The sequence below is a fragment of the Streptosporangium sp. NPDC004631 genome (assembly GCF_053601935.1).
Genome location: NZ_JBSGCR010000006.1, coordinates 228,286 through 284,718 on the forward strand (window position 1 = coordinate 228,286; position 56,433 = coordinate 284,718).

The 56,433-nt window shown below is 70.3% G+C and carries 52 protein-coding genes (2 of these 52 cut by a window edge); 31 read left to right on the forward strand and 21 right to left on the reverse strand.

Annotated features, from left to right (window positions below; translation table 11 throughout):
- The 3 genes in view from ACWEF2_RS08865 to ACWEF2_RS08875 are tightly spaced (at most 43 nt apart) and all read left to right on the forward strand, a layout consistent with a single transcriptional unit that may run on beyond the window.
- A protein-coding gene (locus ACWEF2_RS08865; protein ID WP_453813292.1) for an FG-GAP repeat domain-containing protein crosses the window boundary here: on the forward strand, positions 1-1,166 show its 3' portion. It extends 775 nt beyond the left edge of the window; only the last 1,166 of its 1,941 coding nucleotides appear in the window; its start codon lies beyond the left edge, outside the window; the stop codon is at positions 1,164-1,166.
- Positions 1,163-2,176, forward strand: coding sequence for an enediyne biosynthesis protein UnbU (locus ACWEF2_RS08870; protein ID WP_453813294.1), 1,014 nt, complete (start codon positions 1,163-1,165; stop codon positions 2,174-2,176). Before ACWEF2_RS08865 ends, ACWEF2_RS08870 begins: the two co-directional genes overlap by 4 nt.
- A gap of 43 nt (positions 2,177-2,219) precedes the next feature.
- Entirely contained in the window at positions 2,220-6,407 is a 4,188-nt protein-coding gene (locus tag ACWEF2_RS08875) for an SDR family NAD(P)-dependent oxidoreductase (RefSeq protein ID WP_453813296.1), read from the forward strand.
- An 81-nt stretch (positions 6,408-6,488) separates the two neighbouring features.
- Here ACWEF2_RS08875 and ACWEF2_RS08880 read toward each other — a convergent pair whose 3' ends face one another.
- Complete coding sequence (locus tag ACWEF2_RS08880) at positions 6,489-7,139, reverse strand: class I SAM-dependent methyltransferase (protein ID WP_453813298.1); 651 nt, start codon at positions 7,137-7,139, stop codon at positions 6,489-6,491.
- Between the two features lie 77 nt (positions 7,140-7,216).
- On the opposite strand from ACWEF2_RS08880, the gene ACWEF2_RS08885 reads away from it, so the two are divergent.
- The 4 genes from ACWEF2_RS08885 to ACWEF2_RS08900 all read left to right on the forward strand — a co-directional run bounded on the left by ACWEF2_RS08885 (position 7,217) and on the right by ACWEF2_RS08900 (position 10,803).
- Complete coding sequence (locus ACWEF2_RS08885; RefSeq protein WP_453813299.1) at positions 7,217-7,681, forward strand: pyridoxamine 5'-phosphate oxidase family protein; 465 nt, start codon at positions 7,217-7,219, stop codon at positions 7,679-7,681.
- 8 nt (positions 7,682-7,689) lie between these two features.
- On the forward strand, positions 7,690-7,884 hold the full coding sequence (locus tag ACWEF2_RS08890; RefSeq protein ID WP_355595110.1) for a ferredoxin: 195 nt from the start codon (positions 7,690-7,692) through the stop codon (positions 7,882-7,884).
- An 11-nt stretch (positions 7,885-7,895) separates the two neighbouring features.
- Positions 7,896-8,981: a Zn-dependent alcohol dehydrogenase gene (locus ACWEF2_RS08895; RefSeq protein WP_453813301.1), complete on the forward strand. Its 1,086-nt coding sequence runs from the start codon at positions 7,896-7,898 to the stop codon at positions 8,979-8,981.
- A gap of 763 nt (positions 8,982-9,744) precedes the next feature.
- Positions 9,745-10,803, forward strand: coding sequence for an NAD(P)H-dependent amine dehydrogenase family protein (locus ACWEF2_RS08900; RefSeq protein WP_453813303.1), 1,059 nt, complete (start codon positions 9,745-9,747; stop codon positions 10,801-10,803).
- Positions 10,804-10,817: 14 nt separating this feature from the next.
- Here the strand turns inward: ACWEF2_RS08900 and ACWEF2_RS08905 are convergent, their stop codons facing one another.
- Positions 10,818-11,324, reverse strand: coding sequence for a flavin reductase family protein (locus tag ACWEF2_RS08905; RefSeq protein ID WP_453813304.1), 507 nt, complete (start codon positions 11,322-11,324; stop codon positions 10,818-10,820).
- A 197-nt stretch (positions 11,325-11,521) separates the two neighbouring features.
- Here ACWEF2_RS08905 and ACWEF2_RS08910 point away from each other — a divergent pair, with 197 nt between their 5' ends.
- From ACWEF2_RS08910 to ACWEF2_RS08930, 5 genes are all read left to right on the forward strand, one after another.
- Entirely contained in the window at positions 11,522-12,187 is a 666-nt protein-coding gene (locus ACWEF2_RS08910) for a B3/B4 domain-containing protein (RefSeq protein WP_453813306.1), read from the forward strand.
- A gap of 169 nt (positions 12,188-12,356) precedes the next feature.
- Positions 12,357-16,028, forward strand: coding sequence for a multifunctional oxoglutarate decarboxylase/oxoglutarate dehydrogenase thiamine pyrophosphate-binding subunit/dihydrolipoyllysine-residue succinyltransferase subunit (locus tag ACWEF2_RS08915; RefSeq protein ID WP_453813308.1), 3,672 nt, complete (start codon positions 12,357-12,359; stop codon positions 16,026-16,028).
- Positions 16,029-16,113: 85 nt separating this feature from the next.
- Positions 16,114-16,287, forward strand: coding sequence for a DUF6104 family protein (locus tag ACWEF2_RS08920; RefSeq protein ID WP_355595122.1), 174 nt, complete (start codon positions 16,114-16,116; stop codon positions 16,285-16,287).
- Positions 16,288-16,358: 71 nt separating this feature from the next.
- Entirely contained in the window at positions 16,359-17,156 is a 798-nt protein-coding gene (locus ACWEF2_RS08925; RefSeq protein ID WP_453813309.1) for a DUF4097 family beta strand repeat-containing protein, read from the forward strand.
- A complete protein-coding gene (locus ACWEF2_RS08930) occupies positions 17,153-17,863 on the forward strand; it encodes a helix-turn-helix transcriptional regulator (RefSeq protein ID WP_453813311.1) in 711 nt (236 codons plus the stop codon). The genes ACWEF2_RS08925 and ACWEF2_RS08930 overlap by 4 nt, the downstream gene beginning before the upstream one ends.
- 18 nt (positions 17,864-17,881) lie before the next feature.
- Here the strand turns inward: ACWEF2_RS08930 and ACWEF2_RS08935 are convergent, their stop codons facing one another.
- From ACWEF2_RS08935 to ACWEF2_RS08945, 3 genes are all read right to left on the reverse strand, one after another.
- Positions 17,882-18,844: a zinc-binding dehydrogenase gene (locus ACWEF2_RS08935; RefSeq protein WP_453813313.1), complete on the reverse strand. Its 963-nt coding sequence runs from the start codon at positions 18,842-18,844 to the stop codon at positions 17,882-17,884.
- Between the two features lie 99 nt (positions 18,845-18,943).
- Positions 18,944-19,828: a hypothetical protein gene (locus tag ACWEF2_RS08940; protein WP_453813315.1), complete on the reverse strand. Its 885-nt coding sequence runs from the start codon at positions 19,826-19,828 to the stop codon at positions 18,944-18,946.
- Between the two features lie 548 nt (positions 19,829-20,376).
- Positions 20,377-20,868 carry an SSI family serine proteinase inhibitor gene (locus tag ACWEF2_RS08945; RefSeq protein WP_355595130.1) on the reverse strand — a complete coding sequence of 164 codons (492 nt, stop codon included), beginning with the start codon at positions 20,866-20,868 and terminating at the stop codon, positions 20,377-20,379.
- Positions 20,869-21,185: 317 nt separating this feature from the next.
- On the opposite strand from ACWEF2_RS08945, the gene ACWEF2_RS08950 reads away from it, so the two are divergent.
- From ACWEF2_RS08950 to ACWEF2_RS08965, 4 genes are all read left to right on the forward strand, one after another.
- Positions 21,186-22,766 carry a hypothetical protein gene (locus ACWEF2_RS08950; protein WP_453813318.1) on the forward strand — a complete coding sequence of 527 codons (1,581 nt, stop codon included), beginning with the start codon at positions 21,186-21,188 and terminating at the stop codon, positions 22,764-22,766.
- A gap of 209 nt (positions 22,767-22,975) precedes the next feature.
- Positions 22,976-24,133 carry a trypsin-like serine peptidase gene (locus tag ACWEF2_RS08955; protein ID WP_453813320.1) on the forward strand — a complete coding sequence of 386 codons (1,158 nt, stop codon included), beginning with the start codon at positions 22,976-22,978 and terminating at the stop codon, positions 24,131-24,133.
- 137 nt (positions 24,134-24,270) lie between these two features.
- On the forward strand, positions 24,271-25,440 hold the full coding sequence (locus tag ACWEF2_RS08960; RefSeq protein WP_453813322.1) for a trypsin-like serine peptidase: 1,170 nt from the start codon (positions 24,271-24,273) through the stop codon (positions 25,438-25,440).
- A gap of 468 nt (positions 25,441-25,908) precedes the next feature.
- Complete coding sequence (locus ACWEF2_RS08965) at positions 25,909-27,489, forward strand: trypsin-like serine peptidase (protein ID WP_453813324.1); 1,581 nt, start codon at positions 25,909-25,911, stop codon at positions 27,487-27,489.
- A 173-nt stretch (positions 27,490-27,662) separates the two neighbouring features.
- Here the strand turns inward: ACWEF2_RS08965 and ACWEF2_RS08970 are convergent, their stop codons facing one another.
- Together ACWEF2_RS08970 and ACWEF2_RS08975 are read right to left on the reverse strand one after the other, a co-directional pair.
- The gene (locus ACWEF2_RS08970) at positions 27,663-29,024 is read right to left on the reverse strand and encodes a hypothetical protein (protein WP_453813326.1); all 1,362 of its coding nucleotides are present in this window, start codon (positions 29,022-29,024) and stop codon (positions 27,663-27,665) included.
- A gap of 224 nt (positions 29,025-29,248) precedes the next feature.
- Positions 29,249-30,442, reverse strand: a complete 1,194-nt coding sequence (locus ACWEF2_RS08975) for an NAD(P)-dependent malic enzyme (protein WP_453813328.1) — start codon at positions 30,440-30,442, stop codon at positions 29,249-29,251.
- Positions 30,443-30,701: 259 nt separating this feature from the next.
- On the opposite strand from ACWEF2_RS08975, the gene ACWEF2_RS08980 reads away from it, so the two are divergent.
- Complete coding sequence (locus tag ACWEF2_RS08980) at positions 30,702-31,235, forward strand: CGNR zinc finger domain-containing protein (protein ID WP_453813330.1); 534 nt, start codon at positions 30,702-30,704, stop codon at positions 31,233-31,235.
- Here the strand turns inward: ACWEF2_RS08980 and ACWEF2_RS08985 are convergent.
- Positions 31,202-31,507 (reverse strand): S24 family peptidase, encoded by a 306-nt coding sequence (locus tag ACWEF2_RS08985; RefSeq protein ID WP_453813332.1) that lies wholly within the window; start codon positions 31,505-31,507, stop codon positions 31,202-31,204. The two genes, ACWEF2_RS08980 and ACWEF2_RS08985, sit on opposite strands and share 34 nt — an antisense overlap.
- Before the next feature lie 89 nt (positions 31,508-31,596).
- Between ACWEF2_RS08985 and sodN the strand changes: the two genes are divergently transcribed.
- The 3 genes from sodN (at position 31,597) to ACWEF2_RS09000 (ending at position 33,411) form a co-directional block, all read left to right on the forward strand.
- A complete protein-coding gene (gene sodN / locus ACWEF2_RS08990; protein ID WP_453813334.1) occupies positions 31,597-31,998 on the forward strand; it encodes a superoxide dismutase, Ni in 402 nt (133 codons plus the stop codon).
- Positions 31,999-32,188: 190 nt separating this feature from the next.
- The gene (locus ACWEF2_RS08995) at positions 32,189-32,614 is read left to right on the forward strand and encodes an anti-sigma factor (protein ID WP_453813336.1); all 426 of its coding nucleotides are present in this window, start codon (positions 32,189-32,191) and stop codon (positions 32,612-32,614) included.
- Between the two features lie 17 nt (positions 32,615-32,631).
- The gene (locus ACWEF2_RS09000; protein WP_221465310.1) at positions 32,632-33,411 is read left to right on the forward strand and encodes an RNA polymerase sigma factor SigF; all 780 of its coding nucleotides are present in this window, start codon (positions 32,632-32,634) and stop codon (positions 33,409-33,411) included.
- Here the strand turns inward: ACWEF2_RS09000 and ACWEF2_RS09005 are convergent.
- The gene (locus tag ACWEF2_RS09005; protein ID WP_453813339.1) at positions 33,408-33,794 is read right to left on the reverse strand and encodes a hypothetical protein; all 387 of its coding nucleotides are present in this window, start codon (positions 33,792-33,794) and stop codon (positions 33,408-33,410) included. The two genes, ACWEF2_RS09000 and ACWEF2_RS09005, sit on opposite strands and share 4 nt — an antisense overlap.
- A gap of 77 nt (positions 33,795-33,871) precedes the next feature.
- Between ACWEF2_RS09005 and ACWEF2_RS09010 the strand changes: the two genes are divergently transcribed.
- Both ACWEF2_RS09010 and ACWEF2_RS09015 read left to right on the forward strand, forming a co-directional pair.
- Positions 33,872-34,834, forward strand: coding sequence for a diacylglycerol/lipid kinase family protein (locus ACWEF2_RS09010; protein ID WP_453813341.1), 963 nt, complete (start codon positions 33,872-33,874; stop codon positions 34,832-34,834).
- A 280-nt stretch (positions 34,835-35,114) separates the two neighbouring features.
- Positions 35,115-35,363 (forward strand): WhiB family transcriptional regulator, encoded by a 249-nt coding sequence (locus ACWEF2_RS09015; protein ID WP_355599701.1) that lies wholly within the window; start codon positions 35,115-35,117, stop codon positions 35,361-35,363.
- 62 nt (positions 35,364-35,425) lie between these two features.
- Here the strand turns inward: ACWEF2_RS09015 and ACWEF2_RS09020 are convergent, their stop codons facing one another.
- Positions 35,426-36,889 carry a sensor histidine kinase gene (locus ACWEF2_RS09020; protein ID WP_453813344.1) on the reverse strand — a complete coding sequence of 488 codons (1,464 nt, stop codon included), beginning with the start codon at positions 36,887-36,889 and terminating at the stop codon, positions 35,426-35,428.
- A gap of 68 nt (positions 36,890-36,957) precedes the next feature.
- Between ACWEF2_RS09020 and ACWEF2_RS09025 the strand changes: the two genes are divergently transcribed.
- The 5 genes from ACWEF2_RS09025 (at position 36,958) to ACWEF2_RS09045 (ending at position 42,544) form a co-directional block, all read left to right on the forward strand.
- Positions 36,958-38,121 (forward strand): 8-amino-7-oxononanoate synthase, encoded by a 1,164-nt coding sequence (locus ACWEF2_RS09025; RefSeq protein WP_453813346.1) that lies wholly within the window; start codon positions 36,958-36,960, stop codon positions 38,119-38,121.
- A 76-nt stretch (positions 38,122-38,197) separates the two neighbouring features.
- Positions 38,198-38,917 carry a GntR family transcriptional regulator gene (locus ACWEF2_RS09030; RefSeq protein ID WP_355599704.1) on the forward strand — a complete coding sequence of 240 codons (720 nt, stop codon included), beginning with the start codon at positions 38,198-38,200 and terminating at the stop codon, positions 38,915-38,917.
- A 66-nt stretch (positions 38,918-38,983) separates the two neighbouring features.
- Positions 38,984-39,706 (forward strand): dethiobiotin synthase, encoded by a 723-nt coding sequence (gene bioD, locus ACWEF2_RS09035; protein ID WP_453813348.1) that lies wholly within the window; start codon positions 38,984-38,986, stop codon positions 39,704-39,706.
- 24 nt (positions 39,707-39,730) lie between these two features.
- Positions 39,731-40,726 (forward strand): biotin synthase BioB, encoded by a 996-nt coding sequence (gene bioB, locus ACWEF2_RS09040; protein ID WP_453813350.1) that lies wholly within the window; start codon positions 39,731-39,733, stop codon positions 40,724-40,726.
- Positions 40,727-40,891: 165 nt separating this feature from the next.
- Positions 40,892-42,544: an acetolactate synthase gene (locus ACWEF2_RS09045; RefSeq protein WP_453813352.1), complete on the forward strand. Its 1,653-nt coding sequence runs from the start codon at positions 40,892-40,894 to the stop codon at positions 42,542-42,544.
- Here the strand turns inward: ACWEF2_RS09045 and ACWEF2_RS09050 are convergent.
- Together ACWEF2_RS09050 and bsaP are read right to left on the reverse strand one after the other, a co-directional pair.
- Positions 42,541-44,157 (reverse strand): serine/threonine protein kinase, encoded by a 1,617-nt coding sequence (locus ACWEF2_RS09050; protein WP_453813354.1) that lies wholly within the window; start codon positions 44,155-44,157, stop codon positions 42,541-42,543. The two genes, ACWEF2_RS09045 and ACWEF2_RS09050, sit on opposite strands and share 4 nt — an antisense overlap.
- 431 nt (positions 44,158-44,588) lie before the next feature.
- On the reverse strand, positions 44,589-44,798 hold the full coding sequence (bsaP, locus tag ACWEF2_RS09055; RefSeq protein ID WP_453813356.1) for a biotin synthase auxiliary protein BsaP: 210 nt from the start codon (positions 44,796-44,798) through the stop codon (positions 44,589-44,591).
- On the opposite strand from bsaP, the gene ACWEF2_RS09060 reads away from it, so the two are divergent.
- On the forward strand, positions 44,797-45,177 hold the full coding sequence (locus tag ACWEF2_RS09060; protein ID WP_453813358.1) for a thioesterase family protein: 381 nt from the start codon (positions 44,797-44,799) through the stop codon (positions 45,175-45,177). The two genes, bsaP and ACWEF2_RS09060, sit on opposite strands and share 2 nt — an antisense overlap.
- A 93-nt stretch (positions 45,178-45,270) precedes the next feature.
- On the opposite strand, the gene ACWEF2_RS09065 is transcribed toward ACWEF2_RS09060, so the two are convergent.
- From ACWEF2_RS09065 to ACWEF2_RS09095, 7 genes are all read right to left on the reverse strand, one after another.
- Positions 45,271-45,483 (reverse strand): biotin/lipoyl-binding carrier protein, encoded by a 213-nt coding sequence (locus tag ACWEF2_RS09065; RefSeq protein ID WP_355599711.1) that lies wholly within the window; start codon positions 45,481-45,483, stop codon positions 45,271-45,273.
- Positions 45,484-45,532: 49 nt separating this feature from the next.
- Complete coding sequence (locus ACWEF2_RS09070) at positions 45,533-46,864, reverse strand: acetyl-CoA carboxylase biotin carboxylase subunit (RefSeq protein WP_453813361.1); 1,332 nt, start codon at positions 46,862-46,864, stop codon at positions 45,533-45,535.
- Positions 46,865-47,003: 139 nt separating this feature from the next.
- A complete protein-coding gene (locus tag ACWEF2_RS09075) occupies positions 47,004-48,293 on the reverse strand; it encodes an HD-GYP domain-containing protein (protein WP_453813363.1) in 1,290 nt (429 codons plus the stop codon).
- A complete protein-coding gene (locus ACWEF2_RS09080) occupies positions 48,290-49,636 on the reverse strand; it encodes an HD-GYP domain-containing protein (protein ID WP_453813365.1) in 1,347 nt (448 codons plus the stop codon). The genes ACWEF2_RS09075 and ACWEF2_RS09080 overlap by 4 nt, the downstream gene beginning before the upstream one ends.
- A 233-nt stretch (positions 49,637-49,869) precedes the next feature.
- Positions 49,870-50,841: an NAD-dependent epimerase/dehydratase family protein gene (locus ACWEF2_RS09085; RefSeq protein ID WP_453813367.1), complete on the reverse strand. Its 972-nt coding sequence runs from the start codon at positions 50,839-50,841 to the stop codon at positions 49,870-49,872.
- A gap of 24 nt (positions 50,842-50,865) precedes the next feature.
- On the reverse strand, positions 50,866-51,132 hold the full coding sequence (gene rsrA / locus ACWEF2_RS09090) for a mycothiol system anti-sigma-R factor (RefSeq protein WP_453813369.1): 267 nt from the start codon (positions 51,130-51,132) through the stop codon (positions 50,866-50,868).
- Between the two features lie 46 nt (positions 51,133-51,178).
- Complete coding sequence (locus ACWEF2_RS09095; protein WP_453813371.1) at positions 51,179-51,784, reverse strand: sigma-70 family RNA polymerase sigma factor; 606 nt, start codon at positions 51,782-51,784, stop codon at positions 51,179-51,181.
- 283 nt (positions 51,785-52,067) lie between these two features.
- On the opposite strand from ACWEF2_RS09095, the gene ACWEF2_RS09100 reads away from it, so the two are divergent.
- A complete protein-coding gene (locus ACWEF2_RS09100) occupies positions 52,068-52,808 on the forward strand; it encodes a class I SAM-dependent methyltransferase (RefSeq protein WP_453813373.1) in 741 nt (246 codons plus the stop codon).
- 8 nt (positions 52,809-52,816) lie between these two features.
- On the opposite strand, the gene ACWEF2_RS09105 is transcribed toward ACWEF2_RS09100, so the two are convergent.
- Positions 52,817-53,149, reverse strand: a complete 333-nt coding sequence (locus ACWEF2_RS09105; protein WP_355599719.1) for a TraR/DksA family transcriptional regulator — start codon at positions 53,147-53,149, stop codon at positions 52,817-52,819.
- A gap of 238 nt (positions 53,150-53,387) precedes the next feature.
- The gene (locus ACWEF2_RS09110) at positions 53,388-54,149 is read right to left on the reverse strand and encodes an SOS response-associated peptidase (protein WP_453813376.1); all 762 of its coding nucleotides are present in this window, start codon (positions 54,147-54,149) and stop codon (positions 53,388-53,390) included.
- 58 nt (positions 54,150-54,207) lie between these two features.
- Between ACWEF2_RS09110 and aroA the strand changes: the two genes are divergently transcribed.
- Entirely contained in the window at positions 54,208-55,485 is a 1,278-nt protein-coding gene (gene aroA / locus ACWEF2_RS09115; protein ID WP_453813378.1) for a 3-phosphoshikimate 1-carboxyvinyltransferase, read from the forward strand.
- A 133-nt stretch (positions 55,486-55,618) separates the two neighbouring features.
- Positions 55,619-56,433, forward strand: partial view of a ribosome small subunit-dependent GTPase A gene (gene rsgA, locus ACWEF2_RS09120; RefSeq protein ID WP_453813415.1) — the 5' portion only. It continues 238 nt past the right edge of the window; the window shows 815 of its 1,053 coding nt (coding positions 1-815); it begins with the start codon at positions 55,619-55,621; its stop codon lies off the right edge, out of view.

Consider the following 56,433-nt stretch of genomic DNA (forward strand, 5'->3'; position numbering starts at 1 on the left):
TGGGGGGCACCGGCTGGACGCTGGCACTGGGCGCCCAGGACCTGGACGGCGACGGAAGGCCGGAGCTGTACGTGGCCAACGACTTCGGCCCCGACCGGCTGCTGGTCAACGAGTCGACGCCCGGGAGGGCCGCCTTCCGGGAGGCGCGGGGCACCCGGCACCCGATCACCCCCAGGTCCAACGTGGTCGGCACGGACTCGTTCAAGAGCAGAGGGGTCGCCTTCACCGACCTCAACGCCGACGGCATACCGGACATCCTGGTCAGCAACACCACCGAGGAGTACGGGCTGCACGAGGGCAACTTCGCCTTCCTCTCCCTGCCCGGTGGACTGCACGAGGGCCACGCGCCCTACGACGACCACGGCGAGGAGCTGGGGCTGAGCCGTACCGGCTGGTCGTGGGATGTCAAGGCGGCCGACTTCGACAACGACGGCAGCGACGAGATCATGCATGCGACCGGGTTCGTCCGGGGTGAGGTCGACCGGTGGGCGCAACTACACGAGGCCGCGGTCTCCAACGACCTGGCCCTCTCCAACCCGGCGCTCTGGCCGAACATCAGAGCCGGGGACGACCTGTCGGGCCACGACGTCGACAGCTTCCTCACCAGGGGGACGGACGGCCGCTATGTGGACGTGGCCCGGAGGGCCGGGGTCGGCGACGACACGGTCAGCCGGGCCTTCGCCGTCGGTGACGTGGACGACGACGGACGGCTGGACTTCGCGGTCGCCAACCAGTGGGCCGGGTCGGCGCTCTACCGCAACCACGGGGTCACCGCCCCCTTCGTGGGCCTGCGACTGCGACTGCCCGCCGGCACCTGCCATGCGGCCGGTCTGATGTGGCCCGCACCGGCCCGCACCGCGGCGGCGCCCGCCGGCCTGAACCGTCCCGCACCGACCAGACCCGCCATCGGGGCCGTCGCCAGAGTGCGCGTGCCCGGTGGGGCCACGCTCGCCCGGCAGCTCTACCCGGCCAACGGGCACAACGGCGTCTCCGCGCCGGAGCTGCTGTTCGGCCTGGGCGGCGGCGCGGGGAGCGGGCCGTTCCCCGTGGAGGTGTCCTGGCGGGACGCCTGCGGCGTCCCGCGCACCGCGTCACTGTCGGTGGAACCCGGCTGGCATCAGATCCTGCTGGCCGACGGAGGCGCTTCGGAGATGGAGCGGCCATGACCCCCGCGCAGAGACGGAGCAGGGCGCTACGCCGGTTCGCCGGATCCCTCACCGCGACGACCGTCCTCGGACACTGCCTGCTCGGCTTCGAGCAGGCGTACCTGGCCCCGCTCGTGGGCGTGGCCACCGGCGTGACCACCGAGCTGGTGCTGGAGACCGTGGAGGCGTGGGCGCGCGGGCGCCGGGTCCGCTACCTGGGCAGGCGGGCCGGCCGGACGGTCGACTTCTTCCTGCCGTGCTCCATCGACGGCCTGCTCTGCGCGATGCTGCTGTACGGCGACGCCCACCTGGGGCCGGTCGCGCTGGCCGTCCTGATCGGTGTCGGCGGCAAGTACGTCTTCCGGGTCGGAATGCCCGGCCGGTCACGCCCCGGTGGCGGAGGCGCGCCCGGCGGGGCGTGTCCCGGCGAGGGCGTGCCCGGCAGGCACTACCTGAACCCGGTGGCCCTCGGCACCTGCGCGGTGCTCCTGCTGTTCCCGTGGGTCGGCACGGCGCCGCCTTACCAGTTCACCGAACGGGTGTCGGGGCCGTTCGACGCGATCGTGCCGCTGGTCCTGCTGGTGCTGGGCACGACGGTGCACGCCAAGCTGACCGGGAGGCTGCCGCTGATCCTCGGCTGGACGGGCGGGTTCGTCCTGCAGGGGCTCGTCCGGGGCGCGCTGAGCGACATCTCGGTGATCAGCGCCCTGCTGCCCATGACCGGCGTGGCCTTCGTCCTGCACACCGTCTACGTGATCGCCGACCCCGGTACGACTCCCGCCGGGACCCGGAACCAGATCGGGTTCGGCCTGGCCACGGCGGCCGTCTACGGGCTGCTGGTCCAGTTCCACCTCGTCTACGGGCTGCTCTTCTCCCTGGTGATCGTCTGTGCCTGCCGGGGCGCCTACCTGGCCACACTGTCCCGCGTCCGCCCACCCGCCGTCCCCACGTCCATCCCCGTTCCCGCCCCCTCCCCCTCCCCCGCTCCCGCGCTCGGTCACGCCGACGTCCCGGCGGGTGTCCAGCGGTGAACCGTCCGAAGGCCCGAGTTCGAACACCTGAGGGGTGCGCCGAATGTCCGTCGCGATCGTGGGACTGGCCTGCGCCTATCCCGACGCCCCCGGCCCCGGGGCGCTGTGGGAGACGGTGTTGTGGCGGCGGCGGGCGTTCCGCCGCGTACCGGTCGAACGGCTGGATCCGGCGGGCCACCGTCTCCCCGGGGTTCCCGGCGTTCCCGGCCGGTCCGCCACCGGCCGGGTCCACGGCGGCCGCGCGGGCCTGATCGAAGGCTGGGAGCCCGACCGGGCCGTCTTCGGACTCCCGGGCCTGGACCGTCACGTCGCCGGCCCGGCCCACCGGCTGGCGCTGGACACCGCCTCCCGCGCCCTGGCCGACGCCGGATTCCCCCGGGGGGAGGGACTCGACCGGGACCGGGTCACGGTGATCATCGGAAGTACGGGGGCCGGCACGATCGCCGGGGGCGTCTGCGCCCACTTCGGTCTGCGCGGCGGCGGGTACGCGGTGGACGGCGCGTGCGCCTCGTCCCTGCTGGCGGTGATCACCGCCGGTCACTCGCTGCTGGACGGGAGCGCGGACTTCGCCCTGGCCGGAGGGGTCGACCTCAGCCTCGCCCCCTTCGCTCCGGCCGGCCCCGCCGGATCGGGCGCCCCCTCTGGGGAGCGGATGTGGATCTACGACACCCGCTCGGACGGCCACTGGCCGGGCGAGGGCTGCGGAGTCGTCGCGCTGGCACGCGCCGCCGACGCCCGCGCCGCCGGGATGCGGATCTACGCCGAGATCTCCGGATGGGGGGTGTCCTCCGGCGGTGCCGCCTGTCCCGAGTCCGACGGCCTGCTGCTGGCCCTGCGCCGCGCCTACGCCCGCGCCGGGATCCCCCCGGCCGGGGTCGCCCTGTTCGAGGGGAGCGGGACCGGCACCGCCGCCGGTGACACCGCCGAACTCGCCGCCCTCACCGCCCTCCTGTCAGGTTCGGTACGGCAGGCCGCGCTGGGCTCCGTCAGCGCCAACATCGGGCACACCGGAGCGGCGGCCGGGATCGCGGGCGTGATCAAGGTCGCGCTGAGCGTCGCGCACGGCGTCCTGCCGCCCACCACCGGCTGCGGATCCCCGCACCCCCTGCTGACCGCCCCCGGCACCCCGCTCCGGGTACCGGCCTCCGCCGAACCGTGGCCTGACGGTCCCCGCCACGCGGGGGTGAGCGCCATGGGCTTCGGCGGCGTCAACGCCCACCTCGTCCTCACCGCCCCGCCCTCGTCCCCCACGACCCCGCACAGCGCGTCCCCCGCGGGGACGGTGACCGAGCGGCCGTCACGGGACGAGCCGTTGGTGTTCGGCTTCTCCGCCGAAAGCGCGCGAGCCCTGCGGCCGGTGCTGGAGCGGGTCGCCGACCAGGCGGTGCGCTGGTCGGAAGCGGAACTGTGCGACCTCGCGCACGCACTGGGAACCGCCCCCGCCGGGCGAGTGCGGGTGGCGATCGCGGCGGAGTCGGCGGAACGGCTCGCCGAACGCGCGCGACTCGCGCTGGACCGGCTGGAGCGACCGGACCGGCTGGACCCGCTGGACCCGCTGGACCCGCTGGAGACGCTGCCGGGGATCCACCTCGGGCCGGATGTGATGTCCGGCCTCGCCGCCCTGTACCACGATCATCCGGCCAGGCCCATGGACATCTGGCGCGACCGCGTCTTCATCCCCGGCGCCCTTCTCCCGGCCCCCTGCCCGCCCATACCGAACCCGTACCCACCGAACCCGTCCGTCCCGGGCCTGTCCCCCGCGGGTTCGCTCGTTCCGAACGGCTTGCCGTACCCCGGGATCGGCCGTCGTCCCCTCGTCGGCACCGGCACCCCGGCGGGAGACCGGGCAGACGCCGTCGAACCGGTGGCCGGGGTGGCGCGCTGGGTACGGTGCTTCACGGAGGATCCGGAGGCCGCCACCGCCCAACCGGCGGATGGTGTGGAGACGCCCACCAGGCGGATCGTGATCGACGACCCGCTACGGCCGGGAGCGGTCGGGGAACTGCTCTCCGCGGTCCGCGAGGCGGTCGCGGACCGTGAGGGGCTGGCCGTGGTCTGCGGCTCCGACGCCCTGACCGGGTTCCTGGCGACGCTGCGCCTGGAGCACCCCGACCTCGACTTCGGCCCCGGCCGGCCGGACGCGAGGACCGCGCTCCTCCTTGAGGAGGAGGGACCGCTGCCGGTCGGCACGGCGGACGTGGTGCTGGTCAGCGGGGGCGGCACGGGGATCGGGTTCGCCTGCGCCGTGGCGCTGGCCGAGGAGAGCGGTTGCGCGCTGGCCCTGCTCGGGCGGGACACACCGGACCGCGACACGTGGCCGTCGGCCAACCTGGCGGAACCGGCCGCCAAGGGGATCCGGCACGTCTACGTGACCGCCGAGGTGGGCGACGCCGCCCAGGTGGCGCGGGCCGTACGAGAGGTGGAGGTCACGCTGGGGCCGATCGCCATGCTGATCCACGTGGCGGGCGTCAACCGGCCGGGCCGGTTCGCCGACCTCACCGACGAGGACTTCGAACACCACGTCGCGCCGGAACTGACCGGCCTCGACAACCTGCTCACCGCGGCCGCCCCCGGCCGGGTGGTGACGTTCGGATCGGTGGCCGGCCGGTACGGCCTGGCGGGCGAGAGCCGCCACGCGCTGGCCGGTGGGCTGACGCGGGAGCGGGTGCGGAGGATCGGCGGGCTGAACGTCGACTGGCCGGTCTGGGACGGAACCCCGCCGGGCGCGGCGGCCGTCGAGCCCCGGGAGGAGGTGGAGCTGTTCCTGCGGCTGCTGAGGACCGAGGGCCTGCCGCCCAGCGTTACCGTGCACGGCAGGCCGCCCGGCCCCGCAGCCCCGTGTCCGGGTGGCGGGCGGTTCCTCGACGGGGTGCGGGTGCACGTCCCCGGGGTGGAGCTGGTCGCCGACAGCGATCTGTCGCTCAAGACGGACGCCTACCTGGACGACCACCGGATCGACGGGCGGGCGGTGCTGCCCGCCGTGGTGGCCCTGGAGGCGATGGCCCAGGCCGCCGGGGCGCTGGCGGGGCGCCCGCTCGACGAGGCCGTGGAGATGACGTTCGACCGGCCGGTGGTCGTGCCCGACGAGGGCGGCACCACGATCCGGGTGTGCGCGCTCCGGCACACCCGGACGGTCGAGGTGGTGGTGCGCGGCGAGGAGACCGGGTTCCAGGCCGACCACTTCAGGGCGGTGTTCCCGGTGGACCCGGCCGACGAGACGCTGGCCGTACCGGAACTGACCCGCGACGGCGCCGAGCCCCTGGACGCCGGGGACCTGTACGGCGCGCTCTGCTTCCAGACCGGGCGTTTCCAGCGCGTCCGGGAGCTCACGCTCGTCGAGGCGCGGGGGTGCCGGGGCGAGCTGCACGGCGACGATCCGGACGGCTGGTTCGACGGCAGGCCGGTGCTGGGCAGTCCGGGCCTGAGCGACGCCACGATCCACGCCCTCCAGGCGTGCGTGCCGCACCGGCGGCTGCTGCCGGTCGGCGGCGAGCGGCTGGTGGTGCGGCCGTCTCAGGGGGACGTGCGGCTGCACGCCACCGAGCGCCACCACGGCGGGGGCGAGTACGTCTGGGACGTCACCGCCACCGACGTGCGCGGGCGGCTGGTGGCCGCGTGGACCGGGCTGCGGCTGAAGGACGTCGGCCCGCTCCCCCGGCGTGACCCGTGGCCGCCGAGCCTGCTGGCCGTCTACCTCCAGCGGGCCTCGGTCGCCGCCGGCCTCGACCCGGCGCTGCGGGTGACCATGGACGGCGGGACGTTCCGCAGCCCCATGGGTGAGCTGGTGCTCGGGGTGGACGAGCCCGCGTGCTGCGCCTGGGAGCGGGTGGACGAGGCGGGGGAGGTGCCGACGCCCCTGCCGGAGACACCTCTCCCGGAGACACTCATGCCGGAGACGCCGCCCACCGCGCCGCCCACCGCGCCGCCCACCGAACCGCTCACCGGGCCGTGCGCCGCGCTGCTCGCCGCGCTGCTGCCGTACTGCGGGGAGCCCGAGCGGACCGTGGCCGCCCGGATCAGGACGGCCGCCGGATGCCTGTCCGGCGCGGGTCGTCCGGCCGCCGTGCCGCTCACCCTCGCGGGAGGGCACGAGGGCGGCTGGCTGCTGCTGCGGGCAGGCGGCGACCTGATCGCCTCGACGGTGGTGCGGGTCAGGGACGTACCGGGACCGGTGGCGGTGTCGATCATGACCCCGGCCCCCGGTGAGCGATCCTCAGCCCCTCCTCCGTGAGCGACCCGCGGACCCCCGGCGAGCGGCCCCCGAACCCTCGATGAGAACCCACGGCCCCTCCGTGAGCGACCGGCGGGCCGGTCAGCCCGTGCCGGGGCCGACCCGTTCCAGCACCCGCACCGACCCCTCGCTCCTGACCTCCCTGAACGCGCCGGAGGCGAGCGCCCGCCGGTAGACGTGGTAGGGCGCCTGACCTTCTCCCGTGGCGGGGTCGGGGTAGACGTCGTGGAAGACGAGCACACCGCCCTCGATGACGTGTGGGACCCACCCCTCGTAGTCCTTGGTCACCGGGCCCTCCGCGTGGCCTCCGTCGATGAAGAGCATCGCCAGCGGGGTGTTCCAGAGGGCGGCGACCCGCTCCGACCTGCCGACGATCGCGATGACCTCCTCTTCGAGACCGGCGGCGGCGATCGTGCAGCGGAAGGTGGGCAGCGAGTCCATCTTGCCGAAACGGGGATCCATCAGCGTGGGGTCGTGGTGGGCCCACCCCGGCTGGATCTCCTCCGAGCCCCGGTGGTGGTCCACGGTGAAGACGACGGAACCGGCCTGCCTGGCCCCCGCGCCGAGGTAGACGGCGGACTTCCCGCAGTAGGTGCCGATCTCGCAGATCGGCCCGAGCGGGCCGTACTCGACGGCCGTCTCGAAGAGGGCCAGCCCCTCGGCGTGGGGCATGAAACCCTTGGCGCGCCGGGCCGCGTACAGCAGATCGGCGGGCATGGTCGCGGTGCTCATCGAAGCAGACTACCCAGACCGAACAGCATTCCGGACGGCCCTTGCCCCCCCTTGTGGAACGTGTTCTACTTTGCACCGTGAAGCAGCGCGCCCGCATCGCGATGTCCGAGGACGAGATCATCACCTTCGTCGAGGGGTCGCGGAAGCTCCAGCTCGGCACGGTCAACCCGGACGGGACACCGCATCTGGTGCCCATGTTCTACGGGCTGACAGCGGGAATGATGTCCTTCTGGACCTACGGCAAGGCGCGGAAGGCGATCAACATCCGGCGAGACCCCCGGGTGAGCTGCCTCGTCGAGACCGGAGAGGAGTACTCCGAACTGCGCGGGGTCCTGGTGTACGGCGTCGCCCGGCGGATCGAGGTCCCCGAGGACGTCCTGGCCGTCGGCATGACCGTGGCCCGGCGGATGGCCGGAGCGCCCGGCACCGAGAGCCCCCTGGCAGAGTATGTCGCCTATACCGGCCGCAAGCGGGTCGCCTTCGTGGTGGAGCCCACCCGAGTGATCTCCTGGGATCACCGTAAGCTCACGACTCCCGCCTAGGAGGATCAATGAAAATCAAGGTCGACTACCTGGTCTGCGAGGCCAACGCGGTCTGCACCGGGCTCGCCCCCGAGGTCTTCGAGCTCGACGACGACGACCGGTTGCACGTGCTGCTCCCCGAGCCGCCGCCGGAGATGCTGGACCGCGTCCGGCACGCCGTGCGGTCCTGCCCCAAAGCCGCTCTCTCCCTTGAGGAGAGCTAGGAGGATCCCCCATGCGCGGTGCGCTTCTGCACGCCGTCGGCGACGACAAGCTCGACATCCGCGACGATCTCACCCTCACCCCGGTGGGTCCCGCGGACGTCCGCGTCAGGATAAGGGCGACCGGCGTCTGCCACTCCGACCTGTCGGTGATCGACGGCGTGCTGCCCATGCCGCTCCCGATCATCCCCGGCCACGAGGGCGCGGGCGAGGTCGTCGAGGTCGGCGGCCACGTGACCTCGGTCCAGCCCGGTGACCACGTCATCGTCAACTGGACCCCGGCCTGCGGCACCTGCCGGAACTGCCTGGTGAACCAGCCGTTCCTGTGCATGACCTACATGATGGACAGCTTCGTCAACGCCCGGTTCCGCTACGGCGGCGACACCCCGGCGTTCGGCATGGCCGGGTGCGGCACCTGGTGCGAGGAGATCGTCGTGCCCTGGCAGGGGGCGATCAAGGTTGATCCCGAGGTGCCCTTCGAGGCGGCGGCGCTGATCGGCTGCGGCATCACCACCGGCGTCGGCGCGGCGCTCAACACCGCCCGTGTCAGGCCCGGCTCGACCGTGGCGGTGGTCGGCAGCGGCGGCATCGGCCTGTCGGTGATCCAGGGCGCCCGGATCTCCGGCGCGACCACGATCCTGGCGATCGATCCGCTGGAGTCCAAGCACGAGCTGGCCAGGAAGGTCGGCGCCACCCACGCGGTCACCCCCGACGAGCTCATGGACGCCGTCGGCACGCTGACCGGCGGCCAGGGATTCGACTACGGCTTCGAGGCCGTCGGCAAGTCCGCCGCCATCATGACGGCCTGGCGGGCGACCCGCCGAGGCGGCGACGTGATCGTGGTCGGCGCGGGCGCCATGGACGACATCGTGCCGCTGAGCGCCTTCAACCTGCTGTTCGAGGGCAAGAGGATCCTCAGCTCGCTGTACGGCGAGGCGGACGTCCGCCGGGACTTCCCGTTCCTCGCCGAGCTCTACAGGGCGGGCAGGCTCGACCTGGAAAGCATGATCAGCGCCCGCGTCAAGCTCTCCGACCTGAATGAGGCGGTGGCCGCGCTGCGGAGCGGCGAGGTGCTGCGCCAGATCGTCGTTCTCGGCTGACGGTCAGTCCGGTACGGCCCGCGTCCCCGCCACGAACGACAGACGCGGGCCGTACCGGCGCGCCCACCCCCCACCGGGTAGGCGCGAGTCCACAGGGCGCCGGTTCCCGTCCCGGTGCTGTCCCGGTCACCGGGGTCGCCGGGCCCGCGGCTTCCGCGGGCCGAAGGCGTCGGACACGACGCGACGCCAGGACCCGGCCCGCTCCCCACGGAGGCCGACCGTACTGACGAGTGTGGGCGTGGCGCTCTCTTCGACTCCGAGAGAGATGACTCCAGCTTTGCCCCCTCTCCCGGCCGGAGGGCAATCCCATTCGCATCCAACATCACGTTATGCCCGCCGCTCGGCGCGCCATGACAAAAAACGGCGCGCGCCGTCAATGGCGAAATCGTGTCCTGCCGGTATGCGCGATCCGGATCGGGGCACGCTCTCAGGCGTGCGCGGCCCGCACGATCGCCTGAGCGCCCTCCGAGGCCTTGCCCGGCGCCGGTGATGACCGCCACCCCGCCGTCAAATCGCAACTCCGACGTCCACTCCCTCCAGGAGAACATAGTTCTGTTTTAAACAATAGCCGGTTCATCGCCTATCGGCGATAAATGTTCATTTCCTTCCAGTCATGAAGGGGTGGCGACAGGATGTCGAATTCAACGCGGATAGTGATCGAGTGTATGAATTTCTGCTAAAGTTTTTGCCCTTACCGGGCGAGGGTCAACGACGACACTCCTCCTATCGCAACCCCGCCCAAGACCCGGGCTGGAGGCCCCGCATGCCCTCACCGCCGCCCCTCCGTGTGGTCCAATGGGCCACGGGCGCCGTTGGCCGGTACTCCCTGCGCAATCTGATCACCCGGCCCGAGTTCGAGCTCGTCGGAGTGCTCGTCTACGACCCGGACAAGGTGGGTCTGGACGCGGGCCCCCTCATCGGGTTGGCCGAGACCGGTGTCACGTGCACCGACGACGTCGAGCGGATCCTCGCCCTACAGGCCGACTGCGTGCTGCACATGCCGCTGCCGGCGTCCTACTTCGGCGGGGACCACGCGACCGACGTGGAGACGATCTGCGCCCTGCTCGCCTCGGGCAAGAACGTCATCACCACGACCGGGTTCGTCTATCCCCAGTCCTACGGGCCCGGCATCGTGGAACGTCTGGAGGCCGCCTGCCGGGCCGGAGGCACGTCTCTGCACGGCACCGGCATCAACCCCGGTTTCATGAGCGACATGCTCCCGCTCGCGCTGACCGGGCTGTCCAGCCGGATCGACCACATCTACGTCCGTGAGTCGTCCGACTTCCGGGGGCACCCGTCCCGGCAGATCGTGGTGGACCTGTTCGGTTTCACCCGCTCGGCCAAGGACTACACCACCACCGTGCGCCCGTTCCGCGCCTTCCAGCGCTCGCTGTTCACCGAGAGCGTCCAGTTCGTGGCGGGCACCCTCGACGTGACCCTCGACGAGGTCGAGGAGAGCGACGAGTTCGAACTCGCCTCCGAGGAGTTCGAGATCGCCGCGGGCCTGGTCCAGGTCGGCACCGTGTGCGCGTCCCGCTGGACGTTCAGCGGCCTGGTCCGCGGGCGTCCCTTCATGACCGTGGAGTGCGTCTACAAGGCCGACGCCACCAAGGTGAGCCGCTGGCCCGCCCCGGGTTTCGCCATTCACATCGAGGGCCTCCCCCAGATGACCCTCACCGTCGACGAGGTCTCCCACGGCCTGGCCGGTGCCGCCGCCCACGCCGTCAACGCGGTGTCCGCGGTCTGCGCCGCCCCGCCGGGCATCCGCACCCTGCTCGACCTCCCCCTCGCCACCGGCCGGGGCACCGTCCGTCTCGCCTGACGGCGCCCGTCCGATCAGGCGTGCGGGGTGAAGCGGCCGAAACGGCCCTGATGGTAGAGGAGCGGGCGGCTGCCGGAGATGTGGCTGGTCTCGGTGACGAGGCCGACGACGAGGACGTGGTCGCCTATGTCCACGGTGGAGTGGGGGACGCAGACCAGCTGGGCCGAGACGCCGCCCAGGAGTGGAACGCCCAGGGGGCCGGGCCGCCACTCGGTGGGGGCGGCGAACCGGTCGACGCCCTTGCGCGCGAACCGGGAGGCCAGCTCGGCCTGGTCGCCGGCCAGGACGTTCACCGCGAAGTGCTCGGCCCGCCTGAGCCACTGCCAGGTGGCCGAGGACTGGTCCACGTAGAAGGAGACCAGCGGGGGCGCGAGGCTGACCGAGGAGAACGAGGTGGCCGTCAGGCCGACCGGGACCCCCGCCGACTGCGCGGTGATCACCACGACTCCGGACGCGTGAACGGCCAGCGCCTGGCGGAAGCGCTCGGCGTCGACCGCCCCGCCCGGCAGGGTCTCGGTCATGACTCCTCACTTCTCCTCTCTCACCCGACCTGCCCGGCAAAACCCGCTTATGGTCGGCAACCCATTCATAACGCCTTCTCTTCCCGATCTCTCGCCGGGGCTGCCGCCGTGACCGCGCGCCACGGCCCGGCGCGGCCCCGAGCCGCCCGGCTCCGTGACCGGTCCCCGGAACCCGTACACGGCCTAGACTGAAATCCGTGATTGAGGACATCCGGGTGGACCCCGCGGTCAGCGCGCTCAGACCGGACTTCGCGGTGCTGGTCATGGGCGTGTACGGCCTGCGCAACGGCCCCACGGACGACAGGTCCCGGGCCTGGCTGGCCGAGGCCGCCGCCGAGGCGGTGACCGTCGACGATCCCAGGGTGGAGGCGTGGCGGGCCGCGTACCGGGCCTTCGGCGCCAAACCCCAGCGGACCCGTCCCTCGGTGGACGCGCTGGTCCGGCGGATGCCGCTTCCGGAGATCAACCTGGTGGTCGACGCCTACAACTCGATCAGTGTCAGGCACGGGCTGCCGATCGGCGGCGAGGACCTGTCCCGCTACGAGGGGACGGCGAGGCTGGTCCGAGCCGAGGGGGACGAGCCGTTCGAGGTCGTCGAGAGAGGCGAGCCCGCCGTCGACCATCCGGAGATCGGCGAGGTGGTCTGGCGGGACGACAGGGGCGTCACCTGCCGGCGCTGGAACTGGCGGCAGTGCGCGCGGACCCGGATCACCGAGGAGACCACCGACGCGCTGTTCCTGCTGGAGCGGCTCGCCCCCCTGTCACCGGCCGAGTTGCGCGCGGCCGGCGACGAGCTGGCCGCGCTGCTCGGGGACGTCACCCCCGGAGTCCGGGTCGAGTCCAGGCTGATCGCACATGAATGACCAGACCCGCACCACCCGGATGGACCCCCGGAAGTGACTGCTTTGAACTGTTCTGACAGGATCAGTAGAGGAGTCGGCGCCGGACTGGCGCAGGTCCGGGTCCGGGCGAGTAGCCTTGGACAGGTTCTCTATCATCAACGCCGATCTGCGGAAGAGGGCGATTTCCGCCGTGTCGTCTGAGTCGTCGCGGACAAACCCGCTGGCAGCCTTCGGTCAAAACGAATGGCTTGTCGACGAGCTGTATCAGAAGTACCTCCAGGATCCCGAGTCCGTGGACCGCGCCTGGTGGAACTTCTTCGCTGATTACAGCCCTGATTCCGGGGCCGGTCGAGCCGCGCCCCCGGGTGCGGCCACCGCCGCGCCCACCAATCCAACCTCCGCTGCGGCTCCGGTGACCCCGGCGGCCAAACCGGCAACCCCAACGCCGAAGCCCAAGGCCACTCCGGCGGACCGACCCAAGCAGGAGACGCAGTTGCCCGCCCCCGGTGCCGAGGAAGTCCGACTCCGTGGCGCGGCCGCCCGGACGGTGGCCAACATGGAGGCCAGCCTCCACGTTCCGACGGCGACGAGCGTGCGCGCCGTGCCGGCGAAGCTCCTCATCGACAACCGCATCGTCGTCAACAACCACCTGTCGCGAGGACGCGGCGGCAAGGTGTCCTTCACCCACCTGATCGGCTACGCGGTCATCAAGGCTCTCCGGGCGATGCCCGAGATGAACCACTCCTACGCCGAGGTCGACGGCAAGCCGGCGCTGGTCAAGCCGGAGCACGTCAACCTCGGCCTGGCCATCGACATCGCCAAGAGCGACGGCACCCGGCAGCTCCTGGTGCCGTCGATCAAGGCGTCGGAGTCCATGGACTTCCGCCAGTTCTGGATCGCGTACGAGGAGGTCGTGCGCAAGGCCAGGTCCGGCAAGCTGAGCGTGGACGACTTCGTGGGCACGACGATCTCGCTGACCAACCCGGGCACCATCGGCACCGTCCACTCGGTGCCGCGCCTGATGCCGGGGCAGGGCACGATCATCGGCGTCGGCGCGATGGAGTACCCCGCGGAGTACCAGGGCGCCTCCCCCGAGACGCTCTCCCGCCTCGCGGTCAGCAAGGTCATGACGCTCACCAGCACGTATGACCACCGGATCATCCAGGGCGCCCAGTCGGGCGACTTCCTCCGGCAGATCCACCGGCTGCTCCTCGGCGAGAACGGCTTCTACGACGAGATCTTCGAGGCGCTCCGGATCCCGTACGAGCCGGTCCGCTGGGTCCAGGACATCTCGGCGACCCACGATGACGACGTGGCGAAGTCGGCCAGGGTCATAGAGCTGATCCACGCCTTCCGGGTCCGCGGCCACCTGATGGCCGACACCGACCCGCTGGAGTACCGGCAGCGCAGGCACCCCGACCTCGACATCAAGTCCCACGGGCTGACCCTGTGGGACCTGGAGCGCGAGTTCGCCACCGGCGGCTTCGGCGGCCGTCCCCTGATGAAGCTGCGCGACATCCTCGGTGTGCTGCGCGACTCCTACTGCCGCACCATCGGCGTGGAGTACATGCACATGCAGAACCCCGAGGAGCGGGCCTGGATCCAGGCCCGGGTCGAGCGGCCGCACGCCAAGCCCGACCGCGAGGAGCAGCTGCGCATCCTGGAGCGGCTCAACACCTCCGAGGCGTTCGAGACGTTCCTGCAGACGAAGTTCGTCGGCCAGAAGCGTTTCTCGCTGGAGGGCGGCGAGTCGTTGATACCGCTGCTCGACTCGGTGCTCTGCGCCGCCGCGGAGGACGACCTCGACGAGGCGGTCATCGGCATGGCCCACCGCGGCCGGCTGAACGTGCTGGCCAACATCGTGGGCAAGTCCTACGGCCAGATCTTCGGCGAGTTCGAGGGCAACATCGACCCGCGCAGCGCCCACGGCTCCGGCGACGTGAAGTACCACCTGGGCGCCAGCGGTGACTTCATCTCGGCGAACAACTCCAAGCTCAGGACCTCGGTCGTGGCCAACCCCTCCCACCTGGAGACGGTCGACCCCGTCCTTGAGGGCGTGGTCCGCGCCAAGCAGGACCTGCTGGAGCGCGGCGAGGAGGGCTTCACCGTCCTGCCCGTGCTCGTCCACGGCGACGCGGCCTTCGCGGGCCAGGGCGTGGTGGCCGAGACGCTGAACCTGTCGCAGCTGCGCGGCTACCGCACCGGCGGCACCGTGCACATCGTGGTCAACAACCAGGTCGGCTTCACGACGAGCCCGGCGAGCTCCCGCTCCAGTGTGTACGCCACCGACGTGGCCCGGATGATCCAGGCCCCGATCTTCCACGTCAACGGGGACGACCCCGAGGCCGTGGTCCGGGTCGGGCGGCTGGCGTTCGAGTACCGCCAGGCGTTCCGCAAGGACGTCGTGATCGACCTCATCTGCTACCGGCGCCGAGGTCACAACGAGAGCGACAACCCGAGCTTCACCCAGCCGCTGATGTACGACCTGATCGACGCCAAGCGGTCCACCCGCAAGCTCTACACCGAGGCGCTGATCGGCCGGGGCGACATCACGGTGGAGGAGGCCGAGGGCGCGCTCCGCGACTACCAGCGCAAGCTGGAGAACGCCTTCGCCGAGACCCGCGTGGCCACCAAGGCGACCGGCGAGCTCTCCCGGCCGGTCGACATGGAGGCCATCCCCTGGTCGCACGAGGACACCCCGACGGGTGTCTCCGAGGAGACCGTCAAGCGGATCGTGGAGACCCAGCTCAACCTGCCGGAGGGCTTCACCGTCCACCCGCGTCTGCTGCCGGTGCTCCAGCGCCGCGGCCAGATGGTGGCCACGGACACCATCGACTGGAGCATGGGCGAGACCCTGGCCTTCGGCTCGCTGCTGATCGACGGGCACCCCGTCCGCCTGGTCGGCCAGGACTCCCGGCGGGGCACGTTCGTCCAGCGGCACGCCGTACTCGTCGACCGCGTCACCGGCGAGGAGCACACCCCGCTGAAGGCGTTCAACGAGGGCACCACGAAGTTCTACGTCTACGACTCGCTGCTCAGCGAGTACGCCGCGCTCGGCTTCGAGTACGGCTACAGCGTGGAGCGTCCCGAGGCCCTGGTCGCGTGGGAGGCGCAGTTCGGCGACTTCGTCAACGGCGCCCAGTCCATCATCGACGAGTACATCACCGCGGGTGAGCAGAAGTGGGGCCAGCGCTCCGGCGTCACCCTGCTGCTGCCGCACGGCTACGAGGGTCAGGGCCCTGACCACTCCTCGGCCCGCATCGAGCGGTTCCTGCAGATGTGCGCTCAGGACAACATGACCGTGGCCCAGCCCACGCTGCCGGCGAACTACTTCCACCTGCTGCGCTGGCAGACGAAGTCGAACCGGCACCGGCCGCTGGTGGTGTTCACGCCCAAGTCGCTGCTGCGGCACAAGGCGGCCACCTCCGCGGTCGGCGAGTTCACCTCGGGGTCGTTCCGTCCGGTGCTCGGCGACACCACGGTGAACCCGGCGGAGGTCCGCAAGGTCGTGCTCTGCTCCGGCAAGATCTACTACGATCTGGCCGCCGCCCGCGACAAGCAGGGCCGGACCGACGTGGCGGTCGTCCGCCTGGAGCGGCTCTACCCGTTCCCGGCGAACCCGCTCGCGGCCGAGCTGGCGCGCTACGCCGGCGACGTGGAGCTGGTCTGGGCGCAGGACGAGCCGGTCAACATGGGGCCGTGGCCGTTCATCGCGCTGAAGCTGGCCGAGAAGCCCGACGCGTTCGGCGGACGTCCGATCAAGCGGGTCTCCCGCAAGGCGAACTCCTCCCCCGCGACGGGCTCGCACGCCGCACACGAGGTGGAGTTGCAGCAGATGCTGGACGAGGTCTTCGGCCGATAGGCGTCATCACTCCGGAAGTCCCCCGCGGAAAGCCTCTGTGGGGGACTTCCTTTTTATCCCGGGCCTTTCACACACGAGGAGAACGATGTACTTCACCGATCGGGGCATCGAGGAGCTCGTCGAGCGCCGGGGCCAGGAGGAGGTCAACATCCTCTGGCTGGCCGAGCGGCTCCGTGAGTTCGTCGACCTGAACCCCGACTTCGAGACCCCGGTGGAACGGCTGGCCACCTGGCTGGCCCGGCTGGACGAGGACGAATAAGCAAAACGCGATATATCTTGACCTTCACAGGCAACGCGACATATCGTGTTGTGGAGAAGGAGGTCACGAACATGCGGCAATGGACCATCGAGAAACCGCAGCAGCTCACCTTCGACACGGTGCGGAAGCTCAACGTGCGGATCGTGGCGGGCAGGCTCGCGGTGCTGGCCAGCGATGGCCCGTCCACCCTTGAGGTCGCCGACGTCGGCAACCCTCCGCTGATCGTCACCCACGACGATGACGGCACACTCACCGTCGCCTACAAGGACCTGACGTGGGAGGGGCTGCTCGGCTGGCTGCGCCCCGGCCGCAGGGAGATCACATTGACGCTGACCGTGCCGAAGGAGTGCCCCGTCAACGCGGGCGTGGTCTCGGCCTCGGCCGTCGTGGCCGGCTTCGAGGGCCGCACCTCGGTCAAGAGCGTCTCCGGAGAGATCGTGCTCGACGGGGTCGGCGGCGAGATCCACGCCGACACCGTCTCCGGCGACGTGGAGAGCCGGGGCCTGGTCGGCGACCTGTCCTTCAAGAGCATCTCGGGTGAGCTGACCGTGGCCCAGGGAACGCCCCGCCGGCTGCGCGCCACCACCGTCTCGGGCCGGATCACCGCCGACCTGGAGCTCCCACCGACCGGCCACGTGACGATGAACAGCGTCTCCGGTGAGATCGTCCTCCGGCTGCCGCGCACCGTCGAGACCGATGTCACCATCCGCTCCACCTCCGGCAGGATCGACACCGCCTTCAGCGAGCTGAACCACACGAGCCAGACCGGCGTGAGGACGCTGACGGGCCGGATCGGCGGCGGCATGGCCTCACTGTCGGCGACCACCGTCTCGGCGGACGTCACCCTGTTGAAGGGAGAGCGGGCATGAGCCCGGTCTTCGGCCACGGACGGCTCCGGCTCTACCTCCTGAAGCTGCTCCAGGAGAGCCCCCGCCACGGTTACGAGGTGATCCGGCTGCTTCAGGACCGGTTCCTGGGCGTCTACTCGCCCTCGCCCGGCACGATCTACCCCCGCCTGGCCCGGCTGGAGGAGGAGGGCCTGGTCACCCACGAGGTGGTGGACGGCAAGAAGGTCTTCACCCTCACCGACCAGGGCCGCGAGGAGCTGAACGCCCGGGTCGACGAACTCGCCGACCTGGAACAGGAGATCTCCGACTCCGTCCGCGACATCGCCCGCGAGGTCAAGGAGGATGTGCGCGACACGGTCAAGTCGTTGCGCGAGGAGCTGACCCAGATGGCGCGCGACGTGCGCCAGGGCGCCAAACAGGAACAGCGGCAGGCCAAGCAGGAACAGCGTGAGACCTGGCGCGAGCAGCGGGCCGAGTGGCAACGCCAGAAAGCGGAGTGGCAGCGGCAGACCCAGGAGTGGAAGCACGACTGGAAGCGCGTCTGGGCCGACGGCTCCGCCGGCCACGGTTCGCCCGACAGCGGCGCCCGGCTCGGGCAGATGCTGGCCGAGTTCGTCGAGGAGGTCCGTGAGGAGGCGGCGGGCCGGCAGGTGACCGAGGAGACACTGGCCACCGCGCAGGACGCGCTCTACGACGCGACCCGCCGCATCCGGGACGCGCTCCGCTGACCCGCCCTCCGAAGGGCGTCAGGGCGTCAGGGTGAAGACGACCTTCCCGAACACGTCGCCCCCGTGCAGGGCCGCGAACCCCTCACGGGCCTCGGTCAGCGGGAGCACCCGGTCGATCACGGGGCGGGCTCCGGTCTGCTCCAGGAATCGGGCCAGCCTGGCAAGCTGGTCACGGGTGCCCATGGTCGAGCCCACCACCGACAGTTGCAGGAAGAAGACCCGGTTCAGGTCGGCGGGCGGTACGGCGCCGCTGGTCGCACCGGAGACCACGATCCGGCCCCCGGGGCGCAGCGCCTTCAGCGAGTGGTCCCAGGTGGCCTGGCCGACGGTCTCCATCACCGCGTCGACCCGCTCGGGGAGCCGGGCTCCGCTCTCGAAGACCTGGTCGGCTCCCAGGGCGAGGGCCCGTACCCGCTTCTCCTCCGACCGGCCGGTCACCCAGACCCGGTAGCCACCCGCCCGCCCCAGGGTGATGAGCGCGGTGGCCACGCCACCGCCCGCCCCCTGGACCAGCACGGTCGAGCCCGGCTCCAGCCCCGCCCGGTCGAACAGCATCCGGTAGGCGGTCAGCCAGGCGGTCGGCAGACAGGCCGCCTCCTCGAAGCTGAGCGCGGCGGGCTTGGGCACCAGGTTCCGCCGGGGCACGACCACCCGCTCCGCGAAGGTGCCGTCGTACACCTCCGACAGCAGGGACCGTCTCGGGTCGAGCGTCTCGTCGGCACCGCCGCCGAGCACCGAGTGCACGATGACCTCGTTGCCGTCCTCGTCGAGCCCGGCGGCGTCGCAGCCGAGCACGATCGGCAGCCTGTCCTCGCGGATGCCCACCCCCTTGAGCGTCCACAGGTCGTGGTGGTTGAGCGCGGTGGCCCGCACCGTGACGGTGGTCCAGCCGTCGGGAACCTCCGGTTCCGGGCGTTCACCGAGCGTGAGCCCGGTGAGAGGGTTGTCGGGATCGATCTGCGTGGCGGTTACGGCGAACATGGCCGCACCCTACGCCCCCGGCCCCACTCCGAGGCGGTTCGCCCCTCGCCTGACGGGGGGTGTCCTCCACTCCTCCTCCCTCACCCGGCCGGGAGTGTCCTAAGCTCCCAGCCGGACTCTGATGTCGGAGATCATCCGTTCGACCCGTGACCGCTCTCCCGAGGCGGCGACGTACACCCCGTCCCGGCAGGTCTCGGCGGAGAAGCGCTGATCCTGCTGGATCACCGGCACCTGGATCACCCGGACGTCGCAGTGCGGCGCCGGCGCCAGCACCAGCAACGTCCCCGGGGCCGCGCCGAACCACAGCTGCGGTCCCATCAGCTCACCCCGGAACACCCGCCCCGCGCCCGCCAGCCGTACCGGCGCCCCGGCGTCCAGCACGAGATATCCGTCCCGGGTGACCCTGCCGCGCAGCCTCTCGGCCCACAGGAGCCGCTGTTCGAAGGTCATGCCGTCCTTGAGGTCGCGCAGCGCGAGGTGCCAGGAGGCGAAGTCGAACAGCAGTACCTGCCCCTCGGCGGGGGTCATGGGCTGCCAGAGCGTGCTGCGGGCCGCCAGCCTCCGGATCATCGGTCCGCTCCGGGCGACCTCGGCGAGCCCGCCCGGCGGCGCGGTGAGCAGGCGGAACAGGCCGGGGTACCCCTCCAGCCGTCCACCCCGCGCCGGCCGTACCCCCAGCTTGGCCAGGGCCAGCTCGGCGGGGTAGGTGATCTCGGCCTTCGAGCCGTCGGGGAAGACGACGTCCAGGATCTCCCTGCCCCTCCTCCGCCTCGGCTCGGGGTGGAGCGCGTTGGCGGGTGTGCCCGCGGCGGCCGTCGCAGACAGGGCGCCGGGCATGGGCGCCGGTGGCGCGCCGGGCTCCCGGCCGCTCAGCAGACTGACCACCGGCACGGCCACGAGCGCGGCCAGCACCGCGATCCCGATCCAGCGCCGGGGTCCTCTGGGCGGCTGCACCTCGATGACGTCGTTCGGATCATCGGCCATGTCTCGGGCTGCCTCACGGGAAAGTACGGCTTTCACCCATTTTCGAGCGGGTTCCCCCCGGCACCTATACCAAGCGCGTCACAGATGAGATCCGACATGTCACCACTTTGCGACATTCGCTAGCGCGGCGGAGAGGGCAAGGGTCGGACGGCACCTACCGCGGCCGGGGCCTCTGTCCCGTTCCAGAAACCCCGGCCCCAGGCACGGAGGACGGCGGGTTGAGGTCCTCGATGTGCCTCCAGGTGCCGCGACACCGGTTGCCGACCTGCTCTGATCTGCGGAAACACTTATCCGGCACATCACGGAAAGCAGCTGTTCGCCCGATGGGGCCGCGCCGTGAGGGGCCGCCCCCGGCCGTTCGCCTCGATCGCCCGCCGGGCGGATGATTCACCCGATGACCAACCGGCCGCCCGGCCCACCGTCCGCCCGGACGGCCGGCGCGACAGGACCGCGACAGGACAGGGGGACCGCCCCGATGGAACGGTCCCCCTGCACACACCCGTCTCGGCCCCTCCAAAAGAGGCCGAAATCGCCGTTTTTCGGCGCGACTAGAAGGAGAAAACCACCCCGGTCGCGGCGTACAGCGAACAGGCGTTGCCGTAGGTCTGCTGGAACCGGATGAACCGGCCGTCCCAGACACCGGTCGCGGTCACGGTGACCGGGTCATACTGCATCGTGCAGATCACATCCGGCAGCGGCGTGAGCTCGGCGGGGTTCCCCCTGACGGGGATCAGCGCCTCACACGCCCCGTACGGGTCCGGGTGTGTGCCACGCGGCGGATCGCAACTGAGCAGGGCGTGCCGGGCGACGGGCACCGGCCTCTCCCCGTACGCGAAGCTCAGCACGAGCGCCTTCAACCGCCCCGACGGCTTGACCTGGGCCGGCTTGACCTGAAGGGGCTTTCCGGGGAAGGGATGCCACGGCGAGGCCGGGTTCCTCCCGGGCAGATCAGGGTCCCGAGGCGGCGGCTGTGAGGCGGCGGCGGCCGTACCTGAGAGGAACAGAAGCCCGGCAGCAGCCAGGCAGAAGAGACGTCGCATGCAATCCCCCGAGTTTCGCGTGACGCCGAGTGCCGCTCACCCTCTCGCAACCGCCCCGCCCCGGCAACGACCGACCCTCCTGTTTTCGCAGGTCATGGCCTTGTCGAGCCCGTATCGCCGCCCCCCGCCAAGCGCGGGTAGATCAGACGCCGCCACCATCCTTCCGGTTCCCCCAGTTTGGTAACGAAATGATATCGGTCCTGACGCCCACTCATTTTGTACCGTTTCAACCGTTCTTGGCCTAGTACGGTCTCGACTTGTCTCTTTACGCAGCGTGGATCGCGTCCCGAGTGATCCACGACAAAGAAGGAGCTAGATTGAACGTCCGAGCCAAGCGCCTGGTCCTCCCCCTCGGAGGTGCCCTCGTGGCCACCTCCATGATCGGCGCCACCCTCACCACCTCCGCCCAGGCAGACCCCGACCTCAAGACGGGGACCCTGGCCGAGTCCGGTAACGCGACGGCCATCGCGGGCTACTGGACTCCCTCCCGGCTGAAGTCGGCGAAGACCTACGTGTCGGAGTCGACGGTCTCGGCCAAGCTGAAGTCCGGCGGCTCCCAGATCGCCGCCGACGGCAGGCCCGGCGTTGTCGCCCCGATCGGCGAGCCGGGCAAGAGCGCGGGCAAGTCGAAGAACCTGAACCTGCCCATCACGGTCGGCAAGGTGTTCTTCCTCGACGACAAGGGGCAGGAGCGCTGGTGCTCCGGCACCTCGGTCCAGTCGAAGTACCGCAACCTGGTGGCCACCGCCGCCCACTGCGTGTACGACACCGACACGAACAAGCCCTACAGCAACTTCGTGTTCATCCCCGGTTACTACAAGGGCAAGGCCCCCTGGGGCGTCTACGTCGGCTCGAAGTTCAACACGCACTACGACTTCGACGTCTACGAGGACTACGACTACGACTACGCGTTCGTCAACGTCTTCAACGGCATCAAGCAGACCGGTGTCAAGGAGGTCACCGTCCCCGAGTACGAGTCCGCCAAGGGCTTCAAGTACACCGAGGACAAGGAGATCTCCCAGAAGGAGTACGAGGCCGGCATCGACCGGTACGGCGAGAAGGGGCCGTACTGGAAGAAGTCCGCAGACCCCGACGTCTCGACGATCGGCAAGCCCGACGACGCCGCGCAGTACATCGAGGAGTACGTCAAGGACGGCCGGGGCGGCGTCAAGCTGACCGCGGTCGAGGTCGGCGAGAGCACCTACAAGGCCGCCCCCACCGGCCTGGACAACAACACCAAGTTCGAGCGCTTCAGCGACGACAAGGGCAAGGTCGCCATCAGCCAGCAGCAGTACCAGCAGCTGCTGAAGGACAAGGGTGACGGCAAGTTCCTCGGCAAGCTGGAAGCCACCAAGGACGTCAACGGCAACGAGATCGCCTGGTACAAGACCCAGTACTTCGTCAAGAAGTGGGTCAAGACCACGGTGAAGGAGCTCTACTTCTACACGAAGTTCTACGTGGTGCTCCTGGCCGACGCCGGCCGGCTCGGCGACAACGTCGGCGGCCAGGGCTTCACCTGGAACCAGAAGTCGGGCAAGAAGGTCTTCACGTTCGGCTACCCGGCCTTCGCCCACCTGGACGGCGACAAGCCCTACAGCGGCCACACCATGAAGTGGTGCTACGGCAAGACGGGCGCCGCCCCGGCCGTGCCGCAGTACAAGGCCGAGGAGCAGCAGGCCATCAAGTGCGCCTTCACCCCGGGCGCCAGCGGCGGCCCGTTCCTGCTGCAGTACAAGAGCAGCAAGCGGACCGGCTACCTCAACGGTGTCGTGAGCCTGACGCTCGACAGTGACAAGAACGGCCGCTACGACCGGGTCACCACGCCGTACTTCAACGGTGAGACCTACGGCATCTACAAGTACGCCGCCAACCTCTGGACCGGGAAGCTCCCGGCCTAGGGTGTTGACGTCGTGACCGTGGGGAGGCCTGCTGTTTCCGGGCCTCCCCACTTCGCGTTTTGACGGGGTGCTTATGCTCCGCAGGGCAGGCTTTTTAACAAAAGTGCCAAAGAAGATCAATCTAGCGACCTGCCCAAAACTAAGTTGATCTGGAAAAATCACCCCTTACGACCACGATCCGGCTCTCGATCCAGAAGGAAACGCGCTTCATGTCCCCCCGCGTACCGCGGCTCACGGCCACACTTGGCGCCTTCATGGCCGCCTGTGTGCTCGCGATGTCCGCGTCCGCCGGGAGCGCGAGCGCCGGCGTCCGGAACACGGTGGCCGGCAGCATCACGTCCATCACGCTCACCAAGAACAGCGCGGACATGAAGCGGATCGCGGAGTACTGGAGCCCGGCCAGGATCAAGCAGGCGCAGGACAACAACCCCGCCACGCCCGAGGTCAAGCCCAGCGACGGCGGCAGCGCCGCCTCGGCGTCCCCCGTCCCCTCCGGCACGGCCGCCGGCGCCGCGGCGGCCGGTGGCGAGGCGGCCATGACGACGGCCTACAGCTCCGCCAGGAAGACCACCCCCGTCATCAGGCCCACCCTCCCGACGAAGAGACCCCCGATCGGCGGCACCCTGCCGGGCACCGTCGGCAAGGTGTTCTTCAAGATCGGGGACAAGGAGTACTGGTGCTCCGCCTCGGCGGTGACGTCCAAGAACCGCAACCTGGTCGCCACGGCCGGACACTGCGCCTACGAGGCCAAAGAGGGTAAGCACGCCGACTACTGGATCTTCATCCCCGGCTACGCCCAGGGCAGGACCCCGTACGGCATCTACGTCGGCCACTCGCTCAACCTGCACGAGAACTTCACCGCCAAGGGCGACTACGACTACGACTACGCCTTCGTCACGGTGCACGACGGGTTCGTCTGGAAGCCGGGCAAGTCCCCGAACACCTACGAGATGGAGTCCGTCGGCACTCTGGAGGACAACGTCGGGGGGCAGGGCCTGACGGTCAACCGCGGTGTGGGCCTGTCGGTCTTCGCCTTCGGCTACCCGGCGGCCCCCCACATCGACGGGAGCAGGCCGTACGACGGGCAGAAGATGCTCTGGTGCGACGGGCGGACCTACCGTACGAGGGCGCCCACCCGCCTGGTCGAGATGGGCATCTCCCTCGGCTGCACGTTCACCGGCGGGGCGAGCGGGGGGCCCTGGCTGGTCGGTTACGACACCCAGCGCGGGCTCGGCTACCTGAACGGCGTGAACAGCTTCGCCTGGGACACCGACGCCGACAAGAAGTACGACCGCATCTCCTCCCCTTACTTCATCCAGTCGACCTACGTGGTCTACCAGTACGCCGAACGCCAGAGCACCACCTGACCTCACAGGCACCTTATGGGTGCCTTAAAAGAGGGTTAAGGCACCCATATATGGCGGTTCACCCGACCCATGACTGCATAGGTTCTTGGCGTCCCGTGATTCCAATGCCTGCCCACATCGCAGCGCAAGGAGCAGTCTTGAAGCGCATCCTCCTCCCCGTCGGCGGCACCGTCCTCGCCGGCGGTCTGCTGGCCGCCGGTCTGGCCGGTACCGCCCAGGCCGCCCCGGACTGGGCGACCGACCCGATGGCCGCCAACAACGCCGCAGCGGTGTCGGTCGTCGACTTCTGGAGCGCGTCCAACAACGCCGCCCTCAAGAAGGCCACGGCCTACTACCACGACACCACCCCCACCTCCTGGAAGTCCGGCGGCGGCTACTCCCCCGACGGCAAGCCCGGTTCCGTGGTCCCGATCGGCGGGGAGAAGGCCGCTTCGGCGAAGGTCAAGAACATCAACCTGCCCAGGACCATCGGCAAGGTGTTCTGGGTCGACGCGAGCGGCCAGCCCAAGTGGGCCTCGGCCACCTCGATCCAGTCGAAGTACCGCAACCTGGTCGCCACCGCCGCCCACAACGTCTACGACACCGCGGGCACCGGCGACCCGAAGGTCCTCGACAAGTGGGTCTTCGTCCCGGCCTACTACCAGGGCAAGGCCCCCTACGGCATCTACGTCGGCAAGACCGCGTGGACGCACTACGACTTCGACGTCTACGAGGACTACGACCGCGACTACGCGTTCGTGACCGTCTACAACGGCGTTCTCAACAACGGCCAGAAGCAGGTCACCAAGGCCGAGTACGACGGCTTCACCGGACCGAAGTGGACCGCGGGCGGTCACTACTTCATCGGCCTCTCCAAGGACGCCGGCCGGCTCGGCGACAACGTCGGCGGCCAGGGCTTCACCTGGAACCAGAAGACCGGCCAGAGCGTCTACGTCTTCGGCTACCCCGAGGGCCCGCACCCCGACGGCGACAAGCCCTACACCGGCGTCACCCCCAAGTGGGTGTACGGCAAGACCTCCGGCAAGGTCTACGTCTCCGCCGCCGAGAAGGTGGAGGAGCACGTCGGCCTCAAGGGCGCCCTCACCCCCGGCGCCGACGGCGGCCCCTGGCTCGTCAAGTACAACAACGCCAAGCGTCTGGGCTACGTCAACGGTGTCACCAGCCTCTTCGGTGACCAGGACAAGAACGGCCGCTACGACCTGATCACCTCGGCCTACTTCGACGGCGAGACCGCCGACATCTACAAGAAGGCCGCCAACGTGTGGTCCGGCCGGATCGTCGGCCCGAACGGCGAGCTCTACAAGTAACGCACAAGCGGGAGCAGCAAGCCCTTCACCCCCCTCTGCTCCACGGCGTGGGGCCCGGCACCAGCCGGGCCCCACGCTTTTTTTGTGAGGCTTCGGGGAAGGTCGTGAAGCCTCACCGGGGACCTGTCGAGGGCGTTAGACGTGGTTCGCTCGGATTCGGTGCCATCAAATCAGTGTGATCTGCGTCACATCGATTAGGTAACTGAGCGTATCGGGACACTTACCCCGCATCGGACGTCCGTCCAGCCAGGCTCCTGGTGATCTGCAAAAACACCACACATCAACCTCAAGCGCAACAAGAGTTCCGAGGTCCAGTAAAGGTAACGGAACGATCTCGCGGGGACGGAGCCCCTTCTTCCCCACCAAAGCAGCTACCGATTCCCAAGATCAGCACTGTATGTTTCTGGCTATCCCTTTACTGACGCATGGGACGCAAGAAGCGTTCCACATCAGACCAAGGAGTTCCCCTTGAAGCGCATCCTCATCCCGGCCGGTGGCGCCGTTCTCGCCAGCGGTCTGCTGGCCGCCGGCCTGGCCGGTACCGCCCAGGCCACCCCGGACTGGGCGACCGACCCGATGGCCGCCAACAACGCCGCGGCCGCCTCCGTGGCCCAGTACTGGAGCGCCTCGAACAACGCGGCGCTGAAGAAGGCCACGGCCTACTACCACGACGCCACCCCCACCTCCTGGAAGTCCGGTGGCGGTTACTCCCCCGACGGCAAGCCCGGCGTGGTCGCCCCGATCGGCCAGGAGAAGGTCGTCGCGGCGAAGGTCAAGAACATCAACCTGCCGAAGAACATCGGCAAGGTGTTCTGGGTCAACGCCAAGGGTGAGCCCAAGTGGGCCTCGGCCACTTCGATCCAGTCGAAGTACCGCAACCTGGTCGTCACCGCCGCTCACAACGTCTACGACACCGAGGGTGTCGGCGACCCGGGCAACGTGCTCGACAAGTGGGTCTTCGTCCCGGCCTACTACCAGGGCAAGACGCCTTACGGCATCTACGTTGGTAAGACCGCCTGGACGCACTACGACTTCGACGTCTACGAGGACTACGACCGCGACTACGCGTTCGTGACCGTCTACAACGGCGTGTTCTTCGGTGGCAGCAAGCAGGTTACCGGCGCCGAATACGAGAAGTTCGTTGGGCCGAAGTACGTCAAGGACGCCTGGATCACCGAGGCCGAGTACAACGCCCTCAAGGACAAGTACGGCCCCAACGGCCCGCAGTTCACCGTTCCCGAGGCCAACGGCACCGACAAGGTCGGCGACGACTACCCGGGCGCGAAGTACCTGTCCTACGTCGAGGTCACCGAGGCCGGATACGCCGAGGCCCTGAAGAGCACCAAGTTTGACGGTGTCTACAAGAACGGCGAGGCCGCCGCTCCCCCGAACGGCAAGATCGTCAAGAAGCTGACCGAGGCCGAGTACAAGGAGCTCCTCGCCAAGAAGGGCGCCGGCGGCTTCCTCGGCAAGGTTGAGGAGCTCAAGCAGGGCAACATCGTCACCGGCTGGCAGTCCACCCAGTACTACGTCAACCAGTGGTACAAGAAGGACGCCGTCAAGTTCGGTGTGCACAGCTACTTCATCGAGCTGTCCAAGGACGCCGGTCGCCTCGGTGACAACGTCGGTGGCCAGGGCTTCGCGTGGAACCAGAAGACCGGCCAGCCGGTCTACGTCTTCGGCTACCCCGAGGGCCCGCACCCCGACGGCGACAAGACCTTCACCGGCATCACCCCCAAGTGGTGCTACGGCAAGACCACCGGCAAGGTGTACGTCTCCGCCGCGCAGAAGATCGAGGAGCACGTTGGCCTGAAGTGCTCGATGACCCCGGGTGCCGACGGCGCCGCGTGGCTCATCAAGTACAACAACGCCAAGCGCATCGGCTACGTCAACGGTGTCACCAGCCAGTTCGGTGACCAGGACAAGAACGGCCGCTACGACCTGAGCACCTCGGCCTACTTCGACGGCGAGACCGCCGACATCTACAAGAAGGCCGCCAACGTGTGGTCCGGCCGGATCGTCGGCCCGAACGGCGAGCTCTACAAGTAAGCCGTAAGGATCGGATGATTTCTGAGCCAGGGGGTCCAAACCTCTAGCTCACCCGGTTTCAAACAGAGGGGCCCGGCAGCCGCCGGGCCCCTTTGCCGTGCCCGCCCCCTTCGCCGTGACCCGCCCTCCTCCTCGCCTGTGCCGTACCCGCCTTCCCCGCGCGCGTGGCGGGCTCACCCGGCGAGCACGAGTTCTCTGCTCCGCTCCTTCAGCTCCACCACCGGCGCCTCGGCGGCGAAGGGGGTGAGCCGCCGCCGCAGGTCGGTCACGTATGACCGGGTGCGCACGGACTGCAGGCCGGCCGCCAGCTCCAGCGCCTCCGCCGCCGCCGTACAGGCGTGTTCCAGCTCGCCGCATCCGAGCAGCCCCGCCGAGAGCAGGGACAGGTTGAACATGCGTCCACGGACGTAGCGGCCGTCCATCTCCAGCGACCGCCGGGCATGCCGTACGGTCTTGGCACCGTCGCCCAGGTCGCGGAAGCAGTGGGCGAACTTGGCCGACAGGTACGCCTCGTCGAAGTAGGCGATCCAGTCCGGCTCGTCGGCGGCCACGCGCCGGTCGAAGGCCGTCTCGGCCTCGTGCAGGGCACGCCCGCACGCCGCGCGGTCCTCCAGCAGGGCGTGGGCGTGGGCCTCCAGCACGTGGGCCTCCGCCAGCAGGGTGAGGACGCCCGCGCGGCGGGCCGAGAGCCGGGCGGCGCGGGCCAGGTCGAGGGCGTGCGCGGGCTGCCCTATGTATATGGCCTGGTGGCTCATCCCGGCGAGGATCTCCCCGCCGAACCCGTGGTCTCCCGCTCCCCTGGCCAGCTGTAGCGCCTGGATGAGGTAGCGCTGGGCCAGGCCGTGCTGCTCCAGGTCGTAGGCCATCCATCCGGCGAGCCTGGTCAGCTCGGCCGCGGCGGACGCCAGTGCCCTGCCGGTGGGTTCGCCGTAGGAGCCCTCTCTGAGCAGCGGGGCGACGGCGGTGTCCAGATATCTCACCACCGCCGGCCTGACCCTGCCGCCGCCGAACCTGTTGTCCAGCTCGCCGAAGGCCCTGGTCACCTCCCGGACGGCGGCGATGTCGGCCATGCCCACCCGCCGGGCGCCGCCCGCCGCCGGGCCGCCTTCCGCCGGGAGGGTCAGCCAACGCAGGGCTCCGGTGGTCCCGGCGCCGATCGCGAAGGTGGAGTCGAGCAGAAATCTGCGTCTCTCAACGTCCCCGCGCCACAGTGCTGTCACGGTCGCGATCCCTTCCTGCCACGTATGGGGGAACTCCTGTCCCAGGTCAAGAGGTGCCGAGACGGCCGGCATGCCGAGGTCGTCCGCGCTGACCGACCGGCCGAGCCGGAGGGTGAAGATCTCCGCGAGCAGGGCCGGGACCGGATCCTCCGGCCGCTGACCGCCGATCCAGTGCAGAACGGAACCGTGGTCGTACTTCAGGCCGGGCAGACCACGGGTCACGCCCAGTTCGTTGAGCCTTCGGGTCAGCCCTTTATGGGTGAAACCCGACTCGGCGATGAGCCGCCGGAGTAAACGGTTGGGCTCGCGTTCCATCGCTCTCCTCACCCTGAGAGCCGGTTGAGCTCGGGGAACGTGTCGACACCCCTGCGCCGGCATCCGCCCCTCGTGCACGCCCTTGCCCGATCAGGTAACGGAGAGCTTTTTTTATAGCACAATCTGTGACTATTTTTTGGGTTTCCCGAAACGGAGAGACGCCCCTCGCCGATGGGGCGAGGGGCGTCTTCACCGGAACACTCCGGGAGGTCCCGGAAGGAGATCTACAGGCGGGCCACTCCGTCCGCGCGGGCCTGCGCGGCGACCGCGGCGACGACCGCGGGGGCGACACGCTCGTCGAACGCGCTCGGGATCACGTAGTCGGCCGACAGCTCGTCGTCGCCGACCACGGCGGCCAGGGCCTCGGCCGCGGCCACCTTCATGTTCTCGGTGATGGTGGAGGCCCGGACGTCGAGCGCTCCCCGGAAGACGCCGGGGAAGGCCAGCACGTTGTTGATCTGGTTGGGGAAGTCGGAACGGCCGGTCGCCACCACCTGGGCGTGCCTCCTGGCGACCTCGGGGTGCACCTCGGGGGTCGGGTTGGAGAGCGCGAAGACGATCGAACCGGGCGCCATCGACGCGACGGCCTCCTCCGACACGGTGGAGCCCGAGAGGCCGACGAACACGTCGGCGCCGGCCAGCGCCTCCTCGGTGGAGCCCTGCAGGGCAGCCCTGTTGGTGTCGCGCGCCAGGGCCTCCTTCACCGGGTTGAGCCCGTCGCGGCCCTGGTGGATGAGCCCCTTGGAGTCGGAGACCGCGATGTCGCCGATGCCGGCGTTGAGCAGGATGCGGCTGACCGCCACCCCTGAGGCGCCGGCGCCGGCGACCACGGCCCGCAGGTCGCCGAGCGAGCGGCCGGTCAGCCGGGCGGCGTTCTTCAGCGCCGCCAGCACAACGATCGCGGTGCCGTGCTGGTCGTCGTGGAAGACCGGGATGTCCAGGAGCTCGCGCAGCCGGTCCTCGACCTCGAAGCAGCGGGGCGCGCTGATGTCCTCAAGGTTGATGCCGCCGAAGGAGGGGGCGAGCCGCGCCACCGTTTCGACGATCTCGTCCACGTCGGTGCAGGCGATGCAGATCGGCACCGCGTCGACCCCGGCGAACTGCTTGAACAGCAGGGCCTTGCCCTCCATGACGGGCATGGCCGCCGCGGGTCCGATGTCCCCGAGGCCGAGCACGGCGGTGCCGTCGGAGATGACCGCCACCACGTTGGACACCCAGGTGTACTCGTTGACGAGGCCGGGCTCCTCGGCGATCGCGGTGCAGACCTTGGCCACGCCCGGAGTGTAGGCGAGTGCCAGGTCGTCGGCGTTGCGTACCGGAACAGTTGAGCGGATCTCCATCTTGCCCCCGCGGTGCAGGGCGAAGGCCGGATCGAGATCAAGTGCTTCGAGGGAGATGGAGGAAGGTGTTACTGCCACAGCGACCCCTGTAGTTCAAGACGGATTGATCCTTCATAGACACCGTTACGGGCGTGGCCCGGCTTCGGTAGTCGCGCGGGCCCGCTCGCCGGAACGGTGGTCTGGAGGGGGGGACGGGGGTCACCCGCTGCTTGATTGTGCCACATGGGGAGGCCGCCCCCGCTGACAGGGGCGACTCACTTTCACTGACATGGTGTTGACCAGGTCATACGTGTAATACTCAGGGCTTCGTTCATCGCTTACATGGACGGACCGCCCGATGGATCTGACCTCCTACGCCGAGCTCGCCGTACTGCTGATCAACAGTCCCGACCGGTTGACCGGCCTGGACGGACTGCATACTCTCCTGCGGGAGGGCCGCCGCTACCGCCCCGGCTGCCGTATCACGCGGAGCGACCTGGAGGCCCTGCGCGACCTGCGCGAAGAGTTGATCGTCGTGTTCGAGGCCGCGGCCGGCGGCAAGGAGCAGGCCGTGGTCGACCGGCTCAACTCTCTGCTGATCCAGCATCCGGTGCAGCCCCAGATCTCCGGCCACGACGGCGAACGCTGGCACATGCACCTCACCGAGGGCGGCCGGATGGCCGACCAGTACGCCGTGGGCGCCGTGATGGGCCTGGCCACCCTGGTCACCGACCTCGGGGTGAACCGCCTGGGCCTGTGCCAGGCGGCCCCCTGCCGGCGGGCCTACCTGGACACCTCGTCCAACCGGTCCCGGCGTTACTGCTCCGAGCGCTGCGCCAGCCGGGCGAACGTGGCCGCCTACCGGGCCCGCAGGAAGGGCGGCGGCCAGTAGCGCGCCACCACCCGGCCGACCAGCAGCGACGACGGCACGGCGCCGAAGTCCCAGCTGTCGCGGCGCCCGGGGGCACGCTGGTTGTCGCTCTCCAGCCACCATCCCCCGGCCGTCTCCCAGACCACCCGTTTGACGATCAGCGACGACGGGTCGGAGGGGAGCCTGGCGATGACGAGGTCACCGGCTCGGATCGGGGCGCCACGCCGTACCCAGAGCCGGTCGCCGGGGCGCAGCGCGGGCAGCATCGAGTCACCCTCGACACGGACTCTCATGGAGCTCAACCCCATCCACACGGCCATTTGAAGACGAGTAAGGTCGGTAGCGGACCATGCTGATTCCAGCATCAAGGAAGGATTTTCCGATGCTTGCACGACTTCTACCAGCCAAGCACGTCGCGTCCGCGCACTGTGACCTGCCGTGTGGCGTGTACGACCCGGCGCAGGCTCGTATCGAGGCCGAGTCGGTGAAGGCCATCATGGAGAAGTACGCCTCGAACGAGGACCCGGTCTTCCGTTCCCGCGCGCTCTCCATCAAGGAGGAGCGGGCCGAGTTGGTCAAGCACCACCTGTGGGTGCTGTGGACCGACTACTTCAAGCCCCCGCACCTGGAGACCTACCCGCAGCTGCACCAGCTCTTCTGGGACGCCACCAAGCTGGCCGGCGCGGCGGGCGCCAAGGGCACCGTGGACGCGGCCAAGGCCGACGAGCTGCTGAGCAAGATCGATGAGATCTCCAAGATCTTCTGGGCGACCAAGGCGGCCTGAGCCGGCCCCGCGATCGACGCGGCCGGGCCCCGTGTGGTGTGCGACCACACGGGGCCTGACCTGTTCATAGGCCCTATTCCGGTGTCTTAAAGTGTTCTTGAGGTGCCAAATCGCCCCGATCGCGAGTCCAAGCGGGCCAACCACCGCTACGGGGCTGTAGGTTGCAGTCAGCGACTCTGCGAGGAGGAACGTGACCGAACACACCGAGACGCCCGCGGTCGACATGGGCGGGATCCGTGACGTGGTGAGCGTCCGGCTACCGGCCGCGAGCGCCTACCTGTCCGTGCTCCGTACGGCGACAGCGGGACTGGCCGCGCGCCTGGACTTCACGCTCGACGAGATCGAGGACCTGCGCATCGCGGTCGACGAGGCGTGCGCGATGCTGTTGACCCAGGCCGTCCCCGGCACCGACCTGACGGCCGAGTTCGAGCTCACCGGGCAGCTGATGCAGGTCCGGGTCGAGGTCAGCACGGTCGGCAGCTCCGCACCCAAGCGCGACGACTTCGCGTGGATGGTGCTCACCGCGCTGGCAGACGACGTGGATGCCGTAACCGACTCCCCCGACCGCATGGCGATCGTGCTACGCAAGCGCCGAGGCGCAGCGAGGCCGGCGTGACGGAAAGGACTCGTGCCATGGCCGCCAGCGACCACGCCGTGCCCGACCGGGTGCGCGCGCGCCTGCTCTTCGCGGAACTGGCGGAGTTGACCCCCGACGACTCGCGTCGCCAGCGTATCCGTGACGAGCTCGTCGAGCTCCACCTTCCCCTGGTGGAGTATCTCGCCCGCCGGTTCCGCAACCGGGGCGAATGGCTCGACGACCTGACCCAGGTCGCCACCATCGGCCTGATCAAGTCGATCGACCGCTTCGACCTCGGCCGGGGGGTGGAGTTCTCCACCTACGCCACCCCGACGATCGTCGGCGAGATCAAACGGCACTTCCGCGACAAGGGCTGGGCGGTCCGCGTGCCGCGCCGTCTGCAGGAGCTCAAGCTCTCGCTCACCAAGGCGATCAGCGAGCTCTCCCAGCGTGAGGGACGCGCGCCCACCGTCGGTGAGCTCGCCACGTTCCTGAAGATGACCGAGGAGGAGGTGCTTGAGGGGCTGGAGTCGGCCAACGCCTACTCCACGGTCTCCCTCGACGCGCCCGACTCCGGCGACGACGACGCCCCCGCGGTGGCGGACTCCCTCGGCATCGTGGACGACTCCCTGGAGGGTGTGGAGTATCGCGAGTCGCTCAAGCCCCTGCTCGAACGGCTGCCGCCCCGCGAGAAGCGGATCCTGCTGCTGCGCTTCTTCGGCAACATGACCCAGTCGCAGATCGCCACCGAGCTCGGCATCTCACAGATGCACGTCTCCCGGCTGCTGGCCAGGACCCTGGCTCAGCTCCGTGAGGGGCTGACGGCCGAAGACTAGTCCTGTTCCCCGTAGAGGGCCCGGGTCGTCGGCGGGGACAGCAACGCGACCAGTCCGATCACTGTCACGGCGATCAGTGGGATGCCGATGGCCCGCTGATCGGACTGGATCAGCGTGATGCCGACCACCCCGGCGAAGATCTGCGTCAGCACCCCCGGGCTCCGCGCCCACCGCTCCGTCCTGAGCATGCCCAGACCCACCCAGAGCAGGGCCGCGCCGACGAGGATCCCGAACGCGGTGAGAAAGAGCGAGCTCATCGCGTCGGCCGGTCGGCCGATCACCGTCTCCACGCCGACGTAACCGCCGAGCAGCAGGGTGGTGACGCCCTCCAGCCCCATGACGGCGGCGGCGACGGTGAGGGTCAGCGGGCGGTGATTCGACACGGCTCAACCCTATCGCCGGGGCATCTCGCCTCGTTCTATCCGGCCACGACGCCGTTACCGGCGGATACGCTGGCATTATGCGCGCGATGCTCCTGGTGAATCCAAAGGCGACGACGACCAACCGGCGAACGCGGGACGTGCTGATCGGAGCACTGGGCGGATGCATGAACCTGACGGTCGAGGAGACCGCCTACCGGGGGCACGCGGCCCAGCTCTCCCGCAAGGCCCATGCCGCCGGGTTCGACGTGGTGGCCGTGCTGGGCGGCGACGGCACGATCAACGAGACCGTGAACGGGCTGCTCGACGCCGACGACAGCAGGAGCGGCGAGGAGGACGGGAGCGCCGTGGACCGGCCGGCGCTGCTGGTGATCCCCGGTGGGAGCGCGAACGTCTTCGCGCGGGCGCTGGGGCTGCCGAACAACCCGGTCGAGGCGGTCGGCGCGGTGCTTGAGGCGCTGCGCGACGACCGGCGCCGGACCGTCGGGCTCGGCCAGGCGATCTGGGACGACCGGCGCAGATACTTCACCTTCTGCAGCGGCCTGGGGTACGACGCCGAGGTCATCCGAGCTGTCGAGGGGATGCGGGGCACCGGGCGCAGAGCCACCCCGGCCCGCTATGTGAACACCGCGCTGCACCACTATCTCTCGACGGACAAGCGCCACGCCGCCATGACCGTCGAGGGACCGGACGTGCCGCCGACCGGCAACGTCTTCATGGCCATCGTCTCCAACACCTCGCCCTGGAGCTACGTGGGGTCCAGGGCGGTCAGCCCGACGCCGTGGGCGAGCTTCGAGACCGGCCTCGACATGCTGGGGCTGCAGCGCCTGGGGCTGCCGTCGATGCTGCACCTCATCCCCCAGATCATCGGAGCTCGCGACACCCTGCCCACCGGCCGGCACCTCGTGCAACTCCATGACGAGCGGGAGTTCACGCTCCACGCCGAGCGGCCGGTGGCCTTCCAGCTCGACGGCGACTACCTGGGGGAGGTCGAGCGGGTGACCTACCGTTCCGTCCCGAAAGCGTTACAAGTGTTGGTCTAGGCCGTTACATCCGGTCATTATGTGACGCATCCGACATGCATATCAGGCAAAACGTTCTCCCAAACCTCTTGCATGTACTGAGCGTGGCTGACAATCTCAACATTGACGTCGGAACGTAGGACCTTTGAGCGGCCACCCCGCTCCCAGGCCACCGGCGATCGAGCGAACGTGAGCCCGGCCCCAACAGGACCGGGCAATCATTCGCGCTGGTTAGTGAAAGTCTTCACAAAGTAAGCCGCTGGAGCCGAAGCAAGGGCTCCTCTTACGAAGGAGTGGACGCATGGACTGGCGCCACCGAGCTGCCTGCCGTGACGTGGACCCCGAGCTGTTCTTCCCGATCGGCAACACCGGCCCCGCCCTGATGCAGATCGAAGAGGCCAAGCAGGTCTGTCACACATGTAACGTCAGCGAGGCCTGCCTGAAGTGGGCCCTGGAGTCCGGCCAGGACGCGGGGGTCTGGGGCGGCCTGAGCGAGGACGAACGCCGCGCCTTCAAGCGCCGCACGGCCCGCGCCCGCGCCGGCGTCTGAACCCGCGACAGAACCCCCGGACGAAGAACCCCCCGAACGTCTCTCCCCTCCTGCGGTCCATCTCAGGCCGCGGGGAGGGGAATGCCGAGTGTGACCTCGGTGCCGCCCCCCTGCCTGGGCTCGATGGTCAGCCTGCCGGACAGCTCGCCGACGACCAGCGTGCGCACGATCTCCAGCCCGAGGCTGGCGGAGGACTCCAGGTCGAAACCCGGAGGCAGGCCACTGCCGTCGTCGGAGACGATCACGTCAAGCCGGTCGGCCCCCCGTGACACGATCACCTGAAGCCTACCGGGTCGATGGGCCAGCCCGTGCTGGACCGCGTTCTGCAACAGCTCGGTGAGGACCATCGCCAGCGGTGTCGCGATCTCGGAGCGCAGCACGCCGAACGATCCGACCCGGCGCGGCACGACCTGCGCCTCCGGAGCCGCCACCTCGGCCGTCATCGCGATCACCCGGTCGGCGATGTCGTCGAAGTCCACCTGCTCCTCCGGCGTGTGGGAGAGCGTCTCGTGCACGATCGCGATCGAGCCGACCCGGCGCACCGCCTCCTCCAGCGCCTCCCGCCCCTCCGGCACCTGCAACCGCCTGGCCTGCAGCCGGAGCAGGGCGGCCACCGTCTGCAGGTTGTTCTTCACCCGGTGGTGGATCTCCCTGATCGTGGCGTCCTTGGTCATCAGCTCCCGCTCGCGGCGGCGCAGCTCGGTGACGTCCCGGATGAGCACCAGCGCGCCGATCCGGCCGCCCCCGACGACCAGCGGGATCGCCCGCAGTTGCACGACCGTGCCCCCCGACTCGACCTCGGTCTCCCGCGGCTCCCGGCCGCTCGCCACGATCATCAGGTTCTCGTTGATGGGCTCGTCGGAGTAGCAGAGGGTGGCGGTGACACGGCCCAGCTCGGCGCCGACCAGGTCCGCGTTGAGGCCCAGGCGCCGGTAGGCCGACAGCGCGTTCGGCGAGGCGTAGGTGACGCGCCCCGCCCGGTCCAGCCGGAGCAGCCCGTCGCCCACCCGCGGCGAGCGGACCAGGATCGGCTCGGCGCCCGAGAAGGGGAAACGGCCCTCGGCCACCATCTGTGCCAGGTCGGAGGCGCTCTGCAGATAGGTGAGCTCAAGCCTCGAAGGGGTGCGCGCCGAGGAGAGGTTCGTGGAGCGCTGGATCACGCCCAGGAAGTGGTCGGCCCGCCGCACCGGAATGGTCTCCTCGCGCACCGGGACCCCGCTCGACCAGTCGGGGTCGCCCTCCCGGCAGATCCGCCGCTCGTCCCAGGCGGTTTCGATGAGCGCCCGCTCACCCCCGGCCACCGTCATCCCCACGATGTCGTCGTGGTAGACGGTGGGGCCGGTGGTGGGGCGCATCTGGGCGATCGCGATCCAGCCCGTCCCGTCCCTGAGGGGAATCCACAGGATGAGGTCGGCGAACGACAGGTCGGCCAGCAGCTGCCAGTCGGAGACCAGCGAGTGCATCCACTCCAGGTCCGCATCGTCGAGCGCGGTGTGACGAACCGCCAGGTCGCTTAGAGTCGGCACCCGTGCATCATGCGTTCTTTACCGGCCCGAACGCGAATCGGGCGGAGGCCACTGGGAAGATGCCCCCTATGAACGAGAGCCCCGATCCGCTGGCCCGGTTCCGTGCGGCGTCGGCGGCGCGGGAGGCCGCGGGGCTGCGGCGGACCCTGCGCGCCCGCACACCGGACGGCGACGGCCTGATCGACCTGGCCTCCAACGACTATCTCGGGCTGGCAGGGGACGAGCGGCTGGCCGAGGCGGCGACTGCGGCGGTCCGGACGTGGGGAACGGGCTCCACCGGCTCACGCCTGGTCACCGGCTCCACCGCGCTGCACGCCGCGCTTGAGGAGCGGCTGCGCGCCTTCGCCCAGGCGGAGGGCGCCCTGGTGTTCTCATCCGGCTACCTGGCCAACCTGGCGGCCGTGGCGACCCTGGGCGGGGACGCGCTGGTGGTCTCCGACGCGGGCAACCACGCCTCCATCGTGGACGCCTGCCGGCTGTCGCGCTCGCGCGTGGCCGTCACCCCGCACCGGGACGTGACGGCCGTGGAGAAGGCCCTGGCCGACCGGGACACCGAGCACGCGGTCGTGGTCACCGACGCGGTCTTCTCGGTGGACGGCGACCTGGCGCCGCTGGCGGACCTGCACGCGGCGGCCGTACGGCAGGGCGCGCTGCTGATCGTGGACGAGGCGCACTCGATCGGCGTCATCGGCCCCCGGGGACAGGGGGCGGTGCACGCGGCGGGCCTGGCGGGCGAACCCGGCATTGTGAGAACGGTCACACTCTCCAAGTCCCTGGGCTCCCAGGGCGGGGCGGTGCTGGGGGCTCGCGAGGTGATCGAAACCCTGACGGACACGGGCCGCCCGTTCATCTTCGACACCGGGCTGGCCCCCGGCTGTGTGGCCGCGGCACTCGCCGCTGTAGATATCCTTCACAATCAGCCCGAACTGCCCGGATACGTGCGAACCACAGCGAGAGAGCTGGCCTCGATGGCCCGCGAACTCGGTCTGGAGACCAACGATCCGGCGGGTGCGGTCGTCCCAATCGTGCTCGGCCCACCCGAGACGGCACTTCGGGCCGCCGTCATCTGTGCGGAACACGGGGTGCGCGCCGGATGTTTCCGGCCGCCCTCGGTACCGGCCGGCCGCTCTTGTCTGCGGTTGACCGCGCGGGCCAATCTGAGTTCCGATGATCTAGCGGTGATCAGGGGTGCGCTCACCGCCGTGGCCGAGATGATGAAGGTGACCATGTGAGCGAGCGAAACGAGCGGGCCCGCGGGCGAGGCGCCCGCGGTGGTGCCGGTGCCCAGCCGTCAGATGAGGTGCGGGCGTGACGGAAGACTCCCCCAGAATCCCGAAGTACTACGACGTGAAGCGCAGTCTGCTCGCCCTCACCAAGAGCCTGGCCGCAGGCAGCGCGCTGCCCCCCGAGCGGACCCTCGCGGTCCGCTTCGAGACGTCGCGCACCACCGTGCGCCAAGCCCTGTCCGAGCTCGTGGTCGAGGGCCGCCTGGTGCGCATCCAGGGCAAGGGGACGTTCGTCGCGCACCCCAAGGTCGCCCAGGTCCTCCAGCTGACCTCCTACACCGGCGACCTCCGGACCGTCGGCCTCGAACCCGACACCAAGATCCTCGACATCAACTACATCACCGCCGACGAACCGCTGGCCCGCCGCCTGGCGATCAACCCCGGCGGCCGGGTGCTCCGGATCCACCGGCTGCGACTGGCCAGCGGCGAGCCGATGTCGATCGACACCACCCACCTGTCGGCCCGGCGCTTCCCCAGGCTCCGGCGCGAACTGGAGGTGCACTCCTCGCTGTACGAGACGCTGCACAACGCCTACAACGTGCGGCTGACCGACGCCGAGGAGATCATCGAGACCGTGCTGGCCACGCCGTACGACGCGCAGGTGCTGAACGTCGACGTCGGGCTGCCGATGCTCCTGCTCACCCGGCACGCCTTCGACGCCGACGGCAACCCGGTGGAGTGGGCCCAGTCCCTCTACCGGGGTGACCGCTACAAGTTCGTCACCCGCCTGCGCCGCCCCTGACCCGCCCCTGCTCCGCCCGGGTCCCGGCCGGGACCCGGGCGGAGCGGGACACCTAAGGTGGGACGGGTGAGCGTTCTCGTGGTCACCGGAACCGACACCGGAGTGGGCAAGACGGTCGTCACCGCCGCGGTGGCCTCACTCGCCAGGGAGCGGGGCTCCTCGGTCGCGGTGGTGAAACCCGCGCAGACCGGGGTCACCGACGCCGAACCCGGAGACCTGGACGACGTCATCCGGCTGTCCGGGGTGACGACCACGTTCGAGTTCGCCAGGTTCCCCGCCCCGCTGGCCCCCGCGGCGGCGGCCCGGCTGGCCGGTCTGCCCCCGGTCTCCCTCGACCGGGCCGCGCTCCGGATCGAGGAGCTGGCACGGTCACACCGGCTGGTGATCGTCGAGGGCGCCGGCGGGTTGCTCGTCCGCTTCGACGAGGAGGGGGCGACCCTGGCCGACCTGGCCAGGACGCTGTCGGCGCCGGTGCTCCTGGTGGCGCGGGCCGGGCTGGGCACGCTCAACCACACCGCGCTGACGCTGGAGGCGATGGCCCACCGGGGGGTGGAGCCGGCCGGCGTGGTGATCGGGTCCTGGCCCGCCGATCCCGGCCTGGCCGAACGGTCCAACGTGACGGACCTGGAGACGCTGGCCGCCCGGCCCCTCTCGGGCGCGCTCCCGGAGGGCGCCGGGTCCCTCGGCCGGGACGCCTTCGCCCGGATGGCCCGCGCCGCCCTGGGCCCGGCGCTGGGCGGCGGGTTCGATCCCGCGGCCTTCCGGACCACCCTTAGGCTCTTGCCGTAGACGAAGGCTGGAGAGCGGAGCAGCATGAGCGACATACTCGACATCGCCCGGGTACAGGTCCTCCAGGAGGGCCGGGGGCTGGACGCCGCGCAGGCTCTGCGGTGCCTGGAATTACCCGATGACCGCCTCGCCGATCTGCTGGCACTCGCACACGAGGTGCGGATGAAGTGGTGCGGCCCCGAGGTGGAGGTCGAGGGGATCGTCTCCCTCAAGACCGGCGGCTGCCCCGAGGACTGCCACTTCTGCTCCCAGTCGGGGTTGTTCCCCTCACCGGTCCGCGCGGCCTGGCTGGACATCCCCTCCCTGGTCGAGGCCGCCAGGGAGACCGCGGAGACCGGCGCCACCGAGTTCTGCATCGTGGCGGCCGTGCGCGGCCCCGACCGGCGGCTGATGGACCAGGTCCGCGAGGGTGTGAAGGCGATCCGGGAGGCGGTGGACATCAACGTCGCCTGCTCCCTGGGCATGCTCACCCAGGATCAGGTGGACGAGCTGGCCGGGATGGGCGTGCACCGCTACAACCACAACCTGGAGACCGCCAGGTCGCACTTCGGGAAGGTCGTCACCACCCACACCTGGGAGGAGCGCTGGGAGACCTGCCTGATGGTGCGCGAGGCCGGGATGGAGCTGTGCTGCGGCGGCATCGTGGGCATGGGCGAAACCCTGGAGCAGAGGGCGGAGTTCGCCGGGCAGCTCGGCGAACTGCGGCCCGACGAGGTCCCCCTGAACTTCCTCAACCCGCGCCCCGGCACGCCCCTTGAGTCGTTCCCGCTGCTGGAGGGGTCCGAGGCGCTCAAGACGATCGCCACCTTCCGGCTCGCGCTGCCCCGCACGATCCTGCGCTACGCCGGTGGCCGCGAGCTGACCCTGGGCGACCTGGGCACCCGCGACGGCATGCTCGGTGGGATCAACGCGATCATCGTCGGCAACTATCTCACCACCCTGGGACGCGACGCCGGTGCGGACCTCGATCTGCTGGTGGACCTGAAGATGCCCATCAAGGCGCTCTCCGACAGCCTCTGACCACGCCGGCCCCCGCCCGGACCCCTCCGGGAACGGGCGTTCGCCGACCGGCCTCCACAGCCTGGCCGGCCCCCGTTCCCGGCGTCGGCGGCGTTAGTCGGCGCGAATCTGGGCAGGGAGAACAATCCCTGTCCGGGTAAGTGACTGACTGGTAGGTTGCGCGATATGGAGTCTCCAAAGCACGCAGGTGACATCGCGGTCGCCGTCTCCAAGGTCTACGGCATCGAGACCATGTTCACCCTGTCCGGCGGGCACGTCTTCCCGCTCTACGACGGAGCGGTTCACGAGGGCGTGTCCATCCTGGACGTGCGGCACGAGCAGAGCGCGGTCTTCGCCGCCGAGGCGACCGCCCGGCTGACCCGCAGGCCCGGTCTGGCGGTGCTCACCGCCGGTCCCGGCGTCACCAACGGCGTCAGCGGCGTGGCCACCGCGCACTTCAACGGCTCCCCCGTCGTGGTCATGGGAGGCCGGGCACCGCAGTCGCGCTGGGGGTCGGGCGCGCTCCAGGAGATGGACCACCCACCGCTGTTCGCGCCGATCACCAAACTGGCCTTCACCAGCTCGGGTCCCGACTCCATCGGCGAGGACGTCGAGATGGCCTTCAGGACCGCCCTCGCCCCGCACCGCGGCCCGGTCTTCCTCGACTTCCACATGGACCACCTGTTCGCCGCCGCTCAGCCGCTCGACCACGTCACCGAGACACTGACCCCGTCGCCGCTCGAACCCGACCCCGACGCGCTGGCCGGGATCGCCCGCCTGATCGCCGAGGCCGAGCGCCCGGTGCTGGTGCTGGGCTCCGACGTGTGGATGGACCGTGCCGAGGAGGTCGCCCGGGCCTTCGCCGAGGAGTTCCGCCTGCCGGTCATCCCCAACGGCCAGGGCCGAGGCGTCCTGCCCGCCGGACACGAGCTGCTGGTCACCCGCGCCCGCGGCCTGGCCTTCTCCCAGGCCGATCTGGTGATCGTGGCGGGCGCCCCGATGGACTTCCGTCTCGGCTACGGCTGGTTCGGCGGCAAGAACGGCAACCCGCTCGCCAGGGTCGTGCACCTGGCCGACGCGCCGTCGCAGCTGACCACCCACATGGAGCCCTCGGGGGTCGCCGCCGGCGACCTGTCGCTGGTCTTCTGGGGGCTCGGCACGGCCTGCAACGAGGCCGGAGTGTCCCCCAAGGGCCACGCACCGTGGCTGGCGAAGCTGTCCGAGGCCGCCCAGGCCGCCGTCGCCGGCGACGCCGGGCTGCTGACCTCCGACTCCGACCCGATCCACCCGGTGCGGATCTACGGCGAGCTCGGCAAGGTCCTCGCCGAGGACGCCGTGGTGATCGGCGACGGCGGCGACTTCGTCTCCTACGCGGGCAAGTACGTCGAGTCCAGCCAGCCGGGCAACTGGCTCGACCCCGGTCCGTACGGCTGCCTGGGCACCGGCCTGGGATACGCCATCGCCGCCCGGCTGGCCCGGCCGTCCTCGCAGGTGGCGCTCCTGCTCGGCGACGGCGCGGCGGGCTTCTCCCTGATGGACGTGGACACGCTGGTACGGCACCGCCTGCCGGTCGTGATGATCTGCGGCAACAACGGCATGTGGGGTCTGGAGAAGCACCCCATGCGGATGCTCTACGGTTACGACGTCGCCGCCGAGCTCCAGCCGCAGTGCCGCTACGACCAGGTGGTGACCGCGCTGGGCGGGGGCGGCGAGCTCGTCACCGACCCGTCGGAGATCGGCCCGGCGCTGCGCCGCGCCTTCGACTCCGGCGTGCCGTACCTGGTGAACATCGCCACCGACCCGTCCGTCGCCTACCCGCGCAACACCACCGGCGTCTAGGAGGTCGCCGCCGGGACCGGGGTGGGGGTCGGCGGGCACTTGTCGTTGACCACGGTGATCTCCACGGATCTGCGGGGGTCCCACATGGTTCCCCCGCCGGGGTGCTGCAGGACCACCTTCATGCAGAGCGAGTGGTCGACGTCGGCGCTGTAGCTGACCTTCGCCTTCAGCCCCGCCTTCCTGATGGTCTCCGCGGCCGCCTCCGGCGCCATCCCCATGACGTCCGGCACCTTCCTCTTCACCACCGGGGTCACGGTGGGGGTGGGCGTCGGACTCCCCGTCGGGGTCGGCTCGCCGGTCGGGTCGGGGGTCGCCGACGGCGTCACGGTGGGGGTCGGGGGCGGGGTGTCGCCCTGGGTGGGGGTGGGCGGCCGCTGCGCCTGGTAGGTGACGGTCGGCCGGGGAGTCCGGGGCCGGGTGGTCTTCGGGGGTCTCGGGGACTGGCCGGCGGTGGAGATCGAGCCGGGTCTTCCCGTGGGGTCGGCCTCCGTCTTCCCCGAGGCCGCCATTCCGTTGATCGCCACCGTGACGAGCCCGACGCATATCACGCCCGCCACCGCCGACACGGCCAGCATCCCGCCCCTGCGCCTCGGCCGCTGCGCGGCACGGTGGCCACGCCCTCTCCCGGCGGTCTCGGTGGCCGGCCCCTGGGCCGGCGCGGTCGCGGGGGACAGGGCGCCCTGCCGGTCGGTCCGCGGCGGAGACAGGCCCTGGGAGCCCGCTCCCCCCGCGGTCTCGGCCGGCGGCCCGTGGGGCGACGGCACCGCCGTGGCGCCGGTCTGGAGGCCGAGCGCCGCCTGCCTGGCGGCGCCGCTCATCGCGGCGGCGCTGGGGAACCGCCTGGCCGGATCCTTGGACAGTGCCCGCTCCACCAGGGCCCGGATAGCGGGCGGGACGTGCGGCGGCAGCGGCGGGGGCGCCTCACGGATGTGTTTGAGCGCGATCGTGACCGGTGTGTCGCCGTCGAACGGCCGCTGCCCGGCCAGGCACTCGTACGCCACCACGCCCAGCGCGTAGATGTCCACCGCGGGGGTGACCGGCGCCCCCTCGGCCTGCTCGGGCGCGCAGTAGGCGGCGGTGCCCAGGACCATGCCCGCGTCGGTCAGCCGGCTGGCCGCGTCGGATCTGGCGATGCCGAAGTCGGTGAGCACGAGCGTGCCGTCGGGCCGCACCATCAGGTTTCCCGGTTTGACGTCCCGGTGGACGATCCCCTGATCGTGCACGGCCTGCAGGGCCGAGGCCGCCTGGGCGATGAGCTCCATCGCCGCTCCGGGGGCGATGCTCCCCAGCCGCCCGAGCAGGCGGTCCAGCGGCTCTCCGTCCACGAACCGCATCACCAGGTATGCCGTCGCCCCCGCGCCGGGCACCTCGTGAATCCCGTAGTCGTAGACGTCGACCACCCCTGGGTGGTTGATCGTCGCCATCGCCCGGGCCTCGCCCTGGAAACGCACCAGGAAGCCGGGATCGTCGGTACGGCCCGGGAGCAGCACTTTGACGGCGACGGTGCGGGCCAGGACGATGTCCTCACCACGCCACACTTCGCCCATACCACCGGCGCCGATGCGGGTATCCAGGCGATACCGCCCCGCCAGCGTCGTGCCTTGGGCCACCATGACTCCCCCGTAACCCTCTCCGCTCCCACCCCTGGGTTCTCCAACAAAGCGGATTTGTATCGCGACAACGTCACGGCGAAGTAACGAACCCCTGCACGCCGGGCAGCTTATAAACACGTCGCGTGCCGTAGCATCGCACAAATCTCAAAACCTTTGGGAGCAGTTGTACAGATTGCACATCTATGCCCAAAGAAGCAATCAAAACGTCATTAGTACTGATAGGCGCGGCGGGAACACCCGGTCGACCGGGGCCGTGAACACACCACCCACCCCACCCTTCTCACAATCCCTTACAAGCTTACGCATACCAGACATGAGTCCGTCGATCGGGTCGCCGACGCCCCCCGCGTAAAGGCGCCGGCGCGAGAGCACCGGCCAACGTGGCGGAGAAGCGCGGCGGAGACGGTGTGGAAGGAGCGCGGCCGAGGAGATCAGCCGTTCAGCGAACCGTGCTCCGCGCAGCGCGCCGACCAGCCGCGCGGAGTCACCTGGACCACCATCCGGCGACGGCAGCGAGCGCAGTAACGGGGCGGCTCCATCGCACGCGCGGTGAGACAGACCGCGTGGTCGCCCTCACCGGCCGGGTGGCCGCAGTGATCGCAGTAGGAGGTCACGGGACCAGACTCTATGCTGACGAGCATGACGCTCGCTCCCGGTCTGCGCGCCCGGCTTCTCATCATGGTCGAACGGGAGGACACCGCGATCAGCGTCGGCAGCGGGGACGTCCCCGTGCTGGCCACCCCCCGCGTGCTGGCCCTCGCCGAGCGGGCCACCGTCCAGGCGATCGCCGACGCCCTGCGGGACGGCCAGACCTCCGTGGGCACCAGGGTCGCGCTGGAGCACCTGGCGGCCAGCCCGATCGGCGCCCACGTCGAGCTCACCGCCGAGCTCACCGAGGTCGACGGCCGCCGCCTGGTCTTCACCTTCACCGCCCGCGACCGGCACACCGTCGTCGCGACCGGCACGGTCGAGCGCGTGGTCGTCGACCGCGAGCGCTTCCTGGCGAAGCTCACCGGCTGACCACCCCCGGGTGACCCGCGGCAGGCCCCTCCCCGCCGGCACGGCCGCGGTGACGGCCCCGGAACGGCGCCCCCGCCCCGCCCACGGCGGCGGCTACTCGATGACGGCGATGAGGTCGCCTTCCTGGATGACGTCGCCCTCGGCGACCTTGAGCTGGGCGATCACACCGTCGTCCTCGGCGATGACCGGGATCTCCATCTTCATGGACTCAAGAATGACCAGCGTGTCACCGTCCGCGACGCTGTCACCCTCGGCGACGAGGACCTTCCAGACATTCGCCACCATCTCAGCGTGTACTTCTGCCACCGGACACTCCTATCAATCACTGTGATCCAACTGTGCCAGACGGACCTGGTCAGGCTCTCATCCGAGCGACCAGCCCGGTGTCGTAGTCGCCGTCGACGAACTCGGGGTGCTCCAGCAACTCGGCGCAGAACGGCAGGTTGTTCTTGGGGCCCTCGACCGTGAAGCCCGCCACGGCCTTGCGAGCCAGCTCCAGGGCCTCGGCCCTGGTCCACCCGAACACGCACAGCTTGGCCATGAGCGGATCGTAGAACGGTGTGACGGTGTTTCCGGCAGCGTAACCGGAGTCCACCCGAATCCCCTCACCGGACGGCTCGGCCCAGACACCGATCCTTCCGGGGCCGGGGAGGAAGCGCTTGGGATCCTCGGCGTAGACCCGGAACTCGATCGCGTGACCGCTGGTGGCCACCGGCGGCGCGGTCGTCTCCCCGGCGGCGATCCGCAGCTGCTGCTCGACCAGGTCCACGCCGGTGACGAGCTCGGTCACCGGGTGCTCCACCTGGAGCCGGGTGTTCATCTCCAGGAACACGAAGTCCTGCTTGTCCACGTCCACCAGGCACTCCACGGTCCCGGCGCCGAGATAGCCGACCGCCTCACCGGCCCGCACGGCCGCGGCCAGCATGCGCTCGCGCAGTTCCCCGGTGATGCCCGGGGACGGGCTCTCCTCCACGACCTTCTGGTGGCGCCGCTGCACCGAGCAGTCACGCTCGCCCAGCGCGACAACGGTGCCGTCGGCGAGACCGAGGATCTGCACCTCGACATGACGGGCGCGCTCGATGTACTGCTCCAGCAGGATCGCGGGGGTCCCGCCGAAGCGGGCGGCGGCCCTGGACGCCTGCTCGAACGCCTTGACCAGACCGGCCTCGTCGTGGGCCACCCCCATGCCGATGCCGCCGCCGCCACCGGCCGTCTTCACCATGACCGGGTAGCCGATCCCGGCCACGGCCGTCACGGCCTGCGTCAGGTCGGTGACCGGCGTACGGGTCCCCGAGGCGACGGGCACACCCGCCCGCTCCATGAGGTTACGGGCGTTGATCTTGTCGCCCATCCGCTCGATCGCCTCGGGCGACGGGCCGATCCAGACCAGGCCGGCGTCGATGACGGCCCTGGCGAACACGGCGTTCTCCGAGAGGAAGCCGTACCCCGGGTGGACCGCCTGGGCACCCGACGTCCGGGCGGCCTCCAGGACCTTTCCGGCGTCGAGGTAGCTCTGCGCCGGATGGGCCGGCCCCAGCGGGATCGCCTCGTCGGCCTCCCCCACAAACGGGAGGTCCGCGTCTGCCTCGGAATACACGGCAATGGCCCGCAGCCCCATTCGCTGGACCGTGCGGATGATTCGCCGGGCGATTTCGCCACGGTTGGCGACCAGAACAGACTCGAACACGTTGATGGACCCCTTTCGACCGCTCCACCCTACGACCGGATACTCCCTACAACCGTTCGCCCGAAACCACCGATCGCGGCGACACGATCTGTAGGAAACCCACAACAGCGCGATGACCGCCCCCTCAAGGTCGCCTCGCCTAGAGACGGTGCAGCGAGGCGAGGCGGTCGATGACGCGGGTCATGGCCTCGACCACCGCGGGGGCGTACTCCGCGCCGGCGCCCAGGCGGAGCCGTTCCAGGGCGGCTCCGGCCCGGTCACGGTCGGTCGAGCCGCCGACCAGGTCGTCGTAGGCGTTGGCCGCCTTGATGATGAGGCTGGCCGGCGGCGGCGCCTCGGAGCAGGGGTCGCACTGGCGGCGGACGATCTCGGCGACGCGGTCCAGCACCCCGGTCTGCCGGATCACCTCCGCGCCCAGCTCGGCGATCCGCCGCGCCTGCTCGGGATCGGTGAGCACCGTCGCACCGCCGGGGATCGGGTCGCGCAGCGAGAGCTGGCCGATGTCGTGCATGAGCGCGGCGTACTCCAGGTCCAGCAGCTCGGGCTCGGCCATGCCCAGTTCCCGGCCGATCGCGACCGCCAGGCGGCTGACCCGGTGCGAGTGTCCCGGTTCGACGTAGCCGCCGACCTCGGTGACCCGCGACAGCGCCCGGACCGTCTGGAGATAGGTGGCGCGGATCCCGGCGTACTTGCGGAAGGCCACCTGGGTGACCAGCAGCGGCGCGGCGAAGACCAGCAGCGCCGCCATGCCCATGCTGTGCGAGGCGAGCGCGAGCAGGATGCCGGAGGCCGCGACGGCGGCCCAGAGCGGTGCGGCCATCCGCAGCTCGTCCTGGACGGCCACGGCGAAGGCGGCGCGCACCTGCTCGGCCCGGAGCACGGCGGCCAGCAGCACGTCCACCAGCACCATCACCGAGATGAGCAGGGCCATCACACCGACGGCCGGCCACCAGTCGCCCTCGGGGCCCTTGGCGAGGTCGAAGAGCGGCCCGGCGAGCGGGCGGTAGGCCAGGGCCAGCAGGGCACCGGTGAACAGCCGGCGTGCCATGGCGTCCGCCCCCGGCGGGCGGCCCACCGCCAGGTGCGGCAGCGCCCCCGCGGCCATGCCGACCGCCAGCACCGCGATGACCTGGAGCGCCGAGTGCTGTGCCGGGACGTTGCCCAGGTCCAGCAGGAGCGTGTAGCCGAGCGCGGCGGCGGCACCGATCGGCGCCACCTCGCGGTTGCCCGGCATCGTGAGCCTGGCCAGTTCCCCGGCTGCGATCAACGCGCCGAAGCCGATGGCGACCTCGGGGGCGAGCAGGCCGGCGGCGGCCGTGTGCGCCACCCCGGTCAGCGCCAGCAACCCCGCCACGCAGATCAGCAGGAGCTGGCCCGAGTCGAGTCGCCGGAACATCCGGGGGGCGCGGGTCGCGGTTGCGCTGCTCATCGCTCCGGCACCACCTGAATGGGTGTGGTGGGGTCGTCGTGGTCCTTGGCGGTGGTCTCCGCCGTGTCGGCCGGGGGCACGACGATCTTGCGTGGCGGCTCCCAGCCGTCGCGGTCCACCGCCTTGATGAAGGCGGTGACCATCTCCGGGTCGAACTGGGTGCCGGCGCCCTTGCGCAGCTCGGCCACGGCCACCCCCACCGGCCGGGCACCCCGGTAGGAGCGGTCGGAGGTCATCGAGTCGAAGGCGTCGGCCACCGCGATGATCCGGGCGAACTCCGGAATCTCGTCCCCCGCCAGTCCCATCGGATAGCCCCTGCCGTCCTGCCGCTCGTGGTGGTGCATGATCCCGGCGAACGCCTCGTCCAGGAAGTCGATGCCGCGCACGATCTCCAGCCCCCGCATCGGGTGGAGCTGGATGGCGGCGAACTCCTCCTCGGTGAGCGGACCGTCCTTCTGCAGCACCTTGGTGGGCACCCCCAGCTTCCCCACGTCGTGGAGCATCCCGGCGTAGCGGATCGCCCGCAACCGCTCGGAGCCCATGCCGATCTCCTGCGCGATCATGCCGGAGGCCAGCGAGACGCGAGTGCAGTGGCCGCGGGTGTAGTAGTCCTTGGTCTCCACCGCCTGGCAGAGCGCGGCGATCGTGGCGTCGTAGGAGCGCTGCTGGGCGAGATACTGGCCGAAGGCCCAGCGGGCGACGAACAGCGGGAGCAGCACGAGCACCGCCGAGATCGAGTTGACCGTCGCCCAGAGCCCGGCGATCAGCAGCCCGAAGGTGGCGTAGCCCAGGTAGGAGACCAGAAACTGGGCGAGCCCGCGCAACGGCACCTGGTCGGCCTGGCCGGTGACCACGAGGACGACCGCGATCAGGACGAAGTTGAGCGGCACGAAAAGGGCCGCCGCGCCCGCGAACGGCACGATCAGGGAGTCGAACCCGGCGATGTCCGGCAGCCGGGCGGTGCCCCCCAGCGACTCGTACGCCCAGCCGGCGGCATAACCGCAGATGGCGAACTGGGAACCGTTGAACAGCCGCTTCACCAGCGGCAGGCCGGGGCGCACGCTGAGCACGGCCGTCATGCCGACCAGCGCGGCGCCCTGGGGGCCGACGAGCACCACGGCGGCGAGCGCGGCCGAGAAACTGACCGACACCGCCGCCTGTTTGACGTTGAGCAGAGTCGGCACCGACTCGCACACCAGGAACAGCAGGGCCAGCACCAGTAGGTTCGACCAGTCGAGCCACCCCAGACGGCCACTTGCCGTCACGCTGTGTCCGAGCAGCGCGCACGCCACTCCGATCACGGTGACCAGATAGACCTTGGCGAACCACGGCAGTCCACGCAAAGCGGCCACCTTTGGGTTCTACGTGCGCGTGCTCAGGTCCAGGAGATCCCCGGATAGGCGGGGCTGACCGTTTCCTTCAACATGCGCTGCCTCCATGTCGATTTCCCAACTCAGGCTACAGAAACGAGCCGGGCTCGAAGCAGCAGACCGGGAATCGCAAGCAAAGCGTAACCAATCCATCACCCCGTGCCATCGTGGGGCGTCGGTCCCGAGGAGCATCATGGAAGGGCCCGCTACCTCGCGGCCAGACGGGCCCTCGCCCAGTCAGTGGTGATCTTCAGTCCGGCGGCCAGGTCCGTCCGGGGCCGCCAGCCCAGCCCCTCCAGCGCGGGGGCCGGATCGACGGCCATCGCCGGGAGGTCGCCCAGGCGCGCCTCGGCGCCGCCCGGCTCGTCGGGGGCGCCGGCGGCCTCGGCCACCAGGGAGTGCAGCGCGCGGTCGGTGGTCTCCACCCCGGTGCCCAGGTTGAACCTGCGGCCACCTCCGGCGTCCCCGCAGGCTCGGGCGAAGCCGTCCACCACGTCGTCGACGAAGACGTAGTCGCGGGTCTGGGTGCCGTCGCCGTACAGCACCGTGGGGGTGCCGTTGAGCAGGGCGTCGGTGAAGATGGCGACCACCCCGGCCTCCCCGTCGGGCGACTGGCGCGGGCCGTAGACGTTGGAGAGCACCAGCGTGGTGTAGTCGATGCCGTACAGGGCCTTGAAGGTGGCCAGGTAGGTCTCCGCGCTGAGCTTGGAGGCCGCGTACGGCGAGCGCGGGTCGGTCGCCGCGTCCGGAGGCACCGGGATGACCTCGGGCCTGCCGTACACCGCGACCGAGGAGGCGAAGATCACCTTGCGGGTGCCGCCGTGGTGGGCCGCGGTGAGCACGGAGGCGGTGCCCTCGACGTTGAGCCGGGCGTCGTGGACGGGGTCGGCCACGCTCCTGCGCACACTGACCTGGGCGGCGAGGTGGCAGATCACCTCGGGCTTGAAGGAGGCGGCCAGCCCGATCAGCGCGGGGTCGCGGATGTCCAGCACGTGCAGGGCGAAGTTCGGGCTGTCGGCCGCGGCGACGAGATTGGCCCGGTCACCGCCGGACAGGTCGTCCACGGCCGCGACCTCGTGGCCGTCGGCCAGCAGCCGATCCACCAGATTGGATCCGATGAATCCCGCTCCACCGGTGACGAGTATCCGCATGCCGACCCCCAGGTTCTGTATGGCCACAGCCGTACGAGAGATCCTAGGAGGTCAACCGGCCAACTCGGAGCGGACCTGGTCGATCCGGTTGAGCACCTTGGCCCGCAGGTCCTCCGAGACCTTGTCACAGCCGCAGTGCTTGGCGATCAGCTGCTTGACGACCTGCTCCAGGCCGTACTCCTCCAGGCAGGGACCGCACTCGTCCAGGTGCCGGCGGATGTCGGCGCAGTTGCCCTCGTCGAGCTCGCCGTCAATGTAGGTGTAGACCTTCTCCAGGACGTCGCGACAGTCGGTGTCGTGAGGTTTGCCGCAGCTCATACGATCACCCCGCCCGGAAACCCGCAGTGCTCCTCGACGCGCTCGATCACTTCGCACCCTCCGCCGGAACCAGGCCACGCTCGCGGGCGTAGTCCTCAAGCTGCGTCCGCAACTGACGGCGGCCACGGTGGAGCCTGGACATCACGGTCCCGATGGGGGTACCCATGATGTCGGCGATCTCCTTGTAGGGGAAGCCCTCGACGTCGGCGAGGTAGACCGCGATGCGGAACTCCTCGGGAAGCGCGGCCAGCGCCTGCTTCACATCACTGTCGGGGAGGTGTTCGAGCGCCTCGATCTCCGCCGACTTCAGCCCCGCCGAGGTGTGCGACTCGGCCCTGGCGAGCTGCCAGTCCTCGATCTCCTCGGCGCCCGACTGCTTGGGCTCCCGCTGCTTCTTGCGGTAGCTGTTGATGAAGGTGTTGGTCAGGATGCGATAGAGCCAGGCCTTGAGATTGGTGCCCTCCTGGAACTGGTGGAAGGACGCGAAGGCCTTGGCGAAGGTCTCCTGAAGGAGGTCTTCGGCATCCGCTGGGTTTCGGGTCATCCGAAGCGCGGCGGAGTAGAGCTGGTCGAGATAGGGCATCACATCCCTCTCGAACCGCGTGCTCCGCTGCTCCAGAGTCTCCTCGCCTGTCACAGGGACCGGACCCACCCCCTTAGGATCGCCGGAGTCCTGCTGACGCGGGACTCCGTACTGAGCGGAGAATACCCGCTCATCAGGGAAGGACCGATCACCGGGGCGGGTGACGGGGTCGATCACATCGAGCATTGGCCGGCCAACCTCCGAAAGGATCGTGCGTTGTCCGCTTGCAACACGCCCGCCGTGGCATCTGTTCCCCCAAGATAGAAGGTGACGAAGGACCCGGTACGGGGAAAAAGATACGTACCGGCAAGGTAGCTGTAGACCACCGGAACCCTGACGCCAGGAGCCGCCTGTGCTGCCCATCCCGGCCGAAGAGCTGAACGGCTCAGGAACGCTCGGGCCCTACTGGACCTTCTATCGCGCGGTCGCCGCCGAGCAACTGAGCCGATGGCTCCCGGAGACTCCCTCCACCGTCCTGGACCTGTCCGGCGGCAGGGGCCGCTGGGCGGCGCAGACCGCCAGGGCCGGACACCGGGTACTGGAGGTGGTCGACTTCCGCCGGGCCGCCGACGGCAGGCCGCCGCTGCACGACGCCTCCAAGGTCCGCCGGGTCCGCGCCGACGACCTGCGCTTCCTGCCGGACCGGAGCATGGACGCCGTGGTCGCCGAGGAGCGCTCGATGTCGGTGGAGCTCATGGCCGAGTCCACGATCGGCGACGTCGCCCGGGTGCTGCGCCCCGGAGGGCGGGCCCTGGTCTGCGTCGACTCCCTGGTGCTGGGGATGGCGATCCTCGCCGAGCAGAACTACTGGGCCCACCTGCGCCAGACGGACGAGGTCATGCTGGTGCCCTGGCCCGACGGGAGCATCACCCGCTGCTTCAGCAGCGGCCAGCTCCGTGACCTGCTCACCGAGGCCGGCCTGGAGGTCGAGTGGGTACGGCCCCGCACGGTGCTCTCCCCCTCGACGGTCGACCACGTGCTCGCCTCCGACTCACGCGCGCTCACCTGGCTGGTCAACACCGAGCTGGAGGCCCACCCGGACGACGACGACACGGTGGGCATCCACCTGGTCGCGAGCGCCCGGCGCCCCTGACCGGCTGATCAGCGCCTCCGCTCCCGCCTCGACTGACACTGCAGGCAGCGGGCGGCCTCGGGACGCGCCTGCAGCCTGCCCTCGGGCACGGGGTGACCGCAGTCCGCACAGCGGCCGTAGACCCCGTCGTCCAACCGCCTGAGCGCCTCGACGACCGAACGGCGCTGGCCGGTGGCCGCCTCCAGCATGGCGAGGTTGCGATCGGCCTCGGTCAGCACCGATCCGGCGTCGGCGGGGGACCGGTCCCATCCGGCCTGCGGATCGCCCCGCAGGACCGCGATGGACCGGTCGAGTTCGACGAGCATGTTCTGCAGGCGCACACGCACGGTCTCGGCGTTCACGAATCCGCACCTCCGCGAAGTGGGGGCGGCCGATGAGAGGATCCCCGATTCTCCCGTCAGGCGGCAAGGGGCGCTTCCATGCGATGTCCTCGTTCAGAGGAGATATCGCTTTCCTCACCGGATGCCCATTCGAGGGGGTTTCTACACCGATTACGGAGAGTCTTCGGGGGAACAGCCGACCACCGCCTTACCAAGGGCCCGGGAGGACGCCGGACCGCCGGACCAAGGAGCCCTCAGATCAGAGGAGCGCCCGACCGTCGCCCCGCCCCTCGGACACCGGCTCGACGAGTTCGGGGCCGTTGTTGCGCACCGAGTTCACCGCGGTGGAGACCGGGTACGCCTTCAAGTCCAGGGAACCGGCGGGGACCAGGAACTCCCGCGCGTCCGGCACCCCGGGGTCGAGCCACTCGGTCCAGCGGTCCCGCTCGATCAGCATCGGCATCCGGTCGTGGATGGCGCCCAGCTCGCCCTCGGCGGAGGTGGTGATGATCGTGCAGGTCACCAGCCACGCGTGCGGGTCGTCCTCGGGTCTGCCCCGGTCGCGCCAGAACTCGTACAGTCCCGCCATGGCCATGATCCCGCCGTCGGCCGGCTGGATGAAGTAGGGCTGTTTCCCGGGCTTCCCGCCCTTGCCGGTCTCCTCCCGCACGGCCCACTCGTAGTAGCCGTCGGCGGGCAGCAGGCACCGGCGCTTGGCGAACGCCCCCCGGAAGGACGGCTTCTCGGCCACCGTCTCCACCCGGGCGTTGATCATCTTCGATCCGATGGAAGGGTCCTTCGCCCAGGCGGGGACCAGTCCCCACCGGACCACCCGCAGCTGCCGCACCGGCCTGCTCTCCGGGCCCGAGCCGGGCACGCGGCTGAGTACGGCGTAGACGGGCTTGGTCGGGGCGATGTTGTAGTCGGGCCTGAGCTCATCGTCGGCCGCCCCGTCGAGTTCGACCTCGAACTCTTCGAGCAGCTCCTGTTTTGCCCGCGTAGAGGCATATCTCCCACACATATCCTCACCCTGCCACGTGTCGGGGGCACGGGCTCACCGTCCAGGTAGGCTTTTGACCATGTCCGTTCCGCTGTGGCCCGCACCGACCGCGACCCACCCCGTCCACGCGACCGTTCCCCTTCCCGGGTCGAAGTCCGTGACCAACCGCGCGCTGCTGCTCGCCGCGCTGGCCGACGGCCCGGGCACCGTACGGCGGGCGCTGCGCAGCCGCGACTCCGACCTCATGGCCGCGGCGCTGCGGGCGCTCGGCGCCACGATGACCCCCTCCGGCGAGAGCGCGTCCGGCTGCGACTGGGCGGTCACGCCCGGCCCCGTGACCGGCGGCGCGCACATCGACGTGGGGCTCGCGGGCACGGTGATGCGGTTCGTGCCGCCGGTGGCGGCGCTGGCCGACGGCGAGGTGTCCTTCGACGGCGACCCGCACGCCCGCAGGCGCCCGATGGGCACCATCCTGGGCGCGCTGCGGGCCCTGGGCGCCCAGGTGACGGGCGACGCGCTGCCGTTCACCGTCCGGGGGCCGCTGACCGGCGGCGAGGTCAGGCTCGACGCGTCCGGCTCCTCCCAGTTCCTCTCCGGCCTGCTGCTGGCCGCGGCCCGCTTCGACAAGGGTGTGACCGTGCGGCACGAGGGGCCGCCGATCCCGTCGCAGCCGCACATCCTGATGACCGTTCTCATGCTCCGCGAGTTCGGCGTCGGGGTCGACGACTCCGAGCCGGACGTCTGGCGGGTCGAGCCGGGGCCGATCCACGCCAGGGACTTCACCGTCGAACCCGACCTGTCCAACGCGGCGCCGTTCCTGTCCGCCGCGATGGTCACCGGGGGCTCGGTCACCGTTCCCGGCTGGCCCTCGGAGACGACCCAGCCGGGCGACCAGCTCCGGCGGCTGCTGGCGGACATGGGCGCCTCGGTGACGCGCACGCCCGCCGGGCTGACGGTGACCGGGACCGGGCGCGTCACCGGTATCGAGGCGGATCTGCGCGACGTCGCCGAGCTGACCCCGACGATCGCCGCGCTGGCCGCCCTCGCCGACTCCCCCAGCCGGATCGGCGGCGTCGCCCACATCCGGGGACACGAGACCGACCGGCTGGCCGCGCTGGTCGCGGAGATCAACGGTCTCGGCGGCGACGCGAACGAGACGGAGGACGGCCTGGAGATCAGGCCGCGCCCCCTCACCGGCGGGGTCTTCCACTCCTACGCCGACCACCGGATGGCCACCGCGGGAGCGGTGATCGGCCTGGCCGTGCCCGGCGTCGAGGTGGAGGACATCGCCACCACGGGCAAGACCCTCCCCGAGTTCGCCTCGATGTGGGCGGACATGCTGCGCGGCACGCCGTGAGCGGACACCCCGCGCGCCGCGCGATGCGACGTACGGTGGGACCCGCCGTCCCGCTCCAGCGGGCGCTCGGCCCGGGAGACACCCGGCCCGGGGCGGACGGCCGTTCGGACGAGAACGGATCGAGGCGGAGAAGCTGAGAAAGCGGGAGTACGACGAGGACGACGTCAGGGTCCGGCCGGGGAAGGGCTCCCGGCCCCGGACCCGGATCCGTCCCGCGCACGAGGACGCGGTCCAGGGGTTCGTGGTGGCGGTCGACCGGGGACGCTACACGTGCCTGGTCGAGTCGGCGGGCGAGAGGGGCCGCCGCCGTAAGGGGGACCGGGCGGAGGGCGCCGCCATGAGCGGCCGCGTGGTGGTCGCGATGAAGGCCAGGGAGCTGGGCCGCAAGGGGATCGTGGTCGGCGACCGGGTGGCCCTGGTGGGCGACGTCTCCGGGGCGTCCGACACGCTGGCCCGCGTCGTGCGGGTGGAGCCGCGCACCTCGATGCTCCGCCGCTCCGCGGACGACACCGACAACACCGACGGCATCGAGCGTCCCGTGGTCGCCAACGCCGACCAGCTGGTGATCGTGACGGCCCTGGCCGACCCGCCGCCCCGGCCCCGCATGATCGACCGGATGCTGGTGGCGGCCTTCGACGCCGACATCGAGCCGGTGCTCTGCCTCACCAAGGCCGATCTGGCCTCCCCGCAGGAGCTGGTCTCCCTCTACGCCCCCCTCGGCGTGCCGTACGTGGTGCTGCAGAAGGGCGGCTCCCTCGACGACCTGAGGGAGTGCCTCGGCGACCGGACCAGCGTGCTCGTCGGCCACTCGGGGGTGGGAAAGTCCACCCTGGTCAACGCCCTGGTCCCGGACGCCAACCGGGCCGTATCACACGTCAACGCGGTGACCGGCCGGGGCCGTCACACCTCCACCTCGGCCGTGGCCCTGGAGCTCCCCGGCGGGGGATG

Bases quoted from the DNA above. Each gene is read 5' to 3' on its own strand.
- ACWEF2_RS08900 (WP_453813303.1), top strand. From the start codon at position 9,745: ATGCCCTCACCGCCGCCCCTCCGTGTGGTCCAATGGGCCACGGGCGCC.
- ACWEF2_RS09025 (WP_453813346.1), top strand. From the start codon at position 36,958: ATGAACGAGAGCCCCGATCCGCTGGCCCGGTTCCGTGCGGCGTCGGCG.
- bsaP (WP_453813356.1), bottom strand. From the start codon at position 44,798: ATGCTCGTCAGCATAGAGTCTGGTCCCGTGACCTCCTACTGCGATCAC.
- ACWEF2_RS09015 (WP_355599701.1), top strand. From the start codon at position 35,115: ATGGACTGGCGCCACCGAGCTGCCTGCCGTGACGTGGACCCCGAGCTG.
- ACWEF2_RS08895 (WP_453813301.1), top strand. From the start codon at position 7,896: ATGCGCGGTGCGCTTCTGCACGCCGTCGGCGACGACAAGCTCGACATC.
- ACWEF2_RS08870 (WP_453813294.1), top strand. From the start codon at position 1,163: ATGACCCCCGCGCAGAGACGGAGCAGGGCGCTACGCCGGTTCGCCGGA.
- ACWEF2_RS08925 (WP_453813309.1), top strand. From the start codon at position 16,359: ATGCGGCAATGGACCATCGAGAAACCGCAGCAGCTCACCTTCGACACG.
- ACWEF2_RS08985 (WP_453813332.1), bottom strand. From the start codon at position 31,507: ATGAGAGTCCGTGTCGAGGGTGACTCGATGCTGCCCGCGCTGCGCCCC.
- ACWEF2_RS08945 (WP_355595130.1), bottom strand. From the start codon at position 20,868: ATGCGACGTCTCTTCTGCCTGGCTGCTGCCGGGCTTCTGTTCCTCTCA.
- ACWEF2_RS08905 (WP_453813304.1), bottom strand. From the start codon at position 11,324: ATGACCGAGACCCTGCCGGGCGGGGCGGTCGACGCCGAGCGCTTCCGC.
- ACWEF2_RS08980 (WP_453813330.1), top strand. From the start codon at position 30,702: ATGGATCTGACCTCCTACGCCGAGCTCGCCGTACTGCTGATCAACAGT.
- ACWEF2_RS08940 (WP_453813315.1), bottom strand. From the start codon at position 19,828: ATGGCCGATGATCCGAACGACGTCATCGAGGTGCAGCCGCCCAGAGGA.
- ACWEF2_RS08935 (WP_453813313.1), bottom strand. From the start codon at position 18,844: ATGTTCGCCGTAACCGCCACGCAGATCGATCCCGACAACCCTCTCACC.
- aroA (WP_453813378.1), top strand. From the start codon at position 54,208: ATGTCCGTTCCGCTGTGGCCCGCACCGACCGCGACCCACCCCGTCCAC.
- ACWEF2_RS08930 (WP_453813311.1), top strand. From the start codon at position 17,153: ATGAGCCCGGTCTTCGGCCACGGACGGCTCCGGCTCTACCTCCTGAAG.
- ACWEF2_RS08955 (WP_453813320.1), top strand. From the start codon at position 22,976: ATGTCCCCCCGCGTACCGCGGCTCACGGCCACACTTGGCGCCTTCATG.
- ACWEF2_RS09110 (WP_453813376.1), bottom strand. From the start codon at position 54,149: ATGTGTGGGAGATATGCCTCTACGCGGGCAAAACAGGAGCTGCTCGAA.
- ACWEF2_RS08880 (WP_453813298.1), bottom strand. From the start codon at position 7,139: ATGAGCACCGCGACCATGCCCGCCGATCTGCTGTACGCGGCCCGGCGC.
- ACWEF2_RS08890 (WP_355595110.1), top strand. From the start codon at position 7,690: ATGAAAATCAAGGTCGACTACCTGGTCTGCGAGGCCAACGCGGTCTGC.
- bioB (WP_453813350.1), top strand. From the start codon at position 39,731: ATGAGCGACATACTCGACATCGCCCGGGTACAGGTCCTCCAGGAGGGC.
- ACWEF2_RS09010 (WP_453813341.1), top strand. From the start codon at position 33,872: ATGCGCGCGATGCTCCTGGTGAATCCAAAGGCGACGACGACCAACCGG.
- ACWEF2_RS09060 (WP_453813358.1), top strand. From the start codon at position 44,797: ATGACGCTCGCTCCCGGTCTGCGCGCCCGGCTTCTCATCATGGTCGAA.
- ACWEF2_RS09075 (WP_453813363.1), bottom strand. From the start codon at position 48,293: ATGAGCAGCGCAACCGCGACCCGCGCCCCCCGGATGTTCCGGCGACTC.
- ACWEF2_RS09000 (WP_221465310.1), top strand. From the start codon at position 32,632: ATGGCCGCCAGCGACCACGCCGTGCCCGACCGGGTGCGCGCGCGCCTG.
- ACWEF2_RS08970 (WP_453813326.1), bottom strand. From the start codon at position 29,024: ATGGAACGCGAGCCCAACCGTTTACTCCGGCGGCTCATCGCCGAGTCG.
- ACWEF2_RS08875 (WP_453813296.1), top strand. From the start codon at position 2,220: ATGTCCGTCGCGATCGTGGGACTGGCCTGCGCCTATCCCGACGCCCCC.
- ACWEF2_RS09045 (WP_453813352.1), top strand. From the start codon at position 40,892: ATGGAGTCTCCAAAGCACGCAGGTGACATCGCGGTCGCCGTCTCCAAG.
- ACWEF2_RS09050 (WP_453813354.1), bottom strand. From the start codon at position 44,157: ATGGTGGCCCAAGGCACGACGCTGGCGGGGCGGTATCGCCTGGATACC.
- rsrA (WP_453813369.1), bottom strand. From the start codon at position 51,132: ATGAGCTGCGGCAAACCTCACGACACCGACTGTCGCGACGTCCTGGAG.
- sodN (WP_453813334.1), top strand. From the start codon at position 31,597: ATGCTTGCACGACTTCTACCAGCCAAGCACGTCGCGTCCGCGCACTGT.
- ACWEF2_RS08920 (WP_355595122.1), top strand. From the start codon at position 16,114: ATGTACTTCACCGATCGGGGCATCGAGGAGCTCGTCGAGCGCCGGGGC.